Source organism: Streptomyces sp. NPDC023838 (assembly GCF_040639555.1).
Taxonomy (GTDB): domain Bacteria; phylum Actinomycetota; class Actinomycetes; order Streptomycetales; family Streptomycetaceae; genus Streptomyces.
In genome coordinates this window covers 115,344-172,008 of the sequence record NZ_JBFAAD010000014.1, presented here as the reverse complement: position 1 = coordinate 172,008, position 56,665 = coordinate 115,344, and the positions used below count along the sequence as shown (strand labels likewise).

The window sequence follows — 56,665 nt, the reverse complement described above, 5'->3', positions numbered from 1 at the left end:
CGCCTGCTCGACACCACCTGTCTGCACGTCCTGAACTTCTTCACCCAGCGCTCCACCTTCGTGCCCGCCACGCTGGTCGAGCAGAGCCGACGGCAGAGCGAACTCATCGCGCGCGTTGATGAGCTGATCGCGCGTACGCCGAGGCCCGGCGCGGAGGACGGAGCGTTCGAGGCCCGTTATCTCGCGCATCTCGCCAAGAAGCACGGCAAGTTGACGATCTACGGGATCGATCTCGCCAACTCGCCGCGCAAGTGGCCGCTGGACGCCGCCTATCTGCGGCTGGAGGTGGTGGGGCGCGCGGCCCCCGGGCCATGGCGCCCGCGCGACGAGGGCGCGCCGGTGCCGGGCGCCGCGCTCGACATAGCCCCCGTAAGCCCCGGCGAGGACTTCGCCCCCCGCCCCGCCGACCGCGTACTCGCCGAGCACGAGCGCGTACTGCTGCGCGGCGAGGCCGGTTCCGGCAAGACCACGCTCGTCCAGTGGCTCGCCCTGTCCGCCGCGCGCGACGACCTCGACCACGAGGCCGCGTACCTCTACGACCGCGTTCCGTACGTCCTGCCGCTGCGCACCCTCACCCGCCACGGCGCCCGGCTGCCCGCGCCCAAGGACTTCCTGGCCGCCGTCGGCTCCCCGCTGGCGGGCGAGCAGCCGCCGGGCTGGGAGGCCAGGGTCCTGGAGGACGGGCGCGGTCTGCTCCTGGTCGACGGCATCGACGAGATCCCCGACTCCGAACGCGCCCACGCCCGCGCCTGGCTGAGCGACCTGGTCGACGCCTATCCCGGCAACCGCTGGCTGGTCACCTCGCGCCCCTCGGCGGTCGGCGAGGACTGGCTCGGCGACGAGGACTTCACCGAGCTCACGCTCTGCCCGATGAGGCCGGCGGACGTGGCGGCGTTCGTCCGGCGCTGGCACACGGCGGCGCGCACCGGTCCGGACGACGACCCCGAGCTCACCGCGTACGAGAGCCAGCTCCTCGAAGCCGTGCGGGCCAAGCCGGACCTGGGCCGGCTGGCCACCAACCCGCTGATGTGCGGCCTGATCTGCGCCCTCCACCGCGACCGGCGCGGCTTCCTGCCGTACGGCCGCAAGGACCTGTACGACGCGGCGCTCTCCATGCTGCTGATCCGCCGCGACCGCGAGCGCGACATGCGGGTGCCCGAGCGCCGTCAGGAGCCGCAGATCCAGCTGCTCCAGCAGCTCGCGTATTGGCTGATCCGCAACGGCCGCACCGAGATGGACCGCACCCGCGCCGAGACGGTCATCGCGGAGCTGCTCCCCTCCGTACCGGAGCTGGCCGAGATCGGCGACGCGCGGGCCGTCTTCGAGCACTTCCTGCACCGCAGCGGCCTGCTGCGCGAACCGGCCCCCGGCACCGTCGACTTCATCCACCGCACCTTCCAGGACTACCTGGGCGCGCGGGCGGCCGTCGAGGCCGGCGACCTCGGCCTCCTCGTCGCCCACTCCGCCGACGACCAGTGGGAGGACGTCATCCGCATGGCCGTCGCCCACGCGCGCCCGCGCGAGCGCGTGGAGCTGTTCGGGGAGCTGCTGAAGTACGGCGACTCGCATGCCGATCCGGACGTACGGACGCGGGTCCATCTGCTCGCCGCGACCTGCCTGGAACACGCGGCCGAACTCGCCTCGGACGTACGGGCGGAGGTCGAGCGGCGGACGGCCGCGCTGATCCCGCCACGCGACCTGACGGACGCGCGGGCGCTGGCGGCGGCGGGGCCGATGCTGCTGGATCTGCTGCCGGGGCCCGAGGGGCTGGACGCCGCCACGGCCGTACTGGTGGTCACCGCCGCCTCGCATGTCGAGTCGGAGCGAGCCATCGCGTTCCTGGCCCGCTTCGTCCGCCACCCCTCACGCCAGGTGAGGGCGCAGCTCGTCTGGTCCTGGGGCCGGTTCGACACCCAGCAGTACGCGGACGAGGTCGTCGCCAGGGTCGACCCCGAGGACATCCTCTTCACGGTCACCTCCGACGAGCAGCTGCGCGCGCTGCGGGCACTCGGCACCCGGCCGCAGCTGGAGGTGCGCGGCGACGTCTCGGCGGAGGCTCTGCGGACGTACGCGGCCGAGGCCTCGCTCACCCGGGTGCGGCTCCTGTTGAACTCCGCCCTGGAGGACCTGTCGTTCCTGGCGGGTCCGCATCCGCTCACGGACCTGAGCGTGGAAGGCTGCGGACGGCTGACGGACCTCTCGGCTCTGCGTGACAAGCCGCTGACGAGCCTTTCGCTGCGCTGGATCGGCAACGCGGACCTGAGCCCCCTCAGGACGCTGCGCCACCTCCGCTCGTTCGTCCTGCACGGCGGCCTGCCGACCTGGTCACCGGACTCCCTCCCGACGGACGCACCGCTGGAGACGCTCGACGTCAGCGGGGTGACGGCGACCGGCTTTCGCGGCCTGGCCGACCGCACCACGGCCGTGACCGGTCTCCACCTCGGCCTGTTGAGCAGCCCCGATGGCGCCGAGGAGTGGATGGACGTGGCCCGTATCCCCCGGCTGCGCACCTTGCAAGTGACGGGCGCATCCCTGGCCGCCGCTCCCACCGGGCTCGCCCTGCCGTCCGTGTTCCAGCTCTCTTTGACGGACGACCTGACGCACCACGACCTGTCGACGACCGCCCTCGCCCGGCTCGCGGAGGTCTTCCCGCGCCTGCACGTCCTGAACCTCCAGGACCGCCGGAGGGAGTCCGACGTGAGTCAGCTCGCGGCCCCGCCGACGCTCCTCCAGATCCATGTCCCCCCCGGCCGCCCGGTGATCGGAATGGACCGACTCCCGCACGGCGTCGAGGTGTTCTGCGGCGGGGAGAGGGTGTCGTGAGCGCCCTACAGCACTCCCGCCATGTCGTGGCCGTCTTCGGCGCGATGCAGGGCACGGGCGTACTGATCGGCCCCGGGCTTGTGTTGACCTGCGCGCATCTCGGCCTCGACGAGGTGTCGAGGGTCGCGCTGCCGGGCCTGCACGGCGAGGACATCTGCCATCTGGTGTGGCAGGACACGGACCTCGATGTCGCGCTGCTGCGGTGCGGGCCGGAGTGGCGGTTCTCCCAGTTCGCCAGTGCGCGGCTCGGCGTGGTCGCCTCCCAGCGGCCGCTCCCGCACTGCGAGATCATCGGGTTCCCGGACGTTCAGCGGTACGACGGCTTCCGGCTGGACCTCGACCAGTTCACCGGGACCGTCCTGCCCGTCGCGGGCAGCCTGCGCCGGACGCTGACCTTCGAGTTCGACCGCCCGCCCGCGAGCGAGCGGCACGACGGCAGCTCCCCGCTCGCCGGGCTCTCCGGCGCGCCCGTGTTCTTGGGCGACAGGGTGGTCGGGCTGGTCAGCAAGGTGCCCCCCGGGCGCGGGCACCGGCGCGTGGAGTGCGTGCCGGTGGCCGCCCTCGCCGCGAACCGGGAGTTCATCAGGTGGTGCGCCGAGTACGACGCGCCCGTGACACCGCGGCCCGAGGTGACCGGCGAATACGCGGACGATGTCGCGTACGAGGAGGAGTACGCCAACGCCCTGCGCGCCCAGTACCGCCGTATCCGGATCTTCGGGCTCGACGAGCTGAACCGGCACGACGCGGAGTGGGACCTGGACACGGCGTACCTCAGTCTGGAGGCGCAGCCGAAGGGGCCTGGGACGCCGGGCCTTCCCGACGCCGGGGCGCCCCAGCGCATCGACGCGCTGCTCACCTCCCGCCCGCGCGTCCTGCTGCGGGGCGAGGCGGGCGCGGGCAAGACGACCCTGGTGTGGTGGCTGGCCGCGCACGCGGCGGCGGGCACGCTCGGGCCCCAACTGGCCGATCTGAACGGTCTGGTGCCGTTCGTGGTGCCGCTGCGCACCCTGCGCGCCCAGGGCGGCGCGTACCCGCTGCCCGGCCAGCTCCCGTACGCCGCACGCCTGGTGGTCGACGAGGTGCCCGACGGCTGGGCGACGCGGGTCCTGAAGACCGGGCGGGCGATGCTGCTCGTGGACGGGCTCGACGAGGTCCCGCAGGACGACCGCGAGGAGGCCCACCGCTGGCTCTCCGGCCTTCTGGAGCGCTATCCGAGGGTGCGGTGCGTGGTGACCGTACGCCCGCTCGCGGTGGAGCCGGGGTGGCTGCGGCGCGCGGAGTTCGAGGAGCTGCGGCTGCTGCCGATGCGGGACGAGGACATCCAGGCGTTCGTGGCCGCCTGGCACCGGGCGGCCCGGCTGGACAGCGACCCGGACGAGCCGCTGGACGAGCTGGAGCGGGACCTCGCCCACCAGTTCCGCACCAACGCGACGCTGGCCGCCCTCGCCCGTACGCCCCTGCTCTGCGCGGTCATCTGCGCCCTGCACCGCCTGCGCCAGGGCTTCCTGCCGAAGACCCGCTGGGACCTGTACCAGTCGGCCCTGCGCATGCTCCTCGGCAACCGCGACGAGCGCCGCAAGGTGGGCGAGCCGGAGCGGATCACCCTCACGGTGGAGGAGGCCACGCAGTTCCTCCAGCGGATCGCGGTGTGGCTGGTGCGGGAGGGGCAGACGGAGTTCACGTCGCACCACGCCGAGCTCCAGATCCTGCGGGCCCTGCCGGGCATGCCGCGCGTACGGGAACAGGGCCCTCCGGAGGCGGTCCTGCGCCACCTCCTCAACCGCAGCGGGCTGCTCCAGGAACGCGGCAGCGACGTCTACCAGTTCACGCACCGCACGTTCCAGGACTTCCTGGCGGCGAAGGAGCTGGTCGAGGACGACCACATCAAGGAGTTGGTCCAGCACGCCACGGAGGAACAGTGGCAGGACGTGATTCTGCTGGCGGCGGGGCATTGCGGGCGGAGTCAACTGCCGCTGTTGGTCAACGGGTTACTGAAGGCGAAGGGGAAACTCGCCGACGAAGTCCACGTACTGGCCGCGCTGTGTGCCCAGCACGCGGCGTGGCTCGACGAGCAGACCACTGAACGAGTCAAGCGGAGCATTGCCGCCTTGTTGCCGCCGACGCGTCCTTCCATGGTCTCTTTGCTGGCCCGTCTCGGACCGCCGCTGCTCGCGGAGTTGCCCACGCCGGATGACATCGGGGAACAGACGTCGACGATTCCCTTTGTCGCCCAGCTGATCAGCGGCATCGGCGGGGCCGAGGCCATCCCTTACGCACGGGCTTGGGCCACCCGCAGCCAGGTGGCCGCACGCAATTTCGCGGGCGCATGGGATTGCTACCCCACGACTGCGTACGCGCGCGAAGTGCTCTCGCAGATTCCCTGGGAAAGCGTCGCGGTGGGCGTCACGTCGAAAGAGCAGTTGGCGGAGCTTCGCGGGATCCCTGCTGCCCAAGAGGTGGTCATCATGGGGGACTTCACGACCGAGGAGCTCGCGGGCGCCCTGGACAACCTGCCTCTGCGCTCCGCGAGCGTGTGCTCCAACAGGGCCATGTCGAGCCTTTCCTGCCTCCGCGGCGTCCATGGACTCCGGCGGCTCTTTCTTGCCGACTGCCCCCGCCTGGAGGACTTCTCCTCCCTTGCCGAGCTCACTCAGCTCGATTACCTCCGTCTCGACGGGGTGAGAGCCGCCGACTTGGCAGCGATTCCGCCCCATACCGGAGTAGCGCACTTGTCCCTGAGCGCGCTGGGCGACCCGACCGGTCTGGAGGAGTGGCGGGGCCTCTCGCGGTTGTCGGTGGGCGGTACATCGGACCTGCTCGGCCTCCTCGCCCAGGTGATCAGAATGCCGAGGCTCGACACCTTGGGCCTCGAAGTCGAGTCGCCTCGGGTACTTCTCGGCGCTCCCCCTTGCCCGGCGATCCGCGGCGTCCAACTGCACGCGTTCAAGGACCTCGGCGACAGTCAGGCCCTGACCGGGCTGTTCCCCTCGCTGGAGAGGCTGGACCTCACATATGTCGCCCAGCGGCATCCGAACCGTGAAGAGCTGAAAGCCCTCCGCTCCCTCCCCGGAGTCAAGGTCACCGTGAACGGCCGGCCCCTCTGACCGTACGCACGGAAAAGGGGCTGCCCCGGCCCGTACGGACAACGCGTCCGTACGGCCGGGGCAGCCCCTCAAGGCGAGCCGCGGAGGCTACGCCTCCTTGCTCAGGTTCGGGCCGGCGCCGCCGGCCGCCTGCTCGATCGGCGGGACGTCCGGCAGCGCGGACTTCTCCTCGCCTCGGAAGGTGAACTTCTTCGCCTCGCCCTCGCCCTCCGTGTCGACGACCACGATGTGGCCCGGGCGCAGCTCGCCGAAGAGGATCTTCTCCGAGAGGATGTCCTCGATCTCGCGCTGGATGGTGCGGCGCAGCGGGCGGGCACCCATGATCGGGTCGTAGCCCTTCTTCGCCAGGAGCGACTTGGCGTCCGCGCTGAGCTCGATGCCCATGTCGCGGTCCTTCAGGCGCTCGTCCACCTTGGCGATCATGAGGTCGACGATCTGGATGATGTCTTCCTCGGTGAGCTGGTGGAAGACCACCGTGTCGTCGACACGGTTCAGGAACTCGGGGCGGAAGTGCTGCTTCAGCTCCTCGTTGACCTTGGCCTTCATGCGCTCGTAGCCGGTCTTCACATCGCCCTGGGCGGCGAAGCCCAGGTTGAAGCCCTTGGAGATGTCCCGGGTGCCGAGGTTCGTGGTCATGATGATGACCGTGTTCTTGAAGTCGACGACCCGGCCCTGGGAGTCGGTCAGGCGACCGTCCTCCAGGATCTGGAGCAGGGAATTGAAGATGTCCGGGTGGGCCTTTTCGACCTCGTCGAAGAGGACGACGGAGAACGGCTTCCGGCGGACCTTCTCGGTCAGCTGGCCGCCCTCTTCGTAACCCACGTATCCGGGCGGGGAGCCGAAGAGGCGCGAGACCGTGTGCTTCTCGCTGAACTCCGACATGTCGAGGGAGATCAGCGCGTCCTCGTCGCCGAAGAGGAATTCGGCGAGCGTCTTGGACAGCTCGGTCTTACCGACGCCGGACGGGCCGGCGAAGATGAACGAGCCACCGGGGCGCTTCGGGTCCTTCAGACCCGCACGGGTGCGCCGGATCGCCTGGGAGAGCGCCTTGATGGCGTCCTTCTGGCCGATGACGCGCTTGTGGAGCTCGTCTTCCATGCGGAGCAGCCGCGAGGACTCCTCCTCGGTGAGCTTGAAGACGGGAATGCCGGTCGCGGTCGCGAGGACCTCGGCGATGAGCTCGCCGTCGACCTCGGCGACGACGTCCATGTCGCCGGCCTTCCACTCCTTCTCGCGCTTGGCCTTCGCAGCGAGCAGCTGCTTCTCCTTGTCGCGGAGAGAGGCCGCCTTCTCGAAGTCCTGGGAGTCGATGGCCGACTCCTTGTCGCGGCGCACGCCCGCGATCTTCTCGTCGAACTCGCGGAGGTCCGGCGGCGCGGTCATCCGGCGGATGCGCATCCGGGAGCCGGCCTCGTCGATCAGGTCGATCGCCTTGTCCGGGAGGAAGCGGTCCGAGATGTACCGGTCGGCCAGCGTCGCGGCCTGGACGAGGGCCTCGTCCGTGATCGAGACGCGGTGGTGGGCCTCGTAGCGGTCGCGCAGACCCTTGAGGATCTCGATGGTGTGCGGCAGCGACGGCTCGGCGACCTGGATGGGCTGGAAGCGGCGCTCAAGGGCCGCGTCCTTCTCCAGGTGCTTGCGGTACTCGTCGAGCGTGGTGGCGCCGATGGTCTGGAGCTCACCTCGCGCCAGCATCGGCTTGAGGATGGAGGCCGCGTCGATCGCGCCCTCGGCGGCGCCCGCACCGACCAGCGTGTGCAGCTCGTCGATGAACAGGATGATGTCGCCGCGGGTGCGGATCTCCTTGAGGACCTTCTTCAGGCGCTCCTCGAAGTCACCGCGGTAGCGCGAGCCGGCGACCAGGGCACCCAGGTCAAGCGTGTAGAGGTGCTTGTCCTTGAGGGTCTCGGGGACCTCGCCCTTGACGATCGCCTGGGCCAGGCCCTCGACGACGGCGGTCTTGCCGACGCCGGGCTCGCCGATGAGCACCGGGTTGTTCTTGGTACGGCGGGACAGCACCTGCATGACCCGCTCGATCTCCTTCTCGCGCCCGATGACCGGGTCGAGCTTGGACTCACGAGCGGCCTGGGTGAGGTTCCGGCCGAACTGGTCGAGGACGAGGGAGGTCGAAGGCGTGCCCTCGGCCGGGCCGCCCGCGGTGGCGGCTTCCTTGCCCTGGTAGCCGGAGAGCAGCTGGATGACCTGCTGCCTCACCCGGTTGAGATCGGCGCCCAGCTTCACGAGGACCTGGGCGGCGACGCCCTCGCCCTCGCGGATCAGGCCGAGCAGGATGTGCTCGGTGCCGATGTAGTTGTGGCCGAGCTGGAGGGCCTCGCGGAGCGACAGCTCCAGGACCTTCTTGGCACGCGGTGTGAAGGGGATGTGACCGGACGGGGCCTGCTGGCCCTGGCCGATGATCTCCTCCACCTGCTGGCGGACCGCCTCAAGAGAAATCCCGAGGCTCTCCAGGGCCTTAGCGGCGACACCCTCACCCTCGTGGATCAGGCCCAGGAGAATGTGCTCGGTGCCGATGTAGTTGTGGTTGAGCATCCGGGCTTCTTCCTGAGCCAGGACGACAACCCGCCGCGCGCGGTCGGTGAACCTCTCGAACATCGTTAATCGCTCCTCAGAGCGGTCGGGCAGTAAGGGGTCGGTCCCCTCCCTGTCCTTCCGCATGCTAGTCCCGTGGGACGGGACAGCTCATTCCAACTGCCGACATCCGACCCGATCACCCCCGCCCAGGCGGGGAAAGTTGCTGCCGAACAGCCGACAACTGCTCCAACTCGATGGTGCGAGACGATGTTCCCGCAGGCCAAGCAGATACCCCTGTCTCCAGTACGCCGATGGCGAACGCGAGACGGCCCGGCGAGCTTCTCGCCCCTCCCCACTAGGAATGTCTTACCCGCAAGCACTGACAGTCCATGCGGCGCGCCCCGGTTCCCTCAGCTACGGGCGAACACACTTGCGCCGCCGAATGACTCCGCGCGCCCGCATGACATCAACGGAACGCAGTCATCCGGAAACTCTGCGTAACCCCGGGGCGTTTTAGGAGTTGCTCCGGACATGGCCCTCACCGTGCCCCCGCCCCGCGCCCCGCTCGGCAGCCCGCTCGCGCAGTGGTACGAGCGGGAGCTCGGCTGGGCCGTGCTGGCGGGGCCGCCCGTGCGGCTCCTGACGGGGCTGCGCTTCGACGTGCTGGACCTCCCGGCGCCCGCCGGTGCCGCCCTGCTGGGGCGGTTCGGGCGCACCGGCCCGGTCGCCCTCATGGGGCGCCGGATGCGGTTCCTGGTGGCCGCCGGCAGCGCGGAGGAGCTGCCGGGGCTGCTCGACTGGCTGGAGTGGGGCGGGGTGGACCTGGACCTGTCGGCCGTCGGCGCCGACGGCCGGATCACCGCTCCCGTACCGCCCGGCCGGAGCGTGCCGCCCGATCGGGACGGCTCGCGGGAGACCGCCGTGTGGCTGCGGCCTCCCGAGCCGGGGTGCGAGGTGGAAGCAACCCTTCCGGCTTTCACCGGATTCGCCGGATCCAGGGGCGGCGGGGGCGGTGGGGGCACCCCCGACCTCGTCCGGCTGGTGGACGCGGCGGCGACGGAATGCCACCGGGCCCGGTTGTTCCCCACGAAATCGGTAACCGGCTCCGCGCTCGCCCCGCGGGGGGCCGGCGCGAAGAGGTCGGGTAACGCGGGAACTCAGCCGTTCGCCTTCTCGTAGGCCTCACGGATATCGGCCGGGACGCGTCCGCGGTCGTTCACGTTGTAGCCCGCTTCCTTGGCCCACTTGCGGATCTGGGCGGTGTCCTGGCTGCCCGTCGCGGCACCGCGGGCCTTGCCCCGGCCACCGGCGGCGCGACCACCGGTGCGTCGGCCGCTCTTGGTGTACGGGTCGAGCAGACCCCGGAGCTTGTCCGCGTTGGCGGTGGTGAGGTCGATCTCGTAGGTCTTGCCGTCGAGAGCGAACGTCACGGTCTCGTCCGCCTCGCCGCCGTCGAGGTCATCGACAAGAAGGACCTGAACCTTCTGTGCCACCGGATTTCCTTTCATCGAAAATGCAGTACGCGGAAAGGAAACCGCTTTTGCCTGGAAAACACAAACCCCCGGCAGAGGTTCAGGTACCTTGCAGAGCGGGAAACGTACGCGATTCGGACATAGGGCTCCGTCGGGTTCCGCCGGTTCCCGCGATCACAGGTGCAGAAGCATCCGACTGTTGCCCAAGGTGTTCGGCTTCACTCGTTCGAGACCCAGGAACTCGGCGACACCCTCGTCATACGAGCGCAGCAGCTCGCTGTAGACATCAGTGTCGACCGGAGTCTCGCCGATCTCGGTGAAGCCGTGCTTCGCGAAGAAGTCCACTTCGAAGGTGAGGCAGAAAACCCTGCGGATCCCGAGCCAGCGGGCGGTCTGGAGCAGCTTCCCCAGTACCAGATGCCCCACTCCGGCGCCCTTGAACTCGCGGTCCACCGCGAGAGTGCGCACTTCGGCGAGGTCTTCCCACATCACGTGCAGAGCGCCGCAGCCGACCACCCGGGCATCCGAGTCGCGTTCCGCGACCCAGAACTCCTGGATGTCCTCGTAAAGGGTCACGGTCGCTTTGTCGAGCAGGATCCCCGCGCCGACGTACGCGTCGAGAAGGCGGCGGACCGCCGGGACATCGCTGGTCCTGGCCCGGCGGACGGTGACGGCATTTGCGGGGGCATAAGACATGACCGGACGCTATCGCCCCGCGCCGCCCCGGGGCTCATCGGGTTCTGCGGGCCCCTCGCGTTCCGCGGGCTCCGCGCCTTGTGGGCTCTGTTCCGGGGAGCCGGTCGGATCGGCCGGATCGACCGGATCCGGGTAGTCCTCGGGCGGTCCCACCATCCGTACGGCATCGCGCAGGGACTCGCGCTGCTCGGGCGACATCATGCCGAAGAAGGCGACCAGTGCAGCGGCTGGGTTGTCACTCTGCGACCACGCTTCGTTCATCAGTGCGGCCGCGTAGGCGGCCCGGGTGGAGACCGCGGTATATCGATAGGCACGGCCGTCGACTTCCCGGCGGACCCAGCCCTTCTGATGGAGATTGTCCATTACGGTCATCACGGTCGTGTACGCGATGGACCGTTCCTGCTGAAGGTCTTCCAGGACTTCCCGGACGGTGACCGGACGGTTCCACTGCCAGACGCGCGTCATGACGGCGTCTTCCAGCTCTCCCAATTGGCGAGGCACATCTGCACCATAGTGGGAGATGTCCTGAATGGCTGGTTATTTACGGTGGTGAACAGCAAAAAGAGCGCGCGCCCCTATAGGGGTCGCGCGCCCTTGACGCGTGCGGTGCGCCGTGCGGCCGGAGCCGCGGTGCGCCGTACGGCCGGAGCCGCGGTGCGCCGTGCGGCCGGAGCCGCCCCGGTCAGGCCTGGCCGGTGGTCGGCCGCTGCTGGACGGCCTCGGCGCGGGCGAGCGCGGCGTCCACGGCCGCGTCCTCCTTGCCCTTGTTGGGGCCGCCCTGGCTCTTGACGATCGTCACGATGAGCCCGATGAAGAAGACGGCCATCACCACGGGGGGAACGAGCGCGGAAACGTAGTCCATGCCGACCAGGGTAGCTACCCGACGGCGCGGGCGGCGGGCGGGGGCAGGGGCTTGCGGCGCGGCGGGAACACCTCGCCGGGGGTGGGAATGGGGCGGTCCGGGCGGGGCGCCTGGGGCTGCGGCCGGGCGGGTGCGGGCTCGGACTTGGGGCTGGGCTGCGGTTTCGCTCCCGGCTTGGCTTCCCGGTCGGCGGCGCGTCCGCCGGGCAGGGCGAGCAGGCGGGTGCGCGGCCCTGGGGTCACGGCGGCGAGCCGCGCCCGTACGGAGTGCTCGGCCAGCCGCCGACACCGTTCGAGCAGCACCGCGGCGACCGGCAGGGCGCGCAGCCCGCGCAGTGCGGCGAGGTCGTCCGGCGTCGGGTCGTAACCGGCCGCCAGGGCGTCCTGGAGCAGCTCCAGATAGCCCGGGGCGGAGCCGGGCAGGGCAGTGCGGTAGCGGACGAGATCGGCCAGCAGAAAGGCGCGCAGCCGGTTCGCCTCGCGGACGGCCTCGTCCACGGAGCCGGCGAGCCGGAGGCAGTCCTGGACGTCCGTGTCCGCGAGTTGGGCAGGGTGGAGGGCGACGGCGAGGGCGCGTCGGAGCACACGCAGCTCGTCTGCGCTGAACGCCATTCCGCCGCGGGATCCGTAAGGCGTGGGCATGACCCGACAATACGTCGTAAATGGACAAAATCCGTTTAATGGGGGTTGGGTGGGCGAGTTGTGCTTTCCCCACCCCGCCCCTTCCCGAAAGCCCTCGGGCGGGCGGCCGGGCGATGGCTGAGCCCGTCTCCCGGGGGCTACGCCCCCGGCCCCCATCTGTTCGGCTGCGGCCCGGTGGGGGCTGGTCGCGCAGTTCCCCGCGCCCCTGAAAGCACGGCTGTCGGTCGGGTGCGGGTCCGCTTGGGCTGGGGCGGAGCCCCCGGGGGGGGCGTAACCCCCGGGAGAGCCGCCGCTACAGGCGGGCGATGTTGCGTTCGTATACCAGGCGCAGCCCGATCAGCGTCAGCCACGGCTCGTGTTCGTCGATCACGTGTGCCTCGCCCAGAACCATCGGCGCGAGCCCACCCGTCGCGATCACCGTCACGTCGGACGGGTCGCCCCCGGGGCCCACCAGCTCGCGGGCCATGCGGGTCACGACCCCGTCGACCTGCCCCGCGAACCCGTACACGATCCCCGCTTGCATCGCCTCGACGGTGTTCTTGCCGATCACCGCCCGCGGCCGGGCAAGTTCGATCTTGCGGAGCTGCGCACCCTTGACGCCGAGCGCCTCGACCGAGATCTCGATGCCGGGGGCGATCACGCCGCCCGCGTACTCGCCGCGCGCGCTCACCGCGTCGAACGTCGTCGCCGTGCCGAAGTCGACGACGATCGCCGGACCCCCGTACAGCTCGACCGCCGCGACCGCGTTGATGATGCGGTCCGCGCCGACCTCCTTGGGGTTGTCCATCAGGATCGGCACACCGGTCTTGATGCCGGGCTCGACCAGGACCGCCGGGACGTCGCCGTAGTAGCGGCGGGTCACCTCGCGCAGCTCGTGCAGGACCGACGGCACCGTCGAACAGATCGCGATGCCCTCGATGTTGTCGCCCAGCTCCGCCCCGAGCAGCGGGTGCATGCCCATCAGACCGTTGAGCAGGACCGCCATCTCGTCCGCGGTGCGGCGCGAGTCGGTGGAGATGCGCCAGTGCTCGACGACCTCCTCGCCGTCGAACAGGCCGAGGACCGTGTGCGTGTTGCCTACGTCGATCGTCAGCAGCATCGGTTACTCGCCTCGCGCAGATCGAGTCCGATGTCGAGGATCGGGGAGGAGTGCGTCAGCGCGCCGACCGCCAGGTAGTCGACGCCCGTCGCCGCGTACGCCGCCGCGGTGTCGAGGGTCAGGCGGCCCGAGGACTCCAGGAAGGCGCGCCCGGCGACGAGTTCGACGGCCTTCGCGGTCTGCTCGGGCGTGAAGTTGTCCAGCAGGATCAGGTCCGCGCCCGCCTCCAGGACCTCCCCGACCTGCTCCAGCGTGTCGACCTCGACCTCGATCGCCACCTCCGGGAACATCTCCCGTACGGCCTTGAAGGCCTCGGCGACGCCGCCCGCGGCCACCACGTGGTTGTCCTTGACGAGCGCCGCGTCGGAGAGCGACATGCGGTGGTTGACGCCGCCGCCGCAGCGCACCGCGTACTTCTCCAGGGCGCGCAGCCCCGGCGTCGTCTTGCGGGTGTCGCGCACCTTCGCGCGCGTGCCCTCCAGCGCGTCCGCCCACGCGCGCGTGGCGGTCGCGATGCCGGACAGGCGGCACAGGATGTTCAGCGCGCTGCGCTCGCCGGTGAGCAGGTCGCGGGTGCGCGTGGTGACGCTCAGCAGCTTCTGGCCCGCCTCGACGCGGTCGCCGTCGGCGACGTGCCGCTCGACCTCGAACTCCTCGGTGCACACGATCGACAGGATCGCCTCGGCGACCCGCAGGCCCGCGACCGTACCGGCCTCGCGCGCGGTGAAGTCGCCGGTGGCGACGGCGTCCTCGGGGACGGTCGCCGCGGTCGTCACGTCCACGCCGCCGTCGAGGTCCTCCTCGATGGCGACGTGCGCGATGTCCTCGACCTGGACGGGGTCCAGGCCCGACTCGGCGAGCAGCGCGGCCAGCGCGGGGTCCAGGCCGCACTCGTACACGTCCTCGTCGCCGCAGCCGCAGTCGTCGCCGCAGCCGCCTCCGCTCGCGGGGACGCCGATCTGGATCAGCGGTACGTCCACCGGCTCGGGACGGTGTTCGTCGGGGGTGCTCACGGTTACGGCTCCCTGGGGGCGTCGGCGACTGTCGGGGGGAAGTCTGCGGAATCGGTACGGCGGACGTCGAGCGTACGGTCCGGCGTCACCCGTACGACGAGGTGGCGGCGCCAGTCCTCGTCGTCCCGGTCGGGCCGGTCCTCGCGCCAGTGGCAGCCGCGGGTCTCCTCGCGGGCCGCCGCGGCGGCGACCAGCACGCGCGCGACCAGCAGCAGGTTGGTGGTCTCCCACGCCTCCACGCCGGGCTCGGCGGACTTGCGCTCGTCGGGCCCGTCGGCGTCGGCCCGGATCGCTTCCAGGCGGGCGGCGGCCCCGGCGAGGCTCTCGGCGGAGCGCAGTACGCCCGCGCCGTTGGTCATGATCCGCTGGATCTGGATGCGGGCCTCGGGGACGAGCAGCGGGCAGGTGGGCGCGGAGTCGGGGACCTCACCGGGGGCGCTGTCCACGCGCGCGGGGCCGCCCGCCGCGATGTCGGCCGCGATGCGCTCGGCGAAGACCAGGCCCTCCAGCAGGGAGTTGGAGGCGAGCCGGTTGGCGCCGTGGACGCCGGTACAGGCGACCTCGCCGCACGCGTACAGGCCCGGGACCGTGGTGCGGCCGTGCAGGTCGGTGCGCACGCCGCCGGAGGCGTAGTGGGCGGCCGGGGCGACCGGGATGGGCTCGGTGACCGGGTCGATGCCGTGGGCGCGGCAGGCGGCCAGGATGGTGGGGAAGCGCTGCTCCCACATCTCGGCGCCGAAGTGCCGTGCGTCCAGGTACATGTGCAGGGTGCCGTGGGCCAGCATCTGGCCGGTGATCGCCTTGGCGACGATGTCGCGCGGCGCCAGCTCGGCCAGTTCGTGCTGGCCGAGCATGAAGCGGGTGCCGGAGGCGTCGACGAGGTGGGCGCCCTCTCCCCGTACCGCCTCGGAGACCAGCGGCTGCTGGCCCTCGGAGTCGGCGCCGAGGAAGAGCACGGTCGGGTGGAACTGGACGAACTCCAGGTCGGAGATCTCGGCGCCGGCCCGCAGCGCCAGGGCGACGCCGTCGCCGGTGGAGACCGCCGGGTTGGTGGTGGCCGAGAAGACCTGGCCCATGCCGCCGGTGGCGAGCACCACGGCGGGGGCGTGGACGGCCCCCACGCCGTCGTGCTGGCCCTCGCCCATGACGTGCAGGGTGATGCCCGCGGTGCGGCCTTCGTCGTCCCTCAGGAGGTCGAGGACGAGCGCGTTCTCGATGGTCCGTACGGCCCGCTCGCGGACGGCCTCGACCAGCGCGCGGGAGATCTCGGCGCCGGTGGCGTCGCCGCCCGCGTGGGCGATGCGGCGGCGGTGGTGGCCGCCCTCGCGGGTCAGCGAGATCGTGCCGGAGTCGTCGGTGTCGAAGTGGGCGCCGGTGGCGATGAGGCGCCGCACCGCGTCCGGGCCCTCGGTGACCAGGGTGCGCACCGCGCTCTCGTCGCACAGGCCCGCGCCCGCCACCAGCGTGTCGTCCAGGTGCTGTTCGGGGGTGTCGCCCTCGCCGAGGGCGGCCGCGATGCCGCCCTGCGCCCAGCGCGTCGAGCCGTCGTCGAGCCGCGCCTTGGTCACCACCACGGTGGTGAGCCCGGCGGCCGTGCAGCGCAGCGCCGCGGTCAGGCCCGCCACGCCCGAGCCGACGACCACGACGTCCGCGTCGATGGCCCAGCCGGGGGCGGGCGCGTCCAGCCGTATGCCGGTCCGGGGCAGACCGTCGGTCGTCCTGGTCATGCGGGGGCTCCGAAGTTCAGCGGGATGTTGTCGATCAGGCGGGTGGTGCCGACGCGCGCGGCGACCGCGAGGACCGCCTCACCGGCGAAGCCGTCCCCGGCCTCGTCGAACGTCGCCGGGTCGACCAGCGCCAGATAGTCCAGGGCCAGCGGCGGCTGGGCCTTGGCGGCCTCGTCCAGGACGCTCTGGGCGGCGGCGTGCACGACCGCGGGGGACGGGCCGGCCGCCTCGACCGCGTACGCGTCGGCGGCCGCGCGGGCCTCGCCGAGCCGGGAGAGCGCCTGGGCGCGCCCGGAGGAGGCGTGGGTGGCGGCCGCGCGCGCGTGGAGCGCGTGCTCGGCCATCAGCCGGTCGCGGGCCGCGAACAGCGCGCGCGACAGCGCGAGCGCGGTGGTGCGGTCGGCCGGCGAGAGGTAGCGGTTGCGGCTGGAGAGGGCGAGCCCGTCGGCCTCGCGGACCGTGGGCACACCGACGATCTCCACGGGGAAGTTGAGGTCGCGCGCCATGCGCCGGATCAGCGCCAGCTGCTGGGCGTCCTTCTGCCCGAACAGCGCGAGGTCGGGGGCGGTGAGGTGGAGCAGCTTGGCGACGACGGTGAGCATGCCGTCGAAGTGGCCGGGGCGGGAGGCGCCTTCGAGGCGCTCGCCCATGGGGCCCGCGGTGATGCGCACCTGCGGCTCGCCGCCGGGGTAGACCTCGTCCACGGAGGGCGCGAACACGGCGTCGGCGCCCGCCCGCCCGGCCAGCTCGACGTCGGCGTCCAGGGTGCGCGGATACCGGTCGAGGTCCTCGCCCGCGCCGAACTGCAGCGGGTTGACGAAGACGGTGACGACGACCTGGCCGCCGGGGCCGACGTTCTCGCGCGCGGTGCGCACCAGGGTGGCGTGCCCCTCGTGCAGGGCGCCCATGGTCATGACGACGGCGCGGCGGCCGGTGCGCTCCAGGGCGGCCAGCTCGGCGGCGGTGCGGACCAGAAGGGTCATCGGTTCTCTCCGTCCGCGAGCACGCCCAGCAGGTCCTCGGCGAGCTCGGGCTTCAGCAGGCCGTGGGCGAGCGCCCGGTCGGCGGTCGTACGGGCCATGGCGAGGTATCCGGCGACCGCGCCGGGGGCGTGCTTGCGCAGCTCGGCGACGTGCGCCGCGACCGTGCCCGCGTCCCCGCGCGCGACCGGGCCGGTCAGGGCCGCGTCGCCGGAGCGCAGCGCGTTGTCGAGCGCCGCTCCCAGGAGCGGGCCGAGCATCCGGTCGGGGGCGGTGACGCCCGCCAGGCGCAGCAGCTCCATGGACTGGGCCACCAGGGTGACGAGGTGGTTGGCGCCCAGGGCGAGGGCCGCGTGGTAGAGCGGGCGGTTCTGCTCCTCGATCCACTCCGGCTCGCCGCCCATCTCGATGACCAGCGCCTCGGCGGCGAGCCGCAGCTCCTCGGGCGCGGTGACGCCGAACGAGCAGCCGGCCAGGCGCTGGACGTCGACGCCGGTCCCGGTGAACGTCATCGCGGGGTGCAGGGCCAGCGGCAGCGCCCCCGCGCGCGTGGCGGGCGCGAGCACGTCCGTCCCGTACCGCCCGGAGGTGTGCACGAGCAGCTGGCCGGGGCGGACGGCGCCGGTCTCGGCGAGGCCCTCCACCAGGCCCGGCAGGGCGTCGTCAGGGACGGTGAGCAGCACCAGGTCGGCGGCGGCCAGCACCTCGGCGGGCGGCACCAGGGGCACGTCCGGCAGCAGGGCGGCGGCCCGGCGCACGGAGGCGTCGGACACGCCGGAGACGGCCACCGGGCGGTGTCCGGCGAGCTTCAGCGCGGCGGCGAGGGCGGGGCCGACCCGGCCGGCACCGACGACGCCGACGGTGAGGCGGGCTGGGCGGGTCTCTGGTTGTGCGTTCACGCGGCGGGGCCTTCCGTTCCAGTCCGCGAGGGGTACCGGACGATTTCCCCGTCATGCTACGCCCAGGTTTCGACAGACCCGTGTGTCTGTCCACAGGCTGTGGGTGATGATCGGACCATGGAAGATCAGCGAGGTCTGGAAGACGGGCAGGACCCGGCCGGGAACGATCCGGGCGAGGGCGCCCCGAGCGGGCACGGCGGCGATCAGGACGCGCGCCGGCGCAGGATCGCGGCGTGGCGCGCCTCGGAGCGGACCCTGTGCCGGATGCCGGGCGAGTTCAGCATGGGCGAGCGGCTGACCACCCTCGCCGCCGACGCGCGCGCCGTCTACGACACCACCGAGATGCCGGACTTCTACGGCGACGGCCCGGTCGCCGAGCTGGAGCGGCGCACCGCCGACGTGCTCGGCTTCCCGGCGGCGGCCTTCTTCCCGACCGGCACCATGGCCCAGCAGGCCGCGATGCGGGCCTGGGCCGGGCGCACCGGGAACGCGACGGTGGCGCTGCACCCCCTCGCCCACCCCGAGGTGCACGAGCGGCGCGCCTTCGGCACGGTCAGCGGCCTGCGCACGGTCCACCCGACGACCGAGCCCCGGCTGCCCACGGCCGAGGAGGTACGGGACTTCGAGGAGCCGTTCGGCACGCTGATGCTGGAACTGCCGCTGCGCGACGCGGGGTTCGTCCTGCCCACCTGGCAGGAGCTGACCGACGTCGTCGAGGCGGCCCGGGAGCGGGACGCGGTGGTGCACTTCGACGGCGCGCGGCTGTGGGAGTGCGCCGTGCACTTCGGCCGCCCGCTGGAGGAGATCGCACGGCTCGCGGACAGCGTCTACGTGTCGTACTACAAGACCCTGGAGGGTCTGTCGGGTGCCGCCCTCGTCGGGCCCGAGTCGCTGGTCGACGAGGCCCGCACCTGGCGCCACCGGTACGGGGGCCAGCTCTTCCAGCAGTATCCGGCGGCCCTGTCGGCGCTGGTCGGGCTCGACCGGGTGCTGCCGAAGCTCCCCTCGTACGTCGCCCACGCGCGCGTGGTGGCCGAAGGACTGGCGGAGGGCTTCACCAAGGCGGGGGTGCCGTGGTTCCGGATCAACCCCCAGGCGCCGCACACCCACCAGTTCCACGTGTGGCTTCCGTACGAGGCGGACGCCCTCGACGACGCCGGGCTCGGCCAGTCCGAGGAGACGGGCGTGACGCTCTTCCGCCGCTGGTTCCCCGCGCCCGCGGGCCCGCCCGGGCTCTCGTACTCGGAGTTGACGGTGACGGAGCCGGGCCTTGAGTGGTCGGCGGAGGACGTACGGGACGCGGTGGCGGAGTTCGTCCGGAGGCTGGGGTAGGGCCCGGGGGGATCAGCGGCAGGCGGGGGTGCGGCGGCGGGGCGAGGGCAGGAGGCGGCCGAGGGCGGCGCGCAGCCGGCCGGTGGCGAGGTGGCCGTGCACAACCGCTTCGAAGCGCCGGTAGTCACGCAGTTCGCGCAGGGTGCGCACGTCGTGCGTACCCGGCAGCGGGGGCGCCGGCTCCTGGAGTCGGGCGGCGCGGTAGGTGTCGAGCATGTGCTGCTGAATGGCGTCCATGCATCCAGGCTGCGCCCGTCCGGGCCGTCCGTCGCGCCGATTGACCAGCGGCGTCAAATGACGGGGGCGCTGTCAGTGGCGCGGTGCACCATGGGCCCATGAGCGTGTGCATCGACATCACCGGGCTGCCGCAGGAGCGGATCGTCTTCGGCCCCTCTCCCCTGGCGGAGCTGGGCGCCGCCCTGCACGCGCTCTCCGAGCCCGCGCACCACGCCCGGCTGCACGGCTGGACCACCAGCACGGCGGCCGGGCTGAAGCCGGAGCTGGCCGACCGGCTGCACCAGGCGGACTTCCTGTGGCGCTCCACCCGCTCGGACATCCTGCTGCCGTCGCGTCCCCGCGAGACGCTGGCCGAGGAGCTGGACGACCTCGACCGCATGGACGACGAGACGTACGTGGCGGCGGCGCTGGAGATCTCCTGCGCGAGCCTCTACAACGCGGGGGCGCCGTCCCCGCTGGTCGACGCGCGGATGCGGGACCGCGCCCTGGACCTCGCCGCCGCGCGCGGCCCGCGCCAGGCCGCCTTCGTGAAGCGGATGCTGATCGACCCGCCGGGGGCGCGCGCGTGGATACGCAGGCTGATCGAGGACTGCGAGACCGCGTTCTTCGGCGAGACCTGGCAGCGCGTGCGGGCCCAGCTGGCCGCCGACGCCCGGCACAAGACGGAGCTCCTCAAGCGCAAGGGCCTGGCGGAGGCGGTCGCGGCGGTCTCCTCCGCCGTCGCCCTCGAAGAGGACGAGCGGGGCAGCCGCGTCGTCGTGGACAAGCTGACCCACGGGCGTACGAGCGCGGCGGGCACCGGCCTGACGTTCATCCCCACCGCGTTCGGCTGGCCGCACCTGTTCGCGCTGCACGCACCGGGCTGGCAGCCCGTCGTCCAGTACCCCATCCCGACGCACGAGTTGGGCGGCGCCGCGCCCGTCGACCTGGTGAAGGCACGCCTTGAGGCGGTCGCGCACCCGATGCGGATGCGGCTGTGCCGCAGCCTCGCCCGGGGCGCGTACACGACGAGCGAGCTGGCCGACGCGTACGGGATCAGCGCGCCGGAGGTCTCCCGCCACCTGGCCGTGATGAAGAAGGCGGGCCTGCTCACCACCCAGCGGCGCGGCCGCTATGTGCTGCACCAGCTGGACGTGGCGGTGGTGGCCCGCCTGGGCAGCGACTTCCTGGAGGGGGTGCTGCGGTAGTGGCCCGGCCTTTGTCGGCGGGTGAGTGGGTGGTTGCTCGCGCAGTTCCCCGCGCCCCTGAGGATGCCGCTGCGCGGCAATCCCCCGGGGCGTCCCGAAGGGGCGCATTTAAGGGGCGCGGGGACTGCGCGACCAGCCACGGACAACCCGCACCCGGCCGGCTGCCCGCCCCTCAGCCGTTGACCCGCAGGAGCAGCTTCCCCGTCGACGTGCGGCCCTCCATCAGGCGGTGCGCCTCCGCGGCCTCTTCCAGGGGGAACTCGGCGGTGACCGGCAGCTCGACCCGGCCGTCCGCGGCCAGCGCGAACGCCCGCCCCGCCAGCTCTCGCAACGCGTCCGGCGCCGCGGCCGCCAGGCCCAGGATCGAGAAACCCGCGACCGAGCGGGCGCCCGGGTAGAGCTCGGGCTGCCCGACGCGCCACGGCTCCCCGCCGCCCGCGTTCCCGTACGAGACGAGCCGCCCGAACAGGGCCAGCGCGTCCAGCCCCTGGCGCAGCGTCTCGCCGCCGACCGGGTCCAGGACGAGGTCCACGCCCCGGCCGCCGGTGGCCCGGCGCACGTCCTCGGCGAAGGAGGCGGTGAGGAACGCGTCGTCGTACCCGTGCTCGCGCGCGTAGGCGGCCTTGGCCTCACTGGACACCACGCCGTAGACGGCGCCCGCGCCCGCGAGCCGGGCGATCTGCCCGACGACCGTGCCGACGCCGCCCGCCGCGCCCTGGACCAGGACGCTCTCGCCGGGCGTGAGGCGCCCCACCTCGTGGACGAGGGCGTGCGCGGTGGGCAGCACCGTCGGGAGCGTGGCGGCGGTGCGCAGGCCGACGCCCTGCGGCACCGGGAAGACGGCGGTGGCGTCGACGACGGCCACGTCCGCGTAGCCGCCGCCCTCGGCCATCGCCGCGACCTCCTGCCCGACCACGAGCCCCTCGACGCCGGCGCCGAGCTCCCGTACGCGGCCGGAGACCTCAAGGCCCGGCACGAACGGCAGGGACCGCACCCGGTAACCCTCCGAACGGGCCTTCACCTCGGCGAAGTTGACCCCGGCGTAGGCGACGTCGATGGCTACCTCACCGGGGCCGGGCCGGGGCACCCCGGTCTCCACCAGCCGCAGTACTTCCGGACCGCCCAGCTCACTGACCTGAATCGCACGCATGACGTGGGTCCCCCTCGACACCTAAAGTGTTCAATGAAAGTCGAACACCCAGGAGTGTACGACCAGCATCGAACACTCGGCAAGGCGCACCGCCGGGCCCGGCCACGAGGAGGACTCCGATGACCCATCGCGCGGCACCCGAACACACCCACCCCGACAAGGTCCCCCTGATCACGGCCCTGGACGCGCTCGGCGACCCGGTCCGCCTCCAGCTCGTGCGCGAGCTCGCCGAGTCGCGGGAGTGGACGCGCAGCTGCGGCTCGTTCGACGTACCCGTACGCAAGGCGGCGCTGAGCCACCACTTCTCGGTGCTGCGGGCGGCCGGTCTCGTCGAGCAGCGCGACGACGGGCCCAAGCGGGTCAACCGCCTGCGCCGCGAGGAGTTCGACCAGCGCTTCCCGGGGCTGCTGGCACTGGTCCTGCGCGGCGACTGACGCCGCGCCCCGGTTCAGAGCCCTCCGGCCCGCACCAGCCCCGTCTCGTACGCGAGGACGACCACCTGCACCCGGTCCCGCAGCCCCAGCTTCGTCAGGATCCGGCCGACATGGGTCTTCACGGTGGCCTCCGAGAGGACCAGACGCGCCGCGATCTCGCCATTCGACAGTCCCTGCGCGACCAGCAGCATGACCTCGCGCTCGCGCTCGGTCAGCTTGTCGACCGCGCGCTGTCCGGGCCCGGACTCCTTGCCGGTGGTCGGCAGCATCGGGGCGAACCGGTCGAGCAGGCGGCGGGTGGTGGACGGCGCGACGACCGCGTCGCCGCTGTGCACCGAGCGAATGGCGCCCAGCAGTTCGGCGGGCGGCACGTCCTTGAGCATGAACCCGCTGGCTCCCGCCTTCAGCCCGGAGAACGCGTACTCGTCCAGGTCGAAGGTGGTCAGGATCAGCACCTTGGGGTGCGTCTCCGCCGAGCAGATCCGCCGGGTCGCCTCCACCCCGTCCAGCCGGGGCATGCGCACGTCCATCAGCACCACGTCCACGGCGGTCGCGCGGAGGATCTCGATGGCCTCCGCGCCGTCGCCCGCCTCCGCGACGACCTCCATGTCCGGCTGGGCGGCGAGCACCATCCGGAAGCCGGTGCGCAGCAGCACCTGGTCGTCGACGAGCATCACGCGGATCGTCATCGGGTCCCTCTCCATCACGACGTACGGGAGCGTACGGAAATCTGCTTACGCGAAACTACGCGTACGGGAACCTAGTGGGCGGGCTTCAGCGGCAGCAGGGCGCTGATGCGGAAACCGCCGCCCGGGCGCGGTCCCGCGTCCAGGGTGCCGCCCACCATGCCGACGCGCTCGCGCATGCCGATCAGGCCGTGGCCCTGGCCGTCCGCGCCGCCGTCCTCGTACATCTCGTGCGCCGCCCCGCGCCCGTCGTCCTCGACCAGCAGGCCGAGCCCGTCGTCGAAGTAGACCAGGCGCACGCTGGCACCGGCCTCGGGGCCGCCGTGCTTGCGCGTGTTGGTCAGGGCCTCCTGCACGATCCGGTACGCCGTGAGCTCGACGCCGCTGGGGAGCGGGCGCGGGGTGCCCTCGATCTTGAAGTCGACGGTGAGCCCGGCCGTACGGACCTGCTCGACCAGCTCCTCGATCTGCTCGACGTCGGGCTGCGGCACGTACTCCCCCGCCTCTCGGTGCTCGCCGGTGCGCAGGACGCCGAGGAGGCGGCGCATCTCGGCGAGTGCCTGGCGGCCGGTCATCGAGATGGTCTCCAGGGCGATCCTCGCCTGGTCGGGCGCGGCGTCCATCACATAGGCGGCGCCGTCCGCCTGCACCACCATCACCGAGACGTTGTGGGCGACGACGTCGTGCAGCTCGCGGGCGATCCGGGCGCGCTCGGCGGCGACGGCGACCTTGGCCTGCGCCTCGCGCTCCTTCTCCAGGCGGGCCGCGCGCTCCTCCAGCTGGGCGAAGTAGGCCCGGCGGGTGCGCATCGAGTCGCCGAGGACCCAGGCGAGGACGAACGGGACCGTCATCACGACGGCGTAGAAGATCACCTCTCCGGGGCTCGTGCCGCCGCTGCCGTTGTTGTTGTCGTAGTCGGGCCAGCGCAACATCGCGAGCGCCGCCGCCACCAGCGAACCAGCCAGGGCGAACCGCGAGGCCCAGCGCTCGCCGATGGCCGCCGCCGTGTAGATGGCGACCAGGAGCGCGAAGTCCGACACGTTCGGAGAGACGTTCAGGGCCAGCTGTGCCAGGCCCATCAGGGCCGCGAGCACCACCATCTTCTCCGGCGCACGGCGGCGCAGGGCGACGACGACGCTGAGGCCGAGCGACGTCAGGAGGGCCCAGGGGGTGGAGCCGTGGCTCACCCCGGTGGACACGATCGACATGCCGGAGATCCCGAGGAGGAAGACGGCCCAGAGGGCGTCGACCGCGGTCGGGTGTCTGCGGATGAAGTCGTAGAGGCGCTGCACGTAACCCAGCGTAGGGAAGCCGGATCGGTACAAGGGTCAACCGGAGGGTCGATCCGGGTGACCGGGGCGTACTCCCCAAGGTGGAGGGCACCTAGCCTTTCCCCCTGTGAACGATGAGGTGCGGGACGGTAACGGTCGGGGCGGTGTGGATGAGGGCGAGCGGTCCGGCTGCTGGTCCGGCTGGCGGGAGGCGACCGAGCGGGCCCTGTACGGCCCCGGCGGCTTCTACCTCCGCCCCGAGGGCCCCGCGGGCCACTTCCGTACCTCCGTCCACGCCTCGCCGCTCTTCGCCCAGGCCGTGGCGCGGCTGCTGGAGGAGGTGGCGGCGGAGCTCGGGGGCGGCCCCGGGGGCGGTCTCGGGGGCGAGGAGGTCGCGTTCGTCGACATGGGCGCGGGGCGCGGGGAGCTCGTGACGGGCGTACTGGCCGCGCTGCCCGCCGGATTCCCCGTACGGGCGTACGCCGTGGAGCGCGCGGCGCGTCCGCCGGGGCTCGACGAGCGCGTGACCTGGCTCGCTCAGCCTCCTGTCGGTGTCCGGGGCCTCCTGTTCGCCAACGAGTGGCTGGACAACGTCCCGGCGGACGTGGCCGAGGCCGACGAGGACGGCGTCCCGCGCGAGGTCCTGGTCCGCCCCGACGGCACCGAACGCCTGGGCGCGCCCGTGTCCGGCGAGGACGCGCGGTGGCTGGAGCGTTGGTGGCCGCTGCGGGAGCCCGGGGCGCGGGCCGAGGTGGGGCGCACGCGGGACTCGGCGTGGGCGGGGGCGGTGGGGACCCTGTCGGCGGGGCTCGCGGTGGCGGTGGACTACGCGCACGTGGCGTCCGCGCGCCCTCCGTACGGCACGCTCACGGGCTTCCGTGGCGGCCGGGAGGTCGCGCCCGTCCCCGACGGCACGTGCGACATCACCTCCCATGTGGCCCTGGACGCGTGCGCGGGCCCGTCCGGCGAACTGCTCCCCCAACGAGAGGCCCTGACAGCCCTCGGCCTCACGCCCGCCCGCCCACCCCTCTCCCTCGCCTCGACGGACCCGGTCGCCTACGTCAGGGCGCTGGCCCGGACGGGAGAGGCGGCGGAGCTGACGGCGCGGGGCGGACTGGGGGACTTCTTGTGGCTGCGGGAGTGGGTGTGAGGCCCCTGTTGGCCCGGCGTTCGTCTGCGGCCCGGTGGTGGGCTGGTCGCTCCCCCAAGTTCTCGGCTTCGCTCGAACAGGGGGGACCCCCATCGCGGCGGAGCCGCACATGTCACAGCCCCGCGCCCCAATGCCGCTGCGCGGCATCCCTGAGGGGCGCTTTTAGGGGCGCGGGGAACTGCGCGAGCAACCCACCCACCCGCAGCCGAAACACCGGGCCAAAAAAGGGCGCGGGGAACTGCGCGACCAGCCACAGGCGACCTGCGGACGAACACGGGGCCGGGGCGCAGCCCCGGGAAACCCGCCCACCCCCAGGTGGGGGAATCCACCCCCGGCCGGGGATACTGTCGCCCATGACGGAGACCACGGTCGGCATCGGCGGCGCGGCGGAGAGCACCGACATGGTGCTCAACATCGGCCCCCAGCACCCCTCCACCCACGGCGTGCTCCGCCTCCGCCTCGTCCTCGACGGCGAGCGCATCCAGCACGCCGAACCCGTCGTCGGCTACATGCACCGCGGCGCCGAGAAGCTCTTCGAGGCGCGCGACTACCGCCAGATCGTCATGCTCGCCAACCGCCACGACTGGCTCTCCGCCTTCTCCAACGAGCTCGGCGTCGTCATGGCCGTGGAGCGCATGCTCGGCATGGAGGTCCCCGAGCGCGCCGTCTGGACCCGCACACTCCTCGCCGAGCTGAACCGCGCGCTCAACCACCTCATGTTCCTCGGCTCGTACCCCCTCGAACTCGGCGGAATCACCCCGATCTTCCACGCCTTCCGCGAGCGCGAAGAGCTCCAGCACGTGATGGAGGAGGTCTCCGGCGGGCGCATGCACTACATGTTCAACCGCGTCGGCGGCCTCAAGGAGGACCTCCCGCTGGGCTGGCTGGGCCGCGTCCGGGACGCCGTCGCCGCCGCCAACTCGCGGATGGACGTGTACGACCGGCTCGTCCTCGGCAACGAGATCTTCCGCGGCCGCACCCGCGGCGTCGGCGTCCTGTCCCAGGAGGCCGTGCACGCGTACGGCGTCAGCGGCCCCATCGCCCGCGGCTCCGGCGTCGACTTCGACCTGCGCCGCGACGAGCCGTACCTCGCGTACGGCGAGCTCCAGGACACCCTGCGGGTCGTCACCCGCACCGAGGGCGACTGCCTGGCCCGCTTCGAGGTGCTGCTCGAACAGACCCACAACGCCCTGGAGCTGGCCGACGCCTGCCTCGACCGGCTCGCCGAGCTGCCGCCCGGCCCGATCAACCAGCGCCTCCCGAAGGTGCTCAAGGCCCCCGAGGGCCACACCTACGCGTGGACCGAGAACCCGCTGGGCATCAACGGGTACTACCTGGTCAGCAAGGGCGAGAAGACCCCGTACCGGCTCAAGCTCCGCTCGGCCTCGTACAACAACATCCAGGCCCTCACCGAGCTCCTCCCGGGGACGCTGGTCGCGGACATGGTCGCCATCCTGGGCTCGCTCTTCTTCGTCGTCGGCGACATCGACAAGTAGGGCCCCGCCCACCCCCGCCGGACACGCGCAAGGGGCCCCGGCAGCGTTCTGCGCCCGCCGGGGCCCCTTGCGTACGTCCGTACCGTCCGTACCGTCCGTGGCGTTCGTACCGTCCGTGGCGTTCGTACCGTTTACGAAATCGCCGTCCGCAGCACCACCACGTCCAGCTGCTCCGTCTCGTCGTGCGCGGTCAGGTCGATGACCTTGCCCACGACCCGCTCGGGCGCGGTGTGCGGGCGCTCGGCCAGGACCTCCTCGCCGACCACGTCGGCCAGGTCCTCCGCCGCCGCGGCCTCTATCGCGGCCTCGACCGCCTCCCTCTCGGCGGCTTCCTTCTCGGCCGCGGTGCCGAAGAAGTCGAAGCTGCCCTCGGGGCGGACGGCGGGACGGGCGACGTACGGAACCACCGACGCCGCGACCGGCTTCGGCGCCGCGGGCAGGGCGGGCATCACGGGCGACGCGGGAAGGGCGGCGGACGACGGACGGACGTGCTCCCCGCTCCCGGCGGCCGCCTCACGCTTCCCCTGCGACTCCCGGGAGTCCTGAGATCCCTGAGATTCCTGAGAGGTCCGCGTGTTCTGAGAGGTTCGCGTGTTCTGAGAAGTCCGCGTGTTCTGCGAGGTCCGCGCGTTCTGCGAGTCCTGCGAAGTGCGCGAGTCCTGCGAGGTCCGCGCGTCCGGTGCGCCGGACTTGCGTGCCGCCTCCGACTGCTGCCGCTCGCGCGCCTCCTGTGCCGCCCTGCGCGCCTCGTCGACCGCCAGGGCCGCCTTGCGGGCCTCCTGTGCGCGCCGGGCGTACGGCAGGTTCTCCAGCGCGCGCGACGCCGACGCGTACGCGGCCGCCGTCGGCGTACTCGCCGCGGCCGGCAGCGCCTTGGGGGCGGACGCCTCCAGGGCGAGCCGGCGGCGGCCCTCCAGGGCGCTGGCCCGCTCGGTCTCCGCCGTCGCGTACCGCCGCAGCAGGGCCGCGTGTTCGCCGCGCAGCCCGGCCAGCTCCATGCGCTTGGCGCGGAGCTTGGCGTCCAGGCGGCCGCGCAGCTCGCGCGACTCCTCCAGGTCCGCCTCCAGTTCGGCGATCCGCTCCTCGGTGCGCCACTGGTCGGCGGCGCGCGAGCGGGTCAGCTCGGCGACCCGGCGGCCGGCCGCCCGGTCCCAGCCGCGCATCAGCACCGAGCCGGTGACGGCGGCCACCGCGGCGGCCGCGGCCAGGCCCCGCAGTGCCAGGGGCTGATCGAACAGCCAGGCGCCACCGGCGCAGAAGACAGCGGCGCCGGCGACGGCCGACGGAGGGAGGAGCCTGTGCAGAGGAGGGGAATGGCGGTGGCGTCCACGTGGCATGGCCTGAAATTTACCGTGCGTAGACGCCCAATGGAGCCCCAGCCCGCCAATCTCCCGAATCTTCTCCCAACCGTCTTCCGGCGACCGTCTTCCGGCAAGCCTCTTCCGCCAAGCCTCTTGTCGCCGCCGCCTTCCCGGGCCCCGGGCTTTCGCTACTTCTTGATCAGCCCCTTCGACTGGAGATAGTCCTTCGCGACGTCGGCCGGCTTCGCCCGCTCCGCGTCCACCTTGCGGTTCAGTTCGACGAGATCAGCGGTCGTCAGCGCCTTGGTGAGCTTGGCGAGCGCGTCGGCTATCTCCTGGCCGCCCGCTTCCTTGGCATTGACCACGGGAAGGACGTTGTCCGCGTTCTGGAGCTTCTTGTCGTCGTCGAGGAACACCAGGCCGTACTGGTCCAGGGTGGCGTCGGTCGTGGTGGTCAGCACCAGCTGGTCGACGCCGTCCTTGACCGCCTGCTTGGACTGCGGGGTGCCGACGCCCTTGGGGTCGATCCCGCCGACCTCGATGCCGTACGTGGACTTCAGGCCCGGGGTGCAGAAGGTGCGGACAGGGCACTCCGGGCCGGCCGCGACCTTCACCTTGATCTTCGACTTCCCCAGATCCGAAAGTGTCTTGAGGTTGTTCTTGGTGGCGAATTCCTTGGTCACGGCGAACGCGTTCTGATCGACCGCCGCGCCCGCCGGGAGCACCTTGAGACCGCGCGGCACGGCGAGTTTGGTGAGCTCGGCGACCGTCGCCGCCGCGTCGCTGGAGGCGAGCGGCTTGTCCTTGGCCTTCTCGCCGTTCACCTTGGCGTTGAGGAATTCGGTAAGCGTAGCCGCGTATTCCGGAACGACGTCGATCTCGCCCTTCTCCAGCGCGGGTTCATACAGCTCGCGGTTCTTCACCGTGGTGATCGAGGTGCCGTACCCGGCGTCGCGCAGGACCTGGGCGTAGAGCTCGGCGAGGACGGCGGACTCGGTGAAGCCGGCGGCGCCGACGGTCAGTGAGCCCTTCTTGCCGCCCCCGCCGCTACTCGTACCGCCACTGCTGCCCTTGTCCTTGTCCTTCTCCAGGCTGTCGCCGCCGCACGCGGCCAGCGAACCCGCCAGCGCCAGCGTGCCCAGCACCGCACCGGCCGTGCGCAGGATCTTGCTCATGATCGTTCACCATCCGGGTGTCAGCGATTGTCGAAAGGTCGAAAGGGAGTTACGGGAGGGAGTTACGGAAGCGAGTACGAGAGGGAGTTACGGGGTCGTGCCCTGGGCGCGGCGGTGGCGCAGCGGGCTGAACAGCCGGTCGGCCAGCACCAGCACGCCCTCGACCAGCAACGCGAGCAGCGCGGCGAGGATCGCCCCCGCGACCACCTGCGGTGTGTTGTACGTGGCGAACCCGGCCGTGATGATCCGGCCGAGGCCGCCGAGCCCCACCATGGAGGCGATCGTCGCCGTCGCCACCACCTGCACCGCGGCCGACCGCACCCCGATCATGATCAGCGGGTAGGCGAGCGGCAGCTCCACCCGTGCGAACAGCTGGCCGCCCGACATCCCCATCCCGCGCGCGGCCTCCACCACCGACCGGTCCACCTCGCGCATGCCCACGTACGCGTTGGTCAGCAGCGGCGGCACCGCGAAGAGCACCAGCGCGATGATCGTCGGCGCGTACCCCGCCTTGCGCAGCGGGGTGAGCATCAGCAGGGCGAGCACCGCGAAGACCGGCACCGCCCGGCCCACGTTGGAGATGTTGATCGCGAGCGCCCCGCCCCGGCCCATGTGTCCGAGCCACAGCGCGAGCGGCAGCGCTATGGCGCAGGCCACCAGGAGCGAGACGCCGCTCACGTACGCGTGCTCGGCCAGGCGGTGCCAGGCGCCGTCCTCGCCCGACCAGTTGGACCCCGTCGTCAGCCAGGTCCAGGCATCGGCCATGGCCCCCATCAGCGCGCCCCCGCCGTCGTCCGTATGCGTGTCCAGGGCGTGAGCAGGCGCTGGAGGCCGAGCAGCAGCAGGTCCGCGACGAGCGCGAGCAGCACGCACAGCACCGAGGCCGTGAGCACCTGCGCCTTGAACGTGGACTGCACGCCGTCGCCTATGAGGTTGCCCAGACCGCCCTTGCCGACCACCGAGCCGACCGTGGTCAGCGCCACCGTCGACACCGTCGCGATGCGCACGCCCGCCATCAGCGCGGGCAGCGCCAGCGGCAGCTCCACCTCGAACAGCAGCCGTATCCGTCCGTACCCCATCCCCCGGGCGGCCTCGCGGACGTCGGCCGGGACGGCTTCGAGCCCGGCCAGGATGTTCCGTACGAGGATCGTCAGCGAGTAGAGCACCAGGCCGGTGACCACCAGCGACGCGGAGAGTCCGAAGACCGGCAGCAGCAGCGAGAACATCGCGAGCGACGGCACCGTGTAGAGCACGGTCGTCAGGGTCAGGACCACGCCCGCGACCGACCGGCGGCCGCGCGCGAGCAGCGCCAGCGGGAAGGCGATCAGCAGCCCGATCAGCACCGAGACCACCGTGATCCAGACGTGCTGGACCGTGGCGTCGGTCAGCTCGTGGCTGCGCGAGCGCACGTACTCCCAGCAGATCCAGTCGTTGCGCACCAGGCAGTTCTGCGCGGTCACCGTCCCCCACCTCCCCCGTCGGCTCTCATGAATCCCCCGGCCCCAGGACTCTCCCGGTCCCAGGAATCCCCCGGTCCCAGGAATCCCCCGGTCCCAGGAATCTCCCGGTCCTGGGAATCCCGCGACGAATTCCCCGACCGAACGTCTGTCTGGCGACCCTAACCCCCGCCACTGACAATCACCGAGGGCCGGTGGGGGGATCCCCTCATCGAACACAGGGCGGCAACATGGGGTTCACACAGCCAAGGTCACCACCGGCCACAATGGGGAACCATGATCCGATTCGAGCACGTCACCAAGCGGTACGCCGACGGCACGACCGCCGTCGACGACCTCTCCTTCGAGGTGGCCGAGGGGGAACTGGTCACGCTCGTCGGGCCGTCCGGCTGCGGCAAGACCACCACGATGAAGATGGTGAACCGGCTGATCGAGCCGACCGAGGGCCGGATATTCCTGGACGGGGAGGACATATCCACCGTCGATCCGGTCCAACTGCGGCGCCGGATCGGCTATGTCATCCAGCAGGTCGGGCTCTTCCCGCACAAGACGGTCCTGGAGAACACCGCGACCGTCCCGCACCTGCTCGGCGTCAAGCGCGCCAAGGCCCGTGAGCGCGCGGCCGAACTGCTCGACCTGGTCGGCCTCGACCCCAAGGTCCACGGGGCGCGCTACCCCGAGCAGCTCTCCGGCGGCCAGCGCCAACGGGTCGGCGTGGCACGGGCGTTGGCGGCCGACCCGCCGGTGCTGCTGATGGACGAGCCGTTCGGCGCGGTCGACCCGGTGGTGCGCGAGCGGCTCCAGAACGAGTTCCTCAAGCTCCAGTCGCAGGTGCGCAAGACCGTCCTGTTCGTCACCCACGACATCGAGGAGGCGGTCCGCCTCGGCGACCGCATCGCGGTGTACGGGCAGGGCCGCATCGAGCAGTTGGACGCCCCGGCGGCGGTCCTCGGCACCCCCGCCAGCCCCTATGTCGCGGACTTCGTCGGCGCCGACCGGGGCCTGAAGCGGCTCTCGGTGACGCCCATCGAGGAGAGCGACCTGGAACAGCCGCCGGTGGTGCGGCTCGACGACCCGCTCCCCCGCGACCTCGGCGCCCCCTGGGCGGTCGTCCTGGACGCCTCCGGGGACCTGCACGGCTGGATCTCCGCCGACAGCGCCACGCGCGCGAAGGGCGGCACGGTACGCGAGCATGCCCGCCGGATGGAGGCCTGGCTGCCGCTGGGCGCCTCCCTCAAGCAGGCGTTCGCGACGATGCTCCAGCACGACGCGGGGTGGATCGCGGTCATCGACCACGAGGGGACGGGCCGCTTCCTCGGGGTGCTCACCCCGGCCCGGCTGCACGAGGCGCTGCGCCGGTCGATCGACGCGGACGCCCAGGCCGTCCCCCGTACGGAAGTCGACGTGGAGACGGTCAGCTCGCGCTGAGGTGACGGCTCAGTGCGCGCTGAGGCGACCGCTCAGCTCGCGCTGAGGCGGCTGCTGATCCACTCCAGGACCGGCGGGATCTCCCGCCGCCAGGTGTTGAAGTTGTGCCCGCCGCTGTCGAGCGTGATCGACGAGACGCGCGCGGGCGACTTCACCTTCTCGATGAACTTCAGCGTCGGCTTGAGGTTGTCCTCGCCCGACTTGGAGCTGGTGACCAGGAACGACGACTTGGCCGGCGCCACGTGGTCGAGCGCCCACAGCAGGTTGGAACGATTCTTCGCCTGCTTGTCGCCGTGGAAGAGATCACCGGTGGTCGGGTCGCTGGCGGCCTTGTAGTACGCCGAGAGACCGGCGCTGGCGCCGAAGGTCTCCGGGTGGTGGATGCCGATCTTCAGCGCGCAGTAGCCGCCGGTCGAGTTCCCGATGAAGCCCCAGTTCTGCGGCTTGGTGCCGACCCGGTAGGTCTGCGAGACGGCCTTGGGCAGGTCCTTGGCGAAGAAGGTCTCGGTCTGCGGGCCGCCCGGGATGTCCACGCACTCGGTGTCCCTCGGCGGCGCCACCGTCGGGCGCATCATCACGAGGATCATCGGCTGCGCCTTCTTCTGCTTGACCTGCGCCCACGCCGTCTTCGGATACCTCAGCCCTTTGATCAGGTTCTCCGCGGTGCCCGGATAGCCGGTGAGCACCACGGCGGCCGGGAAGTTCTGCTTCTCGTACTTCTTCTGGAAGTACTCGGGGGGCAGATAGACGTAGGCGGGGCTGGCTATTTTCGATCTCTGGCCCTGGACGACCACCTTCTGGATCTCACCTCCCGCCGCGGGGTTGCCGGCGCCGGGGGTGTCGGGCTTCTGCTTGCCCGTGACCTTGATGTCCTTGCTTCCGGCGGAGTGGTCGACGACCACGCCCATGCCGTTCTCCTGGCCGAACAGGTCCGCCCACGAGCCGTAGAAGAGGAAGGAGTTGTTGGCCGCGAGGCCCACCGAGGCGAAGAGCATCAGCTGAGTGCCGAGGAGCAGGCCGATCCGGCCCAGGACGGCTCGCCAGCTGCGGCTGGCCAGCTTCGGCCAGAGCCAGATGGTGAGCGCGAACAGCACCACCGCCAGTACGACGGCGAGCGCCAGAACCTTGTTGCTCGTGAGACCCATGAGTCGTCGAAACTTTCTGACTGAGATTTTTCTGAAGCCAAGGGAACCCGCCCCCGGGAAGTGCCGTCCTAGAGGGCGCAAATTGTCCGGAACACAGCGGCGACCTTGTCACTGTGGCGGACAACAGAATCTCTCGCGGAGTCACGGGAAGCGATGTCTGTCAGGATAGATGGGGACAAAAAGGGTTCGGTTCCGGCCGGCGCGCGCAAAGTCCTCCGCGGACCGCGCCCCGACACGGTTCCTTCACTGGTCGGCACGGCCGCGACGTTCGTCGGCCTGCTCAACATCGCCGCCGGCATCTTCCCGCGCTTCCGCGCCAGCCGGATGCACGCCGTCACCGAGGTCCTGCCGGGTACGACGGGCCCCTTCGCGGCGGCCCTGGCCCTCAGCACCGGCGTCCTGCTGCTGCTCCTGGCGCACGGCCTGAAGCGGCGAAAGCGGCGCGCCTGGCGGGCCGCGGTCGCCCTGCTGCCGATCGGTGCGGTGGCCCAGTTCCTCTACCGGCACTCGATCGTCGGCGTACTGATCTCGGTCGCCCTGCTGGTGCTGCTGGTCAGGCACCGCAGCGAGTTCACCGCGCTGCCCGACCCGCGCAGCCGCTGGAAGGCGCTGGCCAACTTCATCCTGCTCGGCTCCGGTTCGCTGGGCCTGGGCCTGGTGATCGTCTCGGTCCACCCGGGCCGGGTCGTCGGCAGCCCGTCGATCGCCGACCGCATCCAGCACGTGATGTACGGCCTGTTCGGCTTCGAGGGCCCCGTCGAGTACGCGGGCGACACCAGCTGGACGGTCGCCTATTCGCTGGGCGCGCTCGGCCTGCTGACCGCGATCACCACCATCTACCTGGCCTTCCGCCCCGAGCACCCGGCCGCCCGGCTCACCGAGGACGACGAGCGCCAGCTGCGCGACCTGCTCGCCAAGCACGGCGCCCGCGACTCGCTCGGCCACTTCGCGCTGCGCCGCGACAAGGCGGTCGTCTTCTCCCCCAGCGGCAAGGCGGCCGTCACCTACCGCGTGGTCTCCGGTGTGATGCTCGCCTCGGGCGACCCGATCGGCGACGTCGAGGCCTGGCCCGGCGCCATCGAGCGGTTCATGGACGAGGCCAAGGCCCACTCCTGGACCCCGGCCGTGGTCGGCTGCTCGGAGACCGGCGGCGAGGTGTGGACCCGCGAGACCGGGCTGGACGCCCTGGAGCTGGGCGACGAGGCGGTGGTGGACGCCGCGGATTTCTCCCTGTCCGGGCGCGCCATGCGGAACGTACGCCAGATGGTCAAGCGCATCGAGCGCAATGGCTACGAAACCCGCGTACGGCGCGTCCGTGATCTCTCCGTAGGTGAGCTGGAACGGGTCCGTCGGGCCGCCGAGGACTGGCGCGGCACCGACACCGAGCGCGGTTTCTCCATGGCGCTGGGGCGGATCGGCGACCCGGACGACGGCGACTGCGTGATCGCCACCGCCCACAAGGCCGACGACGACGCGGGCGAGCCCGGGCCGTACGGCGACCTTAAGGCAATGATTCACTTCGTTCCCTGGGGTTCCGACGGAATGTCGCTGGAGCTGATGCGCCGCGACCGCTCCGCCGACCCGGGCATGAACGAGCTGCTCATCGTCGCCGCGCTCCAGGCCGCTCCGAAGATCGGCATCGAGCACGTCTCGCTCAACTTCGCGATGTTCCGCTCGGCCCTCGCGCGCGGCGAGAAGATCGGCGCCGGCCCGGTGCTGCGGCTCTGGCGCGGACTGCTGGTCTTCCTGTCCCGCTGGTTCCAGATTGAGTCGCTGTACAAGTTCAACGCGAAGTTCCAGCCACGCTGGGAGCCGCGCTTCATGGTCTACCGCGCCCACGGCGACCTGCCGCGCATCGGCTTCGCGGTGATGCAGGCGGAGGGCTTCGTGAACGTCGGCCTCCCGCGCCCGTTCACCCGCTTCAGCCGCACCCACCGCAAGCGCCCGTGCGCGCACCTGCCGGCGCCGGAGGGCGAGAGAGCGATACGGGCGGCATAGCGACGCTTCAGGGGCGGCGGAGCCGCCACTTGAGGGGCGCGGGGCTGTGACATGTGCGGCTCCGCCGCGATGGGGGTCTCCCCCCTGTTCGAGCGAAGCCGAGAACTTGGGGGAGCGACCAGCGCAGAACGGCCCGCAGCCGACAGACGTCAAAGAAGGGGCCCGGGGAAAATCCCCGGGCCCCTTCCGTGTTACGCGGACGCAGTCTCCGCGGCCTTCTCCGCCACAGCAGCCTCCGGCTGCTCCGGCTGCACCGCCTCGGCCGACCGCCGGTCGGAGCGCAGCCCGACCAGCGCGACCACGACGACCAGCAGGAACGCGCCTCCCGCGAGCCCGAAGCTCAGCGTGAACTGGCTCTCCTGCGGCAGCGGCGGCACCCCGGCCGGCAGGTGCTCGATCGTCTTCGACGCGAGCAGCGAGGTGATCACCGCACTGGCGATGGCGCTGCCGACCGACCGCGAGATCGAGTTGATCCCGTTGGCGATACCCGTCTGGTGGTGCGGGACGCTCGCCACGATCAGCGCGGGCATCGCCGCGTAACCGAAGCTGATGGCGACACCGATCACCATGCCCGCGAGGATCACCGAGGCGCTGGAGTCGTGCGCGCCGGTCAGCCAGGCGAAGCCGAGGACACCGAACGCGGCACCGGCGGTCAGCGTGAAGCGGGCACCGATGCGGCGGACCAGCATGCCGCCGATCTGCGCGGCGAGCAGCGACATGATCGTCGTGGGCAGCAGGTACTCGACGGAGGCGCGCAGCACCGACGCGGTGAACCCGTAACCCGTGACCTTCTCCGGCATCTGCACCAGGTACGAGACGCCGATGAACTGCGAGAACATCGCGAAGCCGAGCAGCAGACCGGCCAGGTTGGTGAAGAGCACCGGGCGGTGGGCGAACATCTTCATGTCCACCATGGGCGACTTGACCTTGCGCTCGACCAGGACCCAGACGCCGGCCATGACGACGGCGGCGACGAACAGGCCGAGGGTGCGGGCCGAGGTCCAGCCCCACTCGTGGCCCTGCGAGATCGGCAGGAGCAGCAGGACCAGGAGCGCGGCCAGCGTGCCCGCGCCCAGCCAGTCGGTGCGCCCACCGGGCTTGTGGCGCGAGGCCGGGACGCCCACGACGACGGCGACCAGGGCGACGACGGCCAGCACGGCGGCCAGCCAGAAGACGCGGTGGTAGTCGGGGTGGTCGCCCTGGGTCAGCAGGCCCGCGCCCACCAGGGCGAGGCCGCTGCCGAACGCCAGGGTGCCGCTGACCAGCGCCATCGCGCCGTGCAGCTTCTCCGGGCGGATCTCCTCGCGGAGCACCGAGAGGGCCAGCGGGAAGATCGCGGTGGCGGCGCCCTGCATGACCCGGCCGACGATCAGCCAGAGCAGGGAGCTGGTGGTGGCGGCGAGGACCGAGCCCGCGACCATCAGCACCAGGACGCCTATGAGCGTGGGCTTCTTGCCGTGCATGTCGCCGAAGCGGCCGAGCAGCGGGGTGAAGACGGCGGCGGAGAGGAGGGTCGCGGTGGTGACCCAGCTGACGTTGGCAGTGGAGGTGCCGAGGTCGTTCTGGATGATGCCGAGGATCGGCACGACCAGGGTCTGCATCATCGAGACGACCATGGCGGCCAGCCCGAGGACCAGGACGAGTGCGGGGCCGCCGGTGGGGCGCGTGGGCGCCACGTGATGTGTGGGAGTCACGGTTTCTTCCGTAGGAGTCCGTAGGGAGCGATTGCCTGAGGTCTTCGGCGCTTCGCCGTCGCTTCTCCGTCGCTTCTCCGATGCCCCTTCGGGCCGCTACGGGCCTCTTCGAGCGTCTTCGAGCTTCTTCGATGCTTGACAACCTCAAGTGCTTGATTACCTCAAGCAACTAGAGTGACGGTAAACCTCAAAGGTTGAGATCGTCAAGTTTCTCGCGGTAAGGTGGCGCCATGTCTGGAACCAGCCGCCCGGCCGCCGTGACCGACGCCGTGACGAACGACGCGCTCATGGACGCCCTCTGGGACTCCCTGGCGGACTACTACGGCGACTTCACCGCCGCCGCCTCCGAGGCCGGTCTCACCGCCAGCCAGGCCAAGGCCCTCACCGTCCTGCGCCGCGGCCCCGCCGCGATGCGCTCGCTGGCCACCACGCTGCACTGCGACGCCTCGAACGTCACCGGCATCGTGGACCGCCTGGAAAGCCGGGGCCTGGTCCGGCGCGAGCCCAGCCCCACCGACCGCCGGGTCAAGAACGTCGTCCTCACCGACGACGGCGTCCGGGCCGTCGAAACCGTCCGGGCCGGCATGCACGACACCCACAGCGCCCTGGACGCCCTGGCCGGCGCCGACCGCGGCGCCCTCCATGAGCTGCTGCGGCGCCTGTTCACCGGCCCCGCCGCCCGCTCCGGCCGCGGCCCGGGGACCGTCGGCTGACGTCTGGTCCGAGGACCACCGGCTGACGCCTACGCTGGACGTATGAGTACGTTGCGCCGACGGGGCACGGTGACCGGGCTGCCCGCATGGGACCGCTGTGCGGTCATGGGCGTGGTCAACGTCACGCCCGACTCCTTCTCCGACGGCGGCCGCTGGTTCGACACCGCCGCCGCCGTCAAGCACGGCCTCGACCTCGTCGCCGAGGGCGCCGACCTGGTGGACGTCGGCGGCGAGTCGACCCGCCCCGGCGCCTCCCGCGTCGACGAGGACGAAGAGCTGCGCCGGGTCGTCCCCGTGGTGCGCGGCCTTGCCGCCGAGGGCGTCACCGTCTCCGTCGACACCATGCGCGCCACCGTCGCCGAACAGGCCGTCGCCGCAGGCGCGTTGCTGGTCAACGACGTCAGCGGCGGCCTCGCCGACCCGAACATGATCCCCGTGGTGGCCGCCACCGAGGCCCCCTTCGTGGTCATGCACTGGCGCGGCTTCAGCCAGGACATGAACAGCCGGGCGGTGTACGGGGACGTGGTCGCCGAAGTCGTCGCCGAGCTCCACGCGCGCGTGGAGGCCGTCGTCGCCGGTGGCATCGCCCCCGAGCGGATCGTCCTCGACCCCGGCCTCGGCTTCGCCAAGCAGGCCGAACACGACCTCGCGCTCGTCGCCCACCTGGCAGAGCTGCGCGCCCTGGGCCGCCCGCTGCTCGTCGCCGCCTCCCGCAAGCGCTTCCTCGGCCACGTACTGGCCGGGGACGGCTCCGGCCCGCCCCCCGCCCGCGAACGGGACGCCGCCACGGCCGCCGTCTCCGCCATCGCCGCCCACGAGGGCGCCTGGGCGGTCCGCGTCCACGAGGTCCGCGCCACCGCCGACGCCGTACGCGTCGCGCGCGCGGTCGAAGGCGCGGCAGGCGCGGCCGGTCCCGCCGAGGGAACCACGTGACGGCCCGCACCGACGTCGAGGCCGTCGAGCTGGCCAACACCGCCTTCTACGAGACGCTGGAGCGCGGCGACTTCGACGGGCTCTCCGACCTCTGGCTGAGCGCCACCGACGCCGGGGACACCTCGATCTCCTGCGTCCACCCCGGCTGGCCGGTCCTCTCCGGCCGCGGCGAGGTGCTCCGCTCGTACGCGCTGATCATGGCGAACACGGAGTACATCCAGTTCTTCCTCACCGATGTGAAGGTCGTCGTCCTCGCAGACACCGCCCTGGTCACCTGCACCGAGAACATCCTCAGCGGCGGCCCCGCCCAGGAGGGCGGCGAGCTCGGGCCGCTGGTGGGGCAGCTCGTGGTCGCCACCAATGTGTTCCGCCGCACATCCGAGGGCTGGAAGCTCTGGTCCCACCACGGCTCTCCCGTCCTGGCGGAAACGGGCGACGACGACGAATCCGAGGGCTGAACCCGGGAATCCCGGCGGCCGAAGCCTTGGATTCCGAGGATTGAAACAGGGGGCTGGGGGTAGGGGCGGGTACCAGTCCCGACGCCGTCTGTCCATAGCCCCCGTGGGCGAGCGATGTCAGTGCCCGCAGGTAGATTCGATGGTGGGTACGGAGCCGCCCGCACGCGGCGCGTGCCCGACCGACCAACGACAGCAGGAGTGATTCGCGTGGATCGTGTCGCGCTGCGCGGCCTCAAGGCCCGTGGGCACCATGGCGTCTTCCCCCGGGAGCGCGAAGAAGGCCAGACCTTCATCGTGGACCTGGTGCTCGGCCTCGACACCCGCCCCGCGGCGGCCGATGACGACCTGGCGAAGACCGTGCACTACGGAGTGGTGGCCGAGGAAGTCGTGGACGTCGTCCAGGGCGAGCCGGTCGACCTGATCGAGACGCTGGCCGAGCGCATCGCCCAGCAGTGCCTGAAGCACGCGGGGGTCCAGCAGGTGGAGGTGTGCGTCCACAAGCCGGACGCGCCGATCACCGTCCCCTTCGACGACGTGACCATCACCATCACCCGGAGCCGAGTATGACTGTGTTCTCCCACGAGAGCCCGCAGAGCGACCCGACCGTGCAGCCGGTGCCCGCCTCCGTGGTCGAGCAGGTCGACGCGGCGGACGTCACCCTCTCCAACCCGAAACGGGCCGTGATCTCCCTCGGCTCCAACCTCGGCAACCGCCTGGAGACGCTCCAGGGCGCCATCGACGCGCTGGAGGACACGCCGGGCCTGCGGGTCAAGGCGGTCTCGCCGGTGTACGAGACGGAGCCGTGGGGCGTTGACCCGGGCTCCCAGCCGTCGTACTTCAACGCGGTGGTGGTCGTGAAGACGACGCTCCCCCCGAGCTCGCTCCTGGAGCGCGGCCAGGCCATCGAGGAGGCCTTCGACCGGGTCCGCGAGGAGCGCTGGGGGCCGCGCACGATCGACGTCGACATCGTTGCCTACGCCGATCTCGTCGTGGACGACCCGGCCCTGACGCTGCCCCACCCGCGCGCCCACGAGCGGGCGTTCGTCCTCGCCCCGTGGCAGGACGTGGACCCCGAGGCCCAGCTGCCCGGCCGCGGCCCGGTCGCCGCCCTGCTCACCGCGATCGGCCGAGAAGGCGTGCTGCCGCGCGCCGACCTGGAACTCCGCCTGCCCGAGTAGTCGTTAGGCTGCTGACGGCGATCTGACGGCGAGTAGGTTCCGACATGAAGGGCACTCTTCGGTGAAACAACTGAGGCTGGGCGTACTGGCGGGACTCTTCGCCGTCGCCGGAGTGCTCTCCTGGGCAGGGGCCCGGCTGTGGGACTCCCTGGGCACCCTGCCGAGCGTCCCGCTGGCCGCGCCCATCGTGCTGGCCGTGATCGCGGTCATCCTGTTGGCGACGGCCCTGTCCATCCGCTCCCGGCTGCGCGCCCAGCGCGAGCGCCGCCCCGGCGCGAAGGGCGTCGAGCCCCTGATGGCGGCACGCGCCGTGGTCTTCGGCCAGTCCAGCGCCCTGGTGGCCGCCCTGGTCTCGGGGATGTACGGCGGCACGGGCGTCTTCCTCCTCGGCTCCCTGGACATCCCGGCCCGCCGCGACCAGGCGATCTACGCGGGCTTCTCGGTCGCGGCCGGCATCGCGGTCGTCGCGGCGGCGTTCTTCCTGGAGCGCGTCTGCAAGCTCCCGGACGACGAGGACGAGGGCAAGGCACCGGCGGTCTGACCGGCCTGCCGGGCACGGCCGGAAAAAATCTTCGAGATTTCTCCGCCGGCGATGTCACACATGAGGGCCGCCGCGGTTCAGCGAGGTGTGGGGGCGCGCAGAGATGCGGGCCTTCGCTCCAGACCTCCGCCGCGTCAACCCTCGTAGGAGCATCCGATGTCCCTGGCATACGTCATCGTCGCCGTCCTCACCGCCGCCTGGGTCGGCTTCTCCGGGTTCTCCCTGCTGCGCCGGGCCGACTTCGTGACCGAGCCGCTCGTCGAGTACGGCGTCCCGCGCTCGTGGTGGACCCCGCTGGGCCTGGCCAAGTCGGCCGGCGCGATCGGGCTGCTGGCCGGCCTGGCCGTCCCCGCGCTCGGCATCGCCGCCGGAATCGCCCTGGTGCTCTACTTCCTCGGCGCCGTCTTCACCGTCCTGCGGGCACGCTCCTACAAGACGGTCGCCTTCCCCATCCTCTACCTGGCCCCCATCGTGGCCACCCTGAGCCTGGGCTACGCCGCCTGAACGGCGACGGCGGGCACGGCCGCGGCATCCCGCGCCCGTGCCCGCCCACGGCCACTTCGTACGCCGGGCGCGCTCCCGCACGCCCGGCGTACGACTGCGTTCGTCTACCGCGCCAGTATCAGGCTCATCGCCTCGGCGCGGGTCGACGCCTCCCGCAGCTGTCCGCGCACCGCCGACGTGGTGGTCTTCGCGCCCGGCTTGCGGATGCCGCGCACCGACATGCACATGTGCTCGGCCTCGATCACCACGATCGCGCCCCGCGCCTCCAGGATCCGCATCAGCGAGTCCGCGATCTGCGTGGTCAGACGCTCCTGGACCTGCGGGCGGCGGGCGTACACGTCCACCAGCCGGGCCAGCTTCGACAGACCGGTGATCTTGCCCGTGTCCGCCGGGATGTAGCCGACGTGGGCCACCCCGTGGAACGGGAGAAGATGATGTTCACAGAGCGAGACGATCTCGATGTCCTTCACCAGGACCATCTCGTCGTGCCCCAGGTCGAACGTCGTCGTCAGGACGTCCTCGGGCTCCTGCCGCAGACCGGCCAGGATCTCCCGGTAGGCCCGGGCGACCCGCCCCGGCGTCTCCCGCAGCCCTTCCCGGTCCGGGTTCTCGCCGACCGCGATGAGGAGTTCGCGCACGGCGTTCTCGGCGCGCTTCTCGTCGAATTCGCCGATGGGGCTTTCGCCGTCCAGCGTCACCGGGTCGGTCATCTGTGCCTCGTTCCTCGTCCATGAGCGCGGATGTACGAAAGCGCCGCGCCCCCACAGGCTAAAACCTGGGGGGCGCGGCGTGCATTCCGGGTCCGAGGAGCTAGGGATCAGCTCTCGGGGCGGTCTTCCACTCCCGGGAGCTGCTCGGTCGGGACCGAGTCGGTCGGGGCCGCGCCGTTGGCCGTGGACGCGCCGTTGGTCAGGGCGAGCTCCCTGGGCGACAGGACCGGGGGGCGGGTCGACGGCGTACGCCGCGACGAGCCCGTCCAGGCCGGACGCGCGGGGCGCCGGACGATGGGAGCGAAGATCTCGGCGATCTGCTCCTTGCCCAGCGTCTCCTTCTCCAGGAGCTGGAGAACCAGGTTGTCGAGGACGTCGCGGTTCTCGACGAGGATCTCCCACGCCTCGTTGTGCGCGGTCTCGATGAGCTTCTTGACCTCTTCGTCGACCAGCGCCGCGACCTCTTCCGAGTAGTCGCGCTGGTGCGCCATCTCACGGCCCAGGAACGGCTCCGTGTTGTCGCCGCCGAACTTGATCGCGCCGAGCCGCTCGGTCATGCCGTACTGCGTGACCATCGCGCGGGCGGTGGCCGTGGCCTTCTCGATGTCGTTCGCCGCGCCCGTGGTCGGGTCGTGGAAGACGAGCTCCTCGGCCGCGCGCCCGCCCAGCATGTAGGCGAGCTGGTCGAGCATCTCGTTGCGCGTGGTCGAGTACCTGTCCTCGTCCGGCAGGACCATCGTGTAGCCGAGGGCCCGGCCGCGCGACAAGATCGTGATCTTGTGGACCGGGTCCGAGTTCGGGGAAGCCGCCGCGACCAGGGCATGTCCGCCCTCGTGGTACGCGGTGATCTTCTTCTCCTTGTCGGACATGATCCGGGTCCGCTTCTGCGGGCCCGCCACGACGCGGTCGATCGCCTCGTCCAGCATGTCGTTGTCGATCAGCTTCTGGTTGCTGCGCGCCGTGAGGAGCGCCGCTTCGTTCAGCACGTTCGACAGGTCGGCGCCGGTGAAGCCGGGGGTGCGCCGGGCGACGGCCGAGAGGTCGACGTCCGGGGCGACCGGCTTGCCCTTCTGGTGGACCTTGAGGATCTCCAGACGGCCCTGCATGTCCGGGCGGTCGACCGCGATCTGGCGGTCGAAGCGGCCGGGGCGCAGGAGGGCCGGGTCGAGGATGTCGGGCCGGTTGGTGGCGGCGATCAGGATGACGCCGCCCTTCACGTCGAAGCCGTCCATCTCGACGAGCAGCTGGTTGAGCGTCTGCTCGCGCTCGTCGTGGCCACCGCCCAGGCCCGCGCCGCGGTGCCGGCCGACGGCGTCGATCTCGTCGACGAAGACGATCGCCGGGGCGTTCGCCTTGGCCTGCTCGAAGAGGTCACGGACGCGCGAGGCGCCGACGCCGACGAACATCTCGACGAAGTCGGAACCGGAGATCGAGTAGAAGGGGACGCCGGCCTCACCCGCGACGGCACGCGCGAGGAGGGTCTTGCCGGTGCCGGGCGGGCCGTAGAGGAGCACGCCCTTGGGGATCTTGGCGCCGACGGCCTGGAACTTCGCCGGCTCCTGGAGGAACTCCTTGATCTCGTGGAGCTCCTCGACGGCCTCGTCGGCCCCGGCCACGTCGGCGAACGTCGTCTTCGGGGTGTCCTTGGTGATGAGCTTCGCCTTGGACTTCCCGAAGTTCATGACCCGGGAGCCGCCGCCCTGCATCTGGTTCATCAGGAACAGGAAGACGACGACGATGAGGACGAAGGGGAGCAGCGAGAGCAGGATCCCCACGATCGGGTTCTGCTTCGAGGGGGAGACCGTGTAGCCCTTGGTCAGGTCTCCGCTGTCGAACTTGCCCTGCAGCTTGTTGGCCAGGCTGGTGCCCTGGGCGTCGCCGATGTAGCTCGCCTGGATCTTGTTGGCGCCCTTGACCTTCTGGCCGTCCTTGAGGTCGACCTTGATGACCGACTCGTCGCCGGTCGTGATCTTGGCTTCGTCTACCTGGTTCTTGTCGATCGCCTGGACGACCTCAGAGGTGTCCACCGTCTTGTAGCCGCCCGACGAGCCGACGACCTGCATCAACACGACCACGGCGAGGACGGCCAGCACGATCCACATGACCGGCCCACGGAAGTATCGCTTCACGTCCATCCATACGGAGCGAGAACGCCCCGTCCCTCCTGCCCGTAGGTAAATGCTGCTGTGAGTAAAGACTGTTCTTCGGACGGTACCCCAGCATTGTCACCCGCGGCCGCAAGGGACAGCTGGCAAACCCGCCTTCCCAAGCTCCAACGCGGGAAGGGGGCTCTGGGTTCCCGGCCGGGTTCCCCGCTCAGCCGCCGTAGACGTGCGGAGCGAGAGTCCCGACAAAGGGGAGATTCCGGTACTTCTCGGCGTAGTCGAGGCCGTATCCGACGACGAATTCATTCGGAATGTCGAATCCGATCCACTTCACGTCGATCGCGACCTTTGCGGCATCCGGCTTACGGAGCAGCGTGCAGACCTCCAGGGAGGCGGGCTCGCGGGATCCGAGGTTGGAGAGCAGCCAGGACAGCGTGAGGCCGGAGTCGATGATGTCCTCGACGATCAGGACGTGCTTGCCCTTGATGTCGGTGTCGAGGTCCTTGAGGATGCGGACGACGCCGGAGGACTGGGTGCCCGCGCCGTAGGAGGAGACGGCCATCCAGTCCATCGTGACCGGGGTGGACAGCGCGCGCGCCAGGTCCGCCATGACCATGACGGCACCCTTGAGGACGCCGACGATCAGGAGGTCCTTGCCCGCGTACTCCGCGTCGATCTTCGCGGCCAGCTCAGCCAGCTTGACGTCGATCTCTTCCTTGGTGATGAGCACCGACTGGAGGTCGGTGCCCATGTCCTTCTCGTTCACCCGGGCCACTTTCGTTGTACGTACGTGAGCTCAGCTCTGCCGGATGACCAGTCTGCCACCCTGCCGCCGTGCCTCGACGCGCCCGGGGAGGTTGATCGCCCGCTGGCCGCGCCAGCCCGTGATCAGGCGGTCGACCTCCTCGACGTGCCGGGCGAAGAGCGAGCCGGCGGGGGAACCGGCGTGGATGAGGGCCTTGCGCAGCACCCGGCGGCGGACCGCGGCGGGCAGCGCGTAGAGCCTGCCGCAGAGCAGCTCGCCGGCCTCGTCCCGTACGGACGGGTCGGCCTCGGCGGCCCAGGCGTCCAGCGCGTCGGCGTCGTCGCGGGAGAGCTCGGCGGTGCGCGCCAGGGCCTCCACGACGCCCTTGCCGAGCGCCTTCTCCAGCGCGGGCAGGCCTTCGTGGCGCAGCCGGGAGCGGGTGTAGGCGGGGTCGGCGTTGTGCGGGTCGTCCCAGACGGGCAGCGACTGGACCAGACACGCCTTGCGGGCCGTGTGCCGGTCGATCTGGAGGAAGGGGCGGCGGTAGCGGCCGTGGGCGCCGGAGACGGCGGCCATGCCGGACAGGGAGCGGGTGCCGGAGCCGCGGGCGAGGCCGAGCAGAACCGTCTCCGCCTGGTCGTCGCGGGTGTGGCCGAGCAGGACGGCGGCGGCGCCGTGGCGCTCGGCGGCGGCGTCCAGGGCGGCGTAGCGGGCGTCCCGGGCGGCGGCCTCGGGGCCGCCCTCGCGGCCCACCTTCACGGCGATGGCCTCGACCGGGTCGAGCCCCATCGCGGTGAGCCGGGCGGCGACCTCGGCGGCGCGCTGGCCGGAGCCGGGCTGGAGGCCGTGGTCCACGGTGACGGCGCCGGCGCGGACGGAGAGCTTGCGGGATTCGAAGGCGAGGGCGGAGGCGAGCGCCATGGAGTCGGCGCCGCCGGAGCAGGCGACGAGGACCAGGGGGCCGGTCGCGTCGCCCTCGCGCGCGTGGTCGCGGAGGGAGTCGGGGGGCGGGGTGCGGCCGTCGTGGAGGACGAGCGCGTCGTGCAGTACGTCGTGGAGTGCGCGGCGGACCGCCAGGCGTATCGCCGCGACCGCAGGATGGGGACCCATGTCCGGTGCCCTTCGGTGAAGTTGGGGGGAGTGCCTCGGGACGAGGGGGGAAAGATCGGTCACACAGAGTGCGTAGATGGTGACAGAACCGAGCCGATACCCGAGCATTGCACGCCTACCCATGCCCCACGGTCCCTCGGATGGGTGATCCTGCGCATTTCCGGGGGACAGCCGCGAGCCCCGGGTACGGGGGTGCGGTCGGCGCTCGTCCCGTCAGCCCTCCGTCCTGCTGTGCACCCGCGCGACCCAGTCCGCCGGTTTGGCGATCTCCGCCTTGGTGGGGAGCGTGTTGGGCGAGGTCCAGACCCGGTTGAAGCCGTCCATGCCGACCTGGTCGACGACCGCCCGTACGAACCGCTCGCCGTCGCGGTACTGGCGCAGCTTCGCGTCCAGGCCGAGCAGCTTGCGCAGGGCCAGGTCGAGGCGGGAGGCGCCCTTGGCGCGGCGCTGCTGGAACTTCTCGCGGATCTCCGCCACCGAGGGCACCACCTGCGGTCCCACGCCGTCCATCACGAAGTCCGCGTGGCCCTCAAGGAGCGACATCACGGCGGTGAGGCGGGAGAGGATCTCGCGCTGGGCGGGCGTCTGCACCAGCTCGACCAGGGAACGGCCGCTATCGCCCTCCTCCCCCTCGGGACGGCTTCCGGCGAGCGACTGGGCGGCCTCGCGCAGCCGCTCCAGGACGGTCATCGGGTCGACGTCGGTCTCGCCGAGGAATGACTGGATTTCGCCCTCAAGGTGGTCGCGCAGCCAGGGCACGCCGGTGAACTGGGTGCGGTGGGTCTCCTCGTGCAGACAGACCCAGAGCCGGAAGTCGTGCGGGTCGACGTCGAGCTCGCGCTCCACGTGGACGATGTTGGGGGCGACCAGCAGCAGGCGCCCGCCGCCGTTCTCACCGGCCGGAAGCTCGCGGGTGGGGGGTGCGAACGTCTCGTACTGCCCCAGGACGCGCGAGGACAGGAAGCTGAGCAGCATCCCCAGCTCCACACCGGTGACCTTGCCGCCGACCGCGCCGAGCACCGCGCCGCCCGGGCTGCCGCCCCGGCGCTCCTGCATCTTGTCGAGCAGCGGCTTCAGGACTTCCCTGAAACCGGCCACATTGGCCTTCACCCAGCCCGCGCGGTCGACCACGAGGACGGGGGTGTCGGCGGGCCGGACGCCCTCCGGGATCATCCGGGTGAACGCCCGTACGTGTTCTTCCGAGGCCTTGGCATGCCGGCGCAGCTCGGAGACGACAGCACGCGCCTCGTCCCGGCTCACGTCGGGGCCCGGCCTCACCAGTCGGGTCGCGGTCGCCACCGCGAGGTTCCAGTCGACCATCCCAGAGGAAGCAGCACCACCGAGGCTCGTCATGCGTCAACCGTACGTTGTCCCCTCCTCCAGGGGAGGAGGGTTGACGCCGGGCGGTTACGAGGAGGGGGCGGCGGCACCGGACCGGCAGCCGCAGCGGGCCAGCTGTTCGGCGAGCCTGTCGAGGGCGTGCTGGGCCGCGTCGGGGCCGGGGGTGCTGTCGGCCAGGAAGGCGAAGGTGAGCAGATGGCCGTCGGCGTCCACGACCGTGCCCGCGAGCGCGTTGACGCCGGAGAGGGTGCCGGTCTTGGCGCGGACGAGGCCAGTGCCCGTGGACGCGGCCCCGTAGCGGGCGCGCAGGGTGCCGGTGAACCCGGCGACCGGCAGACCGGTCAGGACCGGGCGCAGCTCCGGGTGGGCGGGGTCGGCGGCGCGGGCCAGCAGCAGGGTCAGGAGCTCGGCGCTGACGCGGTCCTCGCGGCTGAGGCCGCTGCCGTCGGCGAACCGGGCGCCGGCGGCCTGCGGCAGGCCGAGCGCGGCGAGCCGGGCGGCGACGGCCTTGGCGGCCCCGTCGAAGTCGGCGCTCTGCCCGGCGGCGATCGCGGTCTGGCGGGCCAGCGCCTCCGCGAGGTCGTTGTCGCTGTTGGTCAGCATCCGCTCGACCAGGTCCGAGAGCGGCGCGGAGAGCGTGCGGGCGAGCTCGGCGGCGCCCTGCGGGGCCCTGGCGGGCCGGGGCGGGCTCGCGGTGATGCCGCGCTCGCGCAGCAGCGAGGCGAACGTATGGGCGGTGTCGCCCGCCGGATCCCCGCTGCGCGGGGCAGGGCCGCTGTCGCTGCCGTCCGTACGCCCCTCGTCGGTCATCAGCGCGACCACGCGCGCGATGTTCTCGTTCGGGCCGATGGGGTGCAGCTCGGGGCCGCTGTAGCGGGAGAGGTCGTAGGTGAGGACGGCGTCGGTGACGCCCCGGGTGCGCAGGGCGCGGGCGGTGGCGTCGGCCAGCGCGCGCAGGCCGTCCTTGCCGAGCGTGGGGTCGCCGCCGCCGACGAGGGTGAGCGCGTTGCTGGTGGCGGGGGCGACGACGGTGGTGGGGATGCGGTGGTCGGGGCCGAGCGCCGACAGGGCGGCGACGGCGGTGGCGATCTTGACGGTGGAGGCGGGCGTCATGGCGGTGTCCGCGCGCTGCCCGTAGAGCTGCTTGCCGGTGGCCGTGTCGTACACGGCGGCGGCGGGCTGCGGGCCGAGGCCGGGCGCGGCGAGCAGGGGCCCGAGGACCTGGTCGAGCACGGTGTCCGCGGGGGCGCTCGCAGCGGCGTTCGCGGGGGCGCTCAGCGCGGTGAGCACGCCCCTCGCGCTGGGCGCGGGCGCTGGTGCGGGGGGCGCGCCCAGGTGATGTGCGCCACCTGTCTGCCGGAGGGCAGCTACGCGGTCGCGCTCCGCCGTACGCTGACCGGAGTCCCAGGGACCGGCCGCGGCCACCGCTCCGGCCGCCACCGCCATGCCTACCGCAGCCGCACCCGCCATGAGCTGCCATGTCTTGGGTCCCGGCACCGAGGACCAGCCCCTTTCGCGATCACACACCTGCGTGAGGGACACTTAATCACCAGAACTGCGTCTTGCCGCGAACATGGCACTCCGGGTCAGCACCGGCGGCCCATCCGGCTGAATGTCCCGGGCCCGGCCCGGGGGCGCAGAACCGTCCCATGCATGTGCTGATCACTGAGGAGAGCCACCCGTGGAGTTCGACGTCACCATCGAGATCCCGAAGGGTTCGCGGAACAAGTACGAGGTGGACCACGAGACCGGCCGGATCCGCCTGGACCGTCGGCTCTTCACCTCGACCAGCTACCCCGCGGACTACGGTTTCGTAGAGAACACCCTCGGCGAGGACGGCGACCCGCTGGACGCGCTGGTCATCCTGGACGAGCCGACCTTCCCCGGCTGCCTGATCCGCTGCCGCGCCATCGGCATGTTCCGCATGACCGACGAGGCGGGCGGCGACGACAAGCTGCTCTGCGTGCCGGCGTCCGACCCGCGCGTCGAGCACCTGCGCGACATCCACCACGTCTCCGAGTTCGACCGCCTGGAGATCCAGCACTTCTTCGAGGTCTACAAGGACCTGGAGCCCGGCAAGTCCGTCGAGGGCGCCAACTGGGTCGGCCGCGCCGAGGCCGAGGAGGAGATCAAGGCCTCCTACAAGCGCCTGGAGGCGCAGGGCGGCGCGCACTGACGCGTTCTCATCCGTACGACGACGGGCGGTGCACCTTCCGGGGTGCACCGCCCGTTGTCGTACGACTTGATGATCGCCCACATACTGGGCACACGCATGCGTACGGCAGGGACTGGAGGGAGGTAAGGGGTGGCTGAGCAGCAGGGGGCGGAGGAGCGCAAGTCGTCCTCGGACGAGGCGCGCAGCGCCTTCGCGGCTCCCGACGGGGTGGACCAGCCCGGGCCCCCCGAGGAGGACGCGCCGACCTCCGAGTTCGCGCTGCCGGCCGGGGTGCCGGAGCCCGAACCGGTCCACGAGCAGCCCGCCTCGGCCTTCGCGCCGCCCCGCACCTACTCGGCCCGCGAGGCCCCGCCCGCGACGGTGACCACCGCCGGGCTGCCGCTGATCCGGCTCTCCAAGGACGCGCCCTGGCAGGACCGGATGCGCACCATGCTGCGGATGCCGGTGGGCGAGCGGCCGGTGCCGGAGACGGCCCTGAAGAGCGACGAGTCCGGGCCCGCCGTGCCGCGCGTGCTCGACCTGACGCTGCGTATCGGCGAGCTGCTGCTGGCGGGCGGTGAGGGCGCGGAGGACGTCGAGGCGGCGATGTTCGCGATCTGCCGCAGTTACGGCCTGGACCGCTGCGAGCCGACGGTGACGTTCACCCTGCTGTCCATCACCCACCAGCCGTCGCTGGTGGACGACCCGGTCACGGCGAACCGGACGGTACGCCGCCGGGGCACCGACTACACCCGTCTGGCGGCCGTGCACCGGCTCGTCACGGACATGACCAGCACCGAGCACGACGTCACCCTCGAAGAGGCCTACCGCCGGCTCGCGGAGATCCGCCGCAACCGGCACCCGTACCCCGGCTGGCTCCTCACGCTGGCCGCGGGCGGCCTAGCCGGGGCGGCCTCCGTGCTGGTGGGCGGCGGCGTGACGGTGTTCCTGGTGGCCGCGGCCGGCGCGATCCTCGGCGACCGGCTCGCCTGGCTCTGCGCGGCGCGCGGGCTGCCGGAGTTCTACCAGTTCGTGGTGGCGGCGATGCCGCCCGCGGCGATGGGCGTGGCGCTCAGCCTGCTCGGCTGGGACCTGCGGCCCTCGGCGGTGATCACCGGTGGGCTGTTCGCCCTGATCCCGGGGCGGGCGCTGGTGGCCGCCGTCCAGGACGGCCTGACCGGCTTCTACATCACCGCCTCGGCCCGCCTCCTGGAAGTCACCTACTTCTTCGTGGCGATCGTGATCGGCGTGCTCACCGTGTTGTACGGGGGGCTCCAGGTCGACGCCAAGCTGAACCCCGAGGGGGCGCTGAGCCCCATCGAGCGGCCCATCGTGCAGACGCTCGCGTCGATGGTGCTGTGCCTGACCTTCGCCGTCCTGCTCCAGCAGGAACGGTCCACCGTGTGGATCGCGACGGTGAACGGCGGCATCGCCTGGGTGATCTACGCGTCGATCGCGGTCACCGCGAAGGGCTCACCGATCATGGCGACGGCGGTGGCCGCGGGGCTGGTCGGCCTCTTCGGCCAGCTGCTCGCGCGTTACCGCAACACCTCGGCGCTGCCGTACATCACGGCCGCGATCGGCCCGTTGCTGCCCGGCAGCGCCACGTACTTCGGCGTACTGGCGATCGCCCAGAACCACCGGGACCAGGGCCTCGCCAACATCGCCAAGGCGGCGGCGCTGTCGATGGCCATCGCGATCGGGGTGAACCTCGGGAGCGAGATGTCCCGGATGTTCCTCAAGGCGCCGGGCGCGGAGGCCCGGCGGGCGGCCAAGCGGACGCGCGGGTTCTAGGGCCTGTCGCCCTAGGACCGAGCCCGCGCGGGGGCTTCAGCGCTTGGCGTGGCGCCTGCGCTGGGGGCGCGGCTGGGACAGGTCCGAGGGGCCCTGGGTGCCGGGGCCGGCCCCCGGGCCCGCCTTCTTGGCCTTGGAGCGGGCCCGCAGGAACTCGATCGCGATCGGGATCACCGAGACCAGCACGATCGCGACCAGCATCAGCTCGATGTGCTTGTGCACGAACTCCACGTTGCCGAGGGACGCGCCGAGCAGCGTCACACCCGCGCCCCACAGCGTGCCGCCGATCACGTTGTACGTGATGAAGGAGCGGTAGTTCATCCGGCTCACGCCCGCGATGATCGGCGTGAACGTCCGTACGATCGGCACGAAGCGGGCGAGGACCAGCGACTTCGGGCCGTACTTCTCGAAGAACTCGTGGGCCTTCTCCACGTTCTCCTGCTTGAACAGCTTGGAGTCCGGCCGGTTGAAGAGCGAAGGTCCGACCTTGCGGCCGAAGAGGTAGCCCACCTGGTCGCCCAACACGGCGGCGGCCACGACCATCAGGCACATCAGCCACAGCGGGGTGTCGAGCTTGCCGCTGGTGATCAGCAGACCGGTGGTGAACAGGAGCGAGTCGCCCGGCAGGAAGAAGCCGATGAGCAGGCCGGACTCGGCGAAGACGATCACCAGCAGGCCGACCGGGCCGAAGGACGACAGCAGCTGGTCGGGGTCCAGCCAGCTCGGACCGAGTGCGAGGTTGGTCACGGGTTCCGGGCTCCTGGGTCAGGGTCGGGGCGAGGGGGCGCGTAAGCGTGCGTTGACGGGGCCAAAGCTATCAACGCCTCCGGCGTGATCCAGGTTCCACCGGGTTCCTGGGGATGCGCTGTGCCCGGGCGGGTACAAAGCTGGGTCCCAGGATCTCCAGGAGGTAGACGCGATGGGCATCGAGGAATTCGGCGGCGGGCAGGGCGCGCAGTCCGACGTACTGGTCGTGACGACGAACGACGTACCCGGCTATCAGGTCCAGCAGGTCATCGGAGAGGTCTTCGGCCTGACCGTGCGCTCCCGGCACCTCGGCAGCCAGATCGGCGCCGGCCTGAAGTCCATGATCGGCGGCGAGCTGAAGGGGCTGACGAAGACGCTCGTGCAGACCCGGAACCAGGCGATGGAGCGGCTGGTCGAGCAGGCACGCACGCGTGGGGCGAACGCCGTCCTCATGATGCGGTTCGACGTCACCGAGGCGGCCGACGTCGGGACGGAGGTCTGTGCGTACGGGACGGCCGTCGTGATCGCGAAGCTCTGAGACCACGGCGTTCTGAGGCTACGGCGTTCTGAGGCTACGCAGCTCTCAGACCGCGAAACTCCGAGCAACTCCGAGCAAGTCCGAGCAACTCCGAGACCACACAGCTCTGAGACGGGGACCGTTCATGGCACTGCATCCCGGCGGCAAGACGCACGAGCACGAGAAGGAGGACGGGCGGCTCGCGTTCAACCCGTTCTACGGGGAGGCGGACCCGGTCGGCTCCATGACGTCGGCGCCGCCCCGGCACCGGCTGCCGGACCGCCCGCTGGCCCCCTCCACCGCGTATCAGATCGTCCACGATGAACTGATGCTGGACGGCAACTCACGGCTCAACCTGGCCACCTTCGTCACCACCTGGATGGAGCCGCAGGCCGGGGTGCTGATGGCGGAGTGCCGGGACAAGAACATGATCGACAAGGACGAGTACCCGCGCACCGCCGAGCTGGAGCGGCGCTGTGTGGCGATGCTCGCGGACCTGTGGCACGCGCCCGACCCGGCCGGGGCGGTGGGCTGTTCGACGACGGGGTCGAGCGAGGCGTGCATGCTCGCCGGGATGGCGCTCAAGCGGCGCTGGGCGAAGCGGAACGCGGACCGCTATCCGGGGCGGGACGCGGTGCCGAACCTGGTCATGGGCGTGAACGTCCAGGTCTGCTGGGAGAAGTTCTGCGCCTTCTGGGAGGTCGAGGCGCGTCAGGTCCCGATGGAGGGCGACCGCTTCCACCTCGACCCGCAGGCGGCGGCCGAGCTGTGCGACGAGAACACGATCGGCGTGGTCGGGATCCTCGGCTCGACCTTCGACGGATCGTACGAGCCGATCGCGGAACTCTGCGCGGCGCTCGACGCGTTGCAGGAGCGTACGGGGCTGGATGTGCCGGTCCATGTGGACGGCGCGTCCGGGGCGATGGTGGCGCCCTTCCTGGACGAGAACCTGGTGTGGGACTTCCGGCTGCCCAGGGTCTCGTCGATCAACACGTCCGGGCACAAGTACGGGCTGGTGTACCCGGGGGTGGGGTGGGCCCTGTGGCGCTCGGCGGAGGAGCTGCCGGAGGAGCTGGTGTTCCGGGTGAACTACCTGGGCGGGGACATGCCCACGTTCGCGCTGAACTTCTCGCGGCCGGGCGCGCAGGTGGTGGCGCAGTACTACACGTTCCTGCGGCTGGGGCGGGAGGGGTTCCGGGCGGTGCAGCAGACCACGCGGGACGTGGCGCGGACGCTCGCCGAGCGCATCGAGGCGCTGGGCGACTTCCAGCTGCTCACGCGCGGGCACGAGCTGCCGGTGTTCGCGTTCACGACGGCGCCGGAGGTCGATCGGTACGACGTGTTCGACGTGTCGCGGCGGCTGCGGGAGCGGGGCTGGCTGGTGCCCGCGTATACGTTCCCGGCGCACCGGGAGGATCTGTCCGTGCTGCGGGTGGTGTGCCGGAACGGGTTCTCGTCCGATCTGGCGGCGATGCTGGTGGAGGACCTGGGGCGGCTGCTGCCCGAGTTGCGGCGGCAGCCGGGCCCGCTGGGGCGGGACGAGTCTGTGGCTACTGCGTTCCACCACTGAGTGGGGCCGGGGGGAGCGCCGTTTTCGCTGGGCGCCGTGTTCGACTGCGGATCGTGCGTGGTTGCTCGCGCCCACGCGGCGGACCCCCGCACATGTCACAGCCCCGCGCCCCTGAGGGGGTGGGGGTTGCCGCACCGGTTGCCTGCGGCCGCAGTCGCCCAAGGGGCGCGGGGGGCTGTCGCGGGGTGCGGGGCACCACGCCTCACGCCTCCGCGTACGGGTTCTCCTCCCCGTCCGCCAGGATTCCCACGAACGGGGCCCCCTCCCCCGCGAAGCTGTACGCGCCCGCCTCGATCCTCGCGATCAGGCCCCTCGTCCACTCCGCCTCGCCGTCCGCCGAGTGGATCCACATGTTCATGATCTCGCCGATGTGGCCGAGGGACTCGGGGCCCTCCTCGGGGGTGTAGTGCTCCGTCACCCTCGACCGCCAGGCCGCCAGGCGCTCCAGGCGGTCGCGGAGCAGCGTCACCACCTCCGGGCGGGGCAGGTCGACCATGAAGCCGATCGCCGCCGAGAGCATGTCCATCTTCTGGTCGTACGAGGTCAGCGCCGCGCGCAGCAGCTTCAGGTACTCCTCGAAACCCGCGTCCGTCAGCTCGTACTCGGTGCGCGGCGGGCCACCCGCCGTGCTCGGCGCGATCTCGTGGGCGTGCAGCACGCCCTCCTTCGCCATCTGTTTGAGGGCGTGGTAGATCGAGCCGGGCTTGGCGTTGGACCACTCGTGGGCGCCCCAGTACTCCAGGTCGTTGCGGACCTGGTAGCCGTGCGCCCGGCCGTGCTGGCGGATCGCGCCGAGCACGAGAAGACGGATCGCTGACATGCGCCTCAGCCTATGACCTCACCCGTTCGCGAGAGCAACCACCTGGTCGCTCAGAACGGGAACAGGCTCCTCCCGTGCTGCACGGAGATCCACTTCTGGGTGGTGAACGCCTCCACCGTCGAGTCCCCGTTCAGCCGGCCGAGCCCCGAGTACTTCTCGCCGCCGAACGACACCAGCGGCTCGTCCTGGATGGTCGAGTCGTTGACGTGGATCATCCCGGTGACGATCCGCTTGGCGAACCGCACGCCCCGCTCCACGTTCGCGGTGTGGACGGCGCCGCTCAGTCCGTACGGGCTGTCGTTGGCCATCCGTACCGCCTCCTCCTCGCCGTCGAAGGAGAGCAGCAGCACCACCGGGCCGAAGATCTCCTGTCGCAGCAGCGGGGAGTCCTCGGGCAGCCCGGTCAGGACGGTCGGCTCGACGAGGCTGCCGCGCGTACGGCCCCGTACCAGGGCGGTCGCGCCCTCGGCCAGGGCCTGGTCGACGAGTGAAGTGAGCGCGTCCGCCTGGAAGTTGTTGATCACCGGGCCGATGTCGGTGGCCGGGTCGGCCGGGTCGCCGGTCTTCAGGGACGCGACCCGCGCGCAGAACTTCTCGGTGAACTCCTGCTCGATGCTCCGGTCCACCAGGACGCGGTTCGCGGCCATACAGACCTGGCCCTGATAGACGAAACGGCTGAAAACGGCCGCCTCGACCGCGTAGTCGATGTCCGCGTCCTCCAGGACCACCAGCGCGCTGTTGCCGCTCAGCTCCAGGATGGCCCGCTTGAAGTGGCTGCCCGCGACGGCGGCCACATGGCGGCCGGTGCGGTCGGAGCCCGCGAACGAGATCACCTTGGGCACCGGGTGCTCTATCAGCGCGTCGCCTATCTCGGCGATGTCCGTGACCAGCACGTTCAGCAGTCCGGCCGGCAGGCCCGCGTCCTCGAAGATCTTGGCGATGAGGCCGCCGCCGACCACCGGCGCGTTCTGGTTCGGCTTGATCACGACGGCGTTGCCGAGCGCCAGGGCCGGTGCGACCGACTTCAGCGTCACCAGGAAGGGGAAGTTGAAGGGGCTGATCACCCCGACCACGCCGACCGGCAGCCGGTAGACGCGGTTCTCCTTGCCGTCGACGGGCGAGGGCAGGATCCGGCCCTCCGGCCGTATCGCCAGCTGTATCGCCTCGCGCAGGAACTCCTTGGCGAGGTGCACCTCGTACCCGGCCTTCAGGCGGGTGCCGCCCAGCTCGGTGACGATCGCCTCGATGATCTCCGGTTCGCGCTCCTCGGTGATCCGCAGCGCGCGCTCGAAGACCAGTCTTCGGCTGTACGGGTTGGTCTCACCCCAGCCGATCTGGGCGCGCTCGGCCGCGCGATAGGCCTGGTCGACCTCGTCCACCGTGGCGACGGTGATGGCGGCGAGCTTCTCCCCGTTGTACGGATCGAAGTCGATGATGTCCCACGACCCGCTGCCGGTGCGCCACTCACCGTCGATGTACTGGTGGGCCAGGTCGGTGAAGAAGGACATGCCATCCCTTACTGCTGCCACTGCGCCGCCACCGTGTCCGTCGCGAACGTGTTCGTCGTCGCGTCCACTGTGTCCCCCGCTTCCGGTACACAACCCTGATGTGACGTCATCGTACTGACGCATCAGATGAGTTGGAGCAGTCCACGGAGAAGATCGCGGCTCTCCTCCGGCCCCGGGCTGTCTTCCTGGAGCCGTTCCATCGCCCTTTCGTACTGGGCGACCTCCTC

General features: G+C 71.5%; 52 protein-coding genes (2 of these 52 only partly in view). 21 read left to right on the top strand and 31 right to left on the bottom strand.

What is annotated here, in order from left to right; all coding sequences use genetic code 11:
- Positions 1-2,823, top strand: the 3' portion of a protein-coding gene (locus AB0G17_RS19460) for an NACHT domain-containing protein (RefSeq protein ID WP_361383757.1). It extends 411 nt beyond the left edge of the window; only the last 2,823 of its 3,234 coding nucleotides appear in the window; its start codon lies off the left edge, out of view; its stop codon occupies positions 2,821-2,823.
- Entirely contained in the window at positions 2,820-5,927 is a 3,108-nt protein-coding gene (locus tag AB0G17_RS19455) for an NACHT domain-containing protein (RefSeq protein ID WP_361383754.1), read from the top strand. The genes AB0G17_RS19460 and AB0G17_RS19455 overlap by 4 nt, the downstream gene beginning before the upstream one ends.
- A gap of 87 nt (positions 5,928-6,014) precedes the next feature.
- Here AB0G17_RS19455 and AB0G17_RS19450 read toward each other — a convergent pair whose 3' ends face one another.
- Positions 6,015-8,540, bottom strand: coding sequence for an ATP-dependent Clp protease ATP-binding subunit (locus AB0G17_RS19450; RefSeq protein ID WP_283142224.1), 2,526 nt, complete (start codon positions 8,538-8,540; stop codon positions 6,015-6,017).
- A gap of 450 nt (positions 8,541-8,990) precedes the next feature.
- Here AB0G17_RS19450 and AB0G17_RS19445 point away from each other — a divergent pair, with 450 nt between their 5' ends.
- Complete coding sequence (locus AB0G17_RS19445; RefSeq protein ID WP_361383749.1) at positions 8,991-9,638, top strand: SCO3374 family protein; 648 nt, start codon at positions 8,991-8,993, stop codon at positions 9,636-9,638.
- Here AB0G17_RS19445 and AB0G17_RS19440 read toward each other — a convergent pair.
- From AB0G17_RS19440 to AB0G17_RS19395, 10 genes are all read right to left on the bottom strand, one after another.
- Positions 9,617-9,952, bottom strand: a complete 336-nt coding sequence (locus tag AB0G17_RS19440) for an Lsr2 family protein (RefSeq protein WP_361383746.1) — start codon at positions 9,950-9,952, stop codon at positions 9,617-9,619. The genes AB0G17_RS19445 and AB0G17_RS19440 overlap by 22 nt on opposite strands.
- Before the next feature lie 153 nt (positions 9,953-10,105).
- Positions 10,106-10,627, bottom strand: a complete 522-nt coding sequence (locus tag AB0G17_RS19435) for an amino-acid N-acetyltransferase (protein ID WP_361383743.1) — start codon at positions 10,625-10,627, stop codon at positions 10,106-10,108.
- 9 nt (positions 10,628-10,636) lie between these two features.
- Positions 10,637-11,128: a BlaI/MecI/CopY family transcriptional regulator gene (locus tag AB0G17_RS19430; RefSeq protein ID WP_361383740.1), complete on the bottom strand. Its 492-nt coding sequence runs from the start codon at positions 11,126-11,128 to the stop codon at positions 10,637-10,639.
- Positions 11,129-11,309: 181 nt separating this feature from the next.
- Positions 11,310-11,489 (bottom strand): hypothetical protein, encoded by a 180-nt coding sequence (locus AB0G17_RS19425; protein ID WP_361383737.1) that lies wholly within the window; start codon positions 11,487-11,489, stop codon positions 11,310-11,312.
- Positions 11,490-11,503: 14 nt separating this feature from the next.
- Positions 11,504-12,100 carry a hypothetical protein gene (locus tag AB0G17_RS19420; RefSeq protein WP_361383734.1) on the bottom strand — a complete coding sequence of 199 codons (597 nt, stop codon included), beginning with the start codon at positions 12,098-12,100 and terminating at the stop codon, positions 11,504-11,506.
- 322 nt (positions 12,101-12,422) lie between these two features.
- A complete protein-coding gene (locus AB0G17_RS19415) occupies positions 12,423-13,229 on the bottom strand; it encodes a type III pantothenate kinase (protein WP_361383731.1) in 807 nt (268 codons plus the stop codon).
- Positions 13,220-14,242: a carboxylating nicotinate-nucleotide diphosphorylase gene (gene nadC / locus AB0G17_RS19410; RefSeq protein ID WP_361383728.1), complete on the bottom strand. Its 1,023-nt coding sequence runs from the start codon at positions 14,240-14,242 to the stop codon at positions 13,220-13,222. The genes AB0G17_RS19415 and nadC overlap by 10 nt, the downstream gene beginning before the upstream one ends.
- A gap of 2 nt (positions 14,243-14,244) precedes the next feature.
- On the bottom strand, positions 14,245-15,969 hold the full coding sequence (locus AB0G17_RS19405; protein ID WP_361383725.1) for an L-aspartate oxidase: 1,725 nt from the start codon (positions 15,967-15,969) through the stop codon (positions 14,245-14,247).
- Positions 15,966-16,952, bottom strand: a complete 987-nt coding sequence (gene panC, locus AB0G17_RS19400; protein WP_361383722.1) for a pantoate--beta-alanine ligase — start codon at positions 16,950-16,952, stop codon at positions 15,966-15,968. The genes AB0G17_RS19405 and panC overlap by 4 nt, the downstream gene beginning before the upstream one ends.
- Positions 16,949-17,848, bottom strand: coding sequence for a DUF2520 domain-containing protein (locus AB0G17_RS19395; protein WP_361383719.1), 900 nt, complete (start codon positions 17,846-17,848; stop codon positions 16,949-16,951). The genes panC and AB0G17_RS19395 overlap by 4 nt, the downstream gene beginning before the upstream one ends.
- A 117-nt stretch (positions 17,849-17,965) precedes the next feature.
- Between AB0G17_RS19395 and AB0G17_RS19390 the strand changes: the two genes are divergently transcribed.
- Positions 17,966-19,180: a beta-eliminating lyase-related protein gene (locus tag AB0G17_RS19390; RefSeq protein WP_361383716.1), complete on the top strand. Its 1,215-nt coding sequence runs from the start codon at positions 17,966-17,968 to the stop codon at positions 19,178-19,180.
- A 12-nt stretch (positions 19,181-19,192) separates the two neighbouring features.
- Here AB0G17_RS19390 and AB0G17_RS19385 read toward each other — a convergent pair whose 3' ends face one another.
- Positions 19,193-19,417, bottom strand: a complete 225-nt coding sequence (locus tag AB0G17_RS19385) for a hypothetical protein (protein ID WP_361383713.1) — start codon at positions 19,415-19,417, stop codon at positions 19,193-19,195.
- A 98-nt stretch (positions 19,418-19,515) separates the two neighbouring features.
- Between AB0G17_RS19385 and AB0G17_RS19380 the strand changes: the two genes are divergently transcribed.
- Positions 19,516-20,604 carry a DUF5937 family protein gene (locus AB0G17_RS19380; RefSeq protein WP_361383710.1) on the top strand — a complete coding sequence of 363 codons (1,089 nt, stop codon included), beginning with the start codon at positions 19,516-19,518 and terminating at the stop codon, positions 20,602-20,604.
- A 172-nt stretch (positions 20,605-20,776) separates the two neighbouring features.
- Here AB0G17_RS19380 and AB0G17_RS19375 read toward each other — a convergent pair whose 3' ends face one another.
- The gene (locus AB0G17_RS19375; RefSeq protein WP_361383707.1) at positions 20,777-21,754 is read right to left on the bottom strand and encodes a zinc-binding dehydrogenase; all 978 of its coding nucleotides are present in this window, start codon (positions 21,752-21,754) and stop codon (positions 20,777-20,779) included.
- Between the two features lie 119 nt (positions 21,755-21,873).
- Between AB0G17_RS19375 and AB0G17_RS19370 the strand changes: the two genes are divergently transcribed.
- A complete protein-coding gene (locus AB0G17_RS19370; RefSeq protein WP_361383704.1) occupies positions 21,874-22,188 on the top strand; it encodes an ArsR family transcriptional regulator in 315 nt (104 codons plus the stop codon).
- Between the two features lie 14 nt (positions 22,189-22,202).
- Here the strand turns inward: AB0G17_RS19370 and AB0G17_RS19365 are convergent, their stop codons facing one another.
- Both AB0G17_RS19365 and AB0G17_RS19360 read right to left on the bottom strand, forming a co-directional pair.
- On the bottom strand, positions 22,203-22,877 hold the full coding sequence (locus AB0G17_RS19365) for a response regulator transcription factor (RefSeq protein WP_361383701.1): 675 nt from the start codon (positions 22,875-22,877) through the stop codon (positions 22,203-22,205).
- A gap of 71 nt (positions 22,878-22,948) precedes the next feature.
- Positions 22,949-24,166, bottom strand: coding sequence for a sensor histidine kinase (locus AB0G17_RS19360; protein WP_361383698.1), 1,218 nt, complete (start codon positions 24,164-24,166; stop codon positions 22,949-22,951).
- A gap of 145 nt (positions 24,167-24,311) precedes the next feature.
- Between AB0G17_RS19360 and AB0G17_RS19355 the strand changes: the two genes are divergently transcribed.
- Positions 24,312-25,295, top strand: coding sequence for an SAM-dependent methyltransferase (locus tag AB0G17_RS19355; protein ID WP_361383844.1), 984 nt, complete (start codon positions 24,312-24,314; stop codon positions 25,293-25,295).
- Between the two features lie 353 nt (positions 25,296-25,648).
- Positions 25,649-26,791, top strand: a complete 1,143-nt coding sequence (locus tag AB0G17_RS19350) for an NADH-quinone oxidoreductase subunit D (RefSeq protein ID WP_361383695.1) — start codon at positions 25,649-25,651, stop codon at positions 26,789-26,791.
- Between the two features lie 131 nt (positions 26,792-26,922).
- Here AB0G17_RS19350 and AB0G17_RS19345 read toward each other — a convergent pair whose 3' ends face one another.
- The 4 genes from AB0G17_RS19345 to AB0G17_RS19330 all read right to left on the bottom strand — a co-directional run bounded on the left by AB0G17_RS19345 (position 26,923) and on the right by AB0G17_RS19330 (position 30,727).
- Complete coding sequence (locus AB0G17_RS19345; protein WP_361383692.1) at positions 26,923-28,128, bottom strand: hypothetical protein; 1,206 nt, start codon at positions 28,126-28,128, stop codon at positions 26,923-26,925.
- A gap of 152 nt (positions 28,129-28,280) precedes the next feature.
- Positions 28,281-29,267, bottom strand: coding sequence for an ABC transporter substrate-binding protein (locus AB0G17_RS19340; RefSeq protein WP_361383689.1), 987 nt, complete (start codon positions 29,265-29,267; stop codon positions 28,281-28,283).
- Between the two features lie 87 nt (positions 29,268-29,354).
- Positions 29,355-30,041, bottom strand: a complete 687-nt coding sequence (locus AB0G17_RS19335; protein ID WP_361383686.1) for an ABC transporter permease — start codon at positions 30,039-30,041, stop codon at positions 29,355-29,357.
- Positions 30,041-30,727: an ABC transporter permease gene (locus AB0G17_RS19330; protein ID WP_361383683.1), complete on the bottom strand. Its 687-nt coding sequence runs from the start codon at positions 30,725-30,727 to the stop codon at positions 30,041-30,043. The genes AB0G17_RS19335 and AB0G17_RS19330 overlap by 1 nt, the downstream gene beginning before the upstream one ends.
- Before the next feature lie 273 nt (positions 30,728-31,000).
- On the opposite strand from AB0G17_RS19330, the gene AB0G17_RS19325 reads away from it, so the two are divergent.
- Positions 31,001-32,152 (top strand): betaine/proline/choline family ABC transporter ATP-binding protein, encoded by a 1,152-nt coding sequence (locus AB0G17_RS19325; protein WP_361383680.1) that lies wholly within the window; start codon positions 31,001-31,003, stop codon positions 32,150-32,152.
- Positions 32,153-32,184: 32 nt separating this feature from the next.
- Here AB0G17_RS19325 and AB0G17_RS19320 read toward each other — a convergent pair whose 3' ends face one another.
- Positions 32,185-33,297, bottom strand: coding sequence for an alpha/beta hydrolase-fold protein (locus AB0G17_RS19320; RefSeq protein ID WP_361383677.1), 1,113 nt, complete (start codon positions 33,295-33,297; stop codon positions 32,185-32,187).
- A 153-nt stretch (positions 33,298-33,450) separates the two neighbouring features.
- Between AB0G17_RS19320 and AB0G17_RS19315 the strand changes: the two genes are divergently transcribed.
- Positions 33,451-35,295, top strand: a complete 1,845-nt coding sequence (locus AB0G17_RS19315) for a phosphatidylglycerol lysyltransferase domain-containing protein (RefSeq protein ID WP_361383674.1) — start codon at positions 33,451-33,453, stop codon at positions 35,293-35,295.
- 191 nt (positions 35,296-35,486) lie between these two features.
- Here the strand turns inward: AB0G17_RS19315 and AB0G17_RS19310 are convergent, their stop codons facing one another.
- Positions 35,487-36,971 (bottom strand): MFS transporter, encoded by a 1,485-nt coding sequence (locus tag AB0G17_RS19310; RefSeq protein WP_361383841.1) that lies wholly within the window; start codon positions 36,969-36,971, stop codon positions 35,487-35,489.
- Between the two features lie 305 nt (positions 36,972-37,276).
- Between AB0G17_RS19310 and AB0G17_RS19305 the strand changes: the two genes are divergently transcribed.
- The 7 genes from AB0G17_RS19305 (at position 37,277) to AB0G17_RS19275 (ending at position 41,316) form a co-directional block, all read left to right on the top strand.
- A complete protein-coding gene (locus tag AB0G17_RS19305) occupies positions 37,277-37,702 on the top strand; it encodes a MarR family transcriptional regulator (RefSeq protein ID WP_361383838.1) in 426 nt (141 codons plus the stop codon).
- Positions 37,703-37,744: 42 nt separating this feature from the next.
- A complete protein-coding gene (folP, locus tag AB0G17_RS19300) occupies positions 37,745-38,635 on the top strand; it encodes a dihydropteroate synthase (RefSeq protein WP_361383671.1) in 891 nt (296 codons plus the stop codon).
- Entirely contained in the window at positions 38,632-39,093 is a 462-nt protein-coding gene (locus AB0G17_RS19295; RefSeq protein ID WP_361383667.1) for a nuclear transport factor 2 family protein, read from the top strand. Before folP ends, AB0G17_RS19295 begins: the two co-directional genes overlap by 4 nt.
- A gap of 207 nt (positions 39,094-39,300) precedes the next feature.
- Complete coding sequence (folB, locus tag AB0G17_RS19290; protein WP_101389407.1) at positions 39,301-39,660, top strand: dihydroneopterin aldolase; 360 nt, start codon at positions 39,301-39,303, stop codon at positions 39,658-39,660.
- Entirely contained in the window at positions 39,657-40,271 is a 615-nt protein-coding gene (gene folK, locus AB0G17_RS19285; RefSeq protein ID WP_361383663.1) for a 2-amino-4-hydroxy-6-hydroxymethyldihydropteridine diphosphokinase, read from the top strand. The genes folB and folK overlap by 4 nt, the downstream gene beginning before the upstream one ends.
- A gap of 61 nt (positions 40,272-40,332) precedes the next feature.
- The gene (locus AB0G17_RS19280; protein ID WP_361383660.1) at positions 40,333-40,812 is read left to right on the top strand and encodes a DUF3180 domain-containing protein; all 480 of its coding nucleotides are present in this window, start codon (positions 40,333-40,335) and stop codon (positions 40,810-40,812) included.
- A 156-nt stretch (positions 40,813-40,968) separates the two neighbouring features.
- Positions 40,969-41,316: a DoxX family protein gene (locus tag AB0G17_RS19275; protein ID WP_361383657.1), complete on the top strand. Its 348-nt coding sequence runs from the start codon at positions 40,969-40,971 to the stop codon at positions 41,314-41,316.
- A gap of 104 nt (positions 41,317-41,420) precedes the next feature.
- Here the strand turns inward: AB0G17_RS19275 and folE are convergent, their stop codons facing one another.
- The 6 genes from folE to dacB all read right to left on the bottom strand — a co-directional run bounded on the left by folE (position 41,421) and on the right by dacB (position 48,797).
- Positions 41,421-42,026, bottom strand: coding sequence for a GTP cyclohydrolase I FolE (gene folE, locus AB0G17_RS19270; protein ID WP_361383654.1), 606 nt, complete (start codon positions 42,024-42,026; stop codon positions 41,421-41,423).
- Between the two features lie 107 nt (positions 42,027-42,133).
- A complete protein-coding gene (gene ftsH / locus AB0G17_RS19265; protein ID WP_361383651.1) occupies positions 42,134-44,161 on the bottom strand; it encodes an ATP-dependent zinc metalloprotease FtsH in 2,028 nt (675 codons plus the stop codon).
- A gap of 181 nt (positions 44,162-44,342) precedes the next feature.
- Positions 44,343-44,882 (bottom strand): hypoxanthine phosphoribosyltransferase, encoded by a 540-nt coding sequence (gene hpt, locus AB0G17_RS19260; protein ID WP_361383835.1) that lies wholly within the window; start codon positions 44,880-44,882, stop codon positions 44,343-44,345.
- A gap of 45 nt (positions 44,883-44,927) precedes the next feature.
- Positions 44,928-45,986: a tRNA lysidine(34) synthetase TilS gene (tilS, locus tag AB0G17_RS19255; RefSeq protein WP_361383648.1), complete on the bottom strand. Its 1,059-nt coding sequence runs from the start codon at positions 45,984-45,986 to the stop codon at positions 44,928-44,930.
- A 213-nt stretch (positions 45,987-46,199) separates the two neighbouring features.
- Positions 46,200-47,339 carry a zinc-dependent metalloprotease gene (locus AB0G17_RS19250; protein ID WP_361383645.1) on the bottom strand — a complete coding sequence of 380 codons (1,140 nt, stop codon included), beginning with the start codon at positions 47,337-47,339 and terminating at the stop codon, positions 46,200-46,202.
- 54 nt (positions 47,340-47,393) lie between these two features.
- Entirely contained in the window at positions 47,394-48,797 is a 1,404-nt protein-coding gene (gene dacB, locus AB0G17_RS19245) for a D-alanyl-D-alanine carboxypeptidase/D-alanyl-D-alanine-endopeptidase (protein WP_361383832.1), read from the bottom strand.
- Positions 48,798-49,008: 211 nt separating this feature from the next.
- Between dacB and AB0G17_RS19240 the strand changes: the two genes are divergently transcribed.
- Entirely contained in the window at positions 49,009-49,503 is a 495-nt protein-coding gene (locus AB0G17_RS19240) for an inorganic diphosphatase (RefSeq protein ID WP_101389400.1), read from the top strand.
- Between the two features lie 129 nt (positions 49,504-49,632).
- Complete coding sequence (locus AB0G17_RS19235) at positions 49,633-51,276, top strand: threonine/serine exporter family protein (RefSeq protein WP_361383642.1); 1,644 nt, start codon at positions 49,633-49,635, stop codon at positions 51,274-51,276.
- Positions 51,277-51,312: 36 nt separating this feature from the next.
- Here the strand turns inward: AB0G17_RS19235 and AB0G17_RS19230 are convergent, their stop codons facing one another.
- Positions 51,313-52,023, bottom strand: a complete 711-nt coding sequence (locus AB0G17_RS19230) for a VTT domain-containing protein (RefSeq protein ID WP_361383639.1) — start codon at positions 52,021-52,023, stop codon at positions 51,313-51,315.
- Positions 52,024-52,195: 172 nt separating this feature from the next.
- Here AB0G17_RS19230 and AB0G17_RS19225 point away from each other — a divergent pair, with 172 nt between their 5' ends.
- On the top strand, positions 52,196-52,561 hold the full coding sequence (locus tag AB0G17_RS19225) for a YbjQ family protein (protein ID WP_361383636.1): 366 nt from the start codon (positions 52,196-52,198) through the stop codon (positions 52,559-52,561).
- A gap of 124 nt (positions 52,562-52,685) precedes the next feature.
- Complete coding sequence (locus tag AB0G17_RS19220) at positions 52,686-54,110, top strand: glutamate decarboxylase (RefSeq protein WP_361383633.1); 1,425 nt, start codon at positions 52,686-52,688, stop codon at positions 54,108-54,110.
- A 202-nt stretch (positions 54,111-54,312) separates the two neighbouring features.
- On the opposite strand, the gene AB0G17_RS19215 is transcribed toward AB0G17_RS19220, so the two are convergent.
- The 3 genes from AB0G17_RS19215 to AB0G17_RS19205 form a co-directional block, all read right to left on the bottom strand.
- Positions 54,313-54,930 carry a PadR family transcriptional regulator gene (locus tag AB0G17_RS19215; RefSeq protein ID WP_361383630.1) on the bottom strand — a complete coding sequence of 206 codons (618 nt, stop codon included), beginning with the start codon at positions 54,928-54,930 and terminating at the stop codon, positions 54,313-54,315.
- A gap of 50 nt (positions 54,931-54,980) precedes the next feature.
- On the bottom strand, positions 54,981-56,438 hold the full coding sequence (locus AB0G17_RS19210) for an aldehyde dehydrogenase family protein (protein WP_361383627.1): 1,458 nt from the start codon (positions 56,436-56,438) through the stop codon (positions 54,981-54,983).
- 122 nt (positions 56,439-56,560) lie between these two features.
- Positions 56,561-56,665 carry the 3' end of a helix-turn-helix transcriptional regulator gene (locus AB0G17_RS19205; RefSeq protein ID WP_361383623.1) on the bottom strand. Its footprint extends 759 nt past the window's final position, so 105 of the gene's 864 nt are visible here — the last part of the coding sequence; the start codon falls outside the window, past its right edge; its stop codon occupies positions 56,561-56,563.

Coding starts and splice junctions, on each gene's coding strand:
- AB0G17_RS19450 (WP_283142224.1), bottom strand. CDS start 8,540: ATGTTCGAGAGGTTCACCGACCGCGCGCGGCGGGTTGTCGTCCTGGCT.
- AB0G17_RS19445 (WP_361383749.1), top strand. CDS start 8,991: ATGGCCCTCACCGTGCCCCCGCCCCGCGCCCCGCTCGGCAGCCCGCTC.
- AB0G17_RS19435 (WP_361383743.1), bottom strand. CDS start 10,627: ATGTCTTATGCCCCCGCAAATGCCGTCACCGTCCGCCGGGCCAGGACC.
- AB0G17_RS19425 (WP_361383737.1), bottom strand. CDS start 11,489: ATGGACTACGTTTCCGCGCTCGTTCCCCCCGTGGTGATGGCCGTCTTC.
- AB0G17_RS19420 (WP_361383734.1), bottom strand. CDS start 12,100: ATGGCGTTCAGCGCAGACGAGCTGCGTGTGCTCCGACGCGCCCTCGCC.
- AB0G17_RS19415 (WP_361383731.1), bottom strand. CDS start 13,229: ATGCTGCTGACGATCGACGTAGGCAACACGCACACGGTCCTCGGCCTG.
- AB0G17_RS19405 (WP_361383725.1), bottom strand. CDS start 15,969: ATGACCAGGACGACCGACGGTCTGCCCCGGACCGGCATACGGCTGGAC.
- panC (WP_361383722.1), bottom strand. CDS start 16,952: ATGACCCTTCTGGTCCGCACCGCCGCCGAGCTGGCCGCCCTGGAGCGC.
- AB0G17_RS19390 (WP_361383716.1), top strand. CDS start 17,966: ATGGAAGATCAGCGAGGTCTGGAAGACGGGCAGGACCCGGCCGGGAAC.
- AB0G17_RS19385 (WP_361383713.1), bottom strand. CDS start 19,417: ATGGACGCCATTCAGCAGCACATGCTCGACACCTACCGCGCCGCCCGA.
- AB0G17_RS19380 (WP_361383710.1), top strand. CDS start 19,516: ATGAGCGTGTGCATCGACATCACCGGGCTGCCGCAGGAGCGGATCGTC.
- AB0G17_RS19375 (WP_361383707.1), bottom strand. CDS start 21,754: ATGCGTGCGATTCAGGTCAGTGAGCTGGGCGGTCCGGAAGTACTGCGG.
- AB0G17_RS19370 (WP_361383704.1), top strand. CDS start 21,874: ATGACCCATCGCGCGGCACCCGAACACACCCACCCCGACAAGGTCCCC.
- AB0G17_RS19365 (WP_361383701.1), bottom strand. CDS start 22,877: ATGACGATCCGCGTGATGCTCGTCGACGACCAGGTGCTGCTGCGCACC.
- AB0G17_RS19350 (WP_361383695.1), top strand. CDS start 25,649: ATGACGGAGACCACGGTCGGCATCGGCGGCGCGGCGGAGAGCACCGAC.
- AB0G17_RS19345 (WP_361383692.1), bottom strand. CDS start 28,128: ATGCCACGTGGACGCCACCGCCATTCCCCTCCTCTGCACAGGCTCCTC.
- AB0G17_RS19340 (WP_361383689.1), bottom strand. CDS start 29,267: ATGAGCAAGATCCTGCGCACGGCCGGTGCGGTGCTGGGCACGCTGGCG.
- AB0G17_RS19335 (WP_361383686.1), bottom strand. CDS start 30,041: ATGGGGGCCATGGCCGATGCCTGGACCTGGCTGACGACGGGGTCCAAC.
- AB0G17_RS19325 (WP_361383680.1), top strand. CDS start 31,001: ATGATCCGATTCGAGCACGTCACCAAGCGGTACGCCGACGGCACGACC.
- AB0G17_RS19320 (WP_361383677.1), bottom strand. CDS start 33,297: ATGGGTCTCACGAGCAACAAGGTTCTGGCGCTCGCCGTCGTACTGGCG.
- AB0G17_RS19315 (WP_361383674.1), top strand. CDS start 33,451: ATGTCTGTCAGGATAGATGGGGACAAAAAGGGTTCGGTTCCGGCCGGC.
- AB0G17_RS19305 (WP_361383838.1), top strand. CDS start 37,277: ATGGACGCCCTCTGGGACTCCCTGGCGGACTACTACGGCGACTTCACC.
- folP (WP_361383671.1), top strand. CDS start 37,745: ATGAGTACGTTGCGCCGACGGGGCACGGTGACCGGGCTGCCCGCATGG.
- folK (WP_361383663.1), top strand. CDS start 39,657: ATGACTGTGTTCTCCCACGAGAGCCCGCAGAGCGACCCGACCGTGCAG.
- AB0G17_RS19275 (WP_361383657.1), top strand. CDS start 40,969: ATGTCCCTGGCATACGTCATCGTCGCCGTCCTCACCGCCGCCTGGGTC.
- folE (WP_361383654.1), bottom strand. CDS start 42,026: ATGACCGACCCGGTGACGCTGGACGGCGAAAGCCCCATCGGCGAATTC.
- ftsH (WP_361383651.1), bottom strand. CDS start 44,161: ATGGACGTGAAGCGATACTTCCGTGGGCCGGTCATGTGGATCGTGCTG.
- hpt (WP_361383835.1), bottom strand. CDS start 44,882: ATGGGCACCGACCTCCAGTCGGTGCTCATCACCAAGGAAGAGATCGAC.
- tilS (WP_361383648.1), bottom strand. CDS start 45,986: ATGGGTCCCCATCCTGCGGTCGCGGCGATACGCCTGGCGGTCCGCCGC.
- AB0G17_RS19250 (WP_361383645.1), bottom strand. CDS start 47,339: ATGACGAGCCTCGGTGGTGCTGCTTCCTCTGGGATGGTCGACTGGAAC.
- dacB (WP_361383832.1), bottom strand. CDS start 48,797: ATGGCGGGTGCGGCTGCGGTAGGCATGGCGGTGGCGGCCGGAGCGGTG.
- AB0G17_RS19225 (WP_361383636.1), top strand. CDS start 52,196: ATGGGCATCGAGGAATTCGGCGGCGGGCAGGGCGCGCAGTCCGACGTA.
- AB0G17_RS19220 (WP_361383633.1), top strand. CDS start 52,686: ATGGCACTGCATCCCGGCGGCAAGACGCACGAGCACGAGAAGGAGGAC.
- AB0G17_RS19215 (WP_361383630.1), bottom strand. CDS start 54,930: ATGTCAGCGATCCGTCTTCTCGTGCTCGGCGCGATCCGCCAGCACGGC.
- AB0G17_RS19210 (WP_361383627.1), bottom strand. CDS start 56,438: ATGTCCTTCTTCACCGACCTGGCCCACCAGTACATCGACGGTGAGTGG.